This window comes from Streptomyces sp. bgisy100 (assembly GCF_057709105.1).
The window spans coordinates 1-57205 of record NZ_JBYITE010000036.1 but is presented as its reverse complement, the minus strand read 5'-3'; the positions used below and the strand labels follow the sequence as shown (position 1 = coordinate 57205).

Sequence of the window (57205 nt, the reverse complement as noted above, 5' to 3'; positions counted from 1 at the left end):
CCGATGCGGGGCGGCTCGGTGGGTGCGCCGGCGGCCCCGCAGGCCGGGCTGTGGAACATCGCCAACATCCTCACCATGGCCCGCCTGCTCCTGGTGCCGGGGTTCGTGCTGCTACTGCTGCACAACGGCGGATACGACCCGGCCTGGCGCTCCTTCGCCTGGGCGGCCTTCGCCATCGCCATGATCACCGACCTGTTCGACGGCCATCTGGCCCGGCAGTACAACCTGGTCACGGACTTCGGGAAGATCGCCGACCCGATCGCCGACAAGGCGATCATGGGCGCGGCGCTGATCTGTCTCTCCGCCCTGGACGACCTCCCCTGGTGGGTCACGGGCGTCATCCTGTTCCGGGAGATCGGCATCACGCTGATGCGGTTCTGGGTGATCCGGCACGGCGTCATCCCGGCCAGCCGCGGCGGAAAGCTGAAGACGCTCGCCCAGGGCACCGCGGTGGGGATGTACGTCCTGGCGCTGACCGGACCGCTCGCCACCCTCCGCTTCTGGGTCATGGCCGTGGCGGTGGTGCTGACCGTGGCGACCGGCCTGGACTACATACGGCAGGCCGTGGTGCTGCGCCGGGCGGGCCTGACCGCGGAACGCGAGCGTACGGCCGCGGGCACGGCGCGATGACCCCTGGCGCGGCCGCCACGGTGCTCGGGCTGCTGGCGGCGCGCGGCGAGTCCCTGGCCGTGGCGGAATCCCTGACCGGAGGCCTGATCGCGGCGGAGCTGACCTCCGTCCCCGGTGCCTCACGGGTCTTCCGGGGCTCGGTGACCGCCTATGCGAGCGAGGTCAAGCGGACGGTGCTGGGGGTGGACGGCGCTCTGCTGGCCGAACGCGGTGCCGTCGACGCCGAGGTCGCCCGGCAGATGGCGGCAGGCGTGCGGCGGCTGCTGGGCGCAGACTGGGGAGTGTCGACCACCGGGGTCGCCGGTCCGGATCCCCAGGACGGCAAGCCGGTGGGCACGGTGCATGTGGCCGTGGCGGGCCCCGGAGGCACCACGAGCGGTCTGCGGCTGGGACTCGACGGGGACCGGGCGGGTATCCGCTCGGAGAGCGTTCGGGCGGCGCTGGAACGGCTGCTGGGCGAACTGATCGAAAATGAGCGGACACAGGATACGGAACAGAACGGGGGGAGTTGATGTTTGCAGCCCTGAGTGAACACGTCATCGCTCCCCGCACGGCCGCCGCCCGAGGCGGTACGGTGGTGCGAGAAGGATCCGCATCCGAGGCCCGAGGAGGGAGCCAGCGATGATTCTGCTCCGTCGCCTGCTGGGTGACGTGCTGCGTCGGCAGCGCCAGCGCCAGGGGCGGACCCTGCGCGAAGTCTCCTCGTCGGCACGGGTCTCCCTCGGCTACCTCTCGGAGGTGGAGCGGGGGCAGAAAGAGGCTTCCTCCGAACTGCTCTCCGCGATCTGTGACGCGCTGGACGTGCGGATGTCCGAGGTCATGCGCGAGGTGAGCGACGAACTGTCGCTGGCCGAGCTGGCGCAGTCCGCCACGGTCGGCGAGACGGTGCCGGCGATGCGCCCGATGCTCAACTCGGTCTCGGTCACCTCCGTGACGGGCGTTCCCGAGGAGCGCGTGACGATCAAGGCCCCTGCGGAGGCCGTCGACGTCGTGGCTGCCTGACGAGCCGCACACCCCTTTCCCTGTCCCTCTGAGCCCCGGCCGGTCCTCCCGGCCGGGGCTCAGTGCGTTGTTTCCGGGTAGGCGCCCTGATGTGCGGGTGCCGCAACCGTGCGGCTCCTGTAGTGAGAATTCCGGAATGCTCCGTCTCGACCGGGTATGCGATGGTTGAGAGGAACGTCACAGAACACAGCAGGAGGAACGGAATGACTGTCGTCAAGAGCCCGCTCTCCGAACAGGACCTCAAGATCGTCGGCGACGCTCTTCAGGGCGGGCTGGTGGACCTGGTGGACCTCTCGCTGGTCGCCAAGCAGGTGCACTGGAACGTGGTGGGCCCGCGCTTCCGCTCCGTCCACCTCCAGCTCGACGAGGTCGTCGCCACCGCCCGGCAGCATGCCGACACCGTGGCCGAGCGCGCCGCGGCCCTGGGCGTCTCCCCGGACGGGCGTTCCGACACGGTGGCCAAGAGCAGCGGCATCTCCACGATCGCCGACGGCTGGATCAAGGACGTGGAAGCGGTACGGACGCTGGTCGCGGCCCTGGGCGCGGTGATCACCCGGATGCGGGAACGCGTCGAGTCCACCGAGAAGCCCGACCCGGTGAGCCAGGACATCTTCATCGGGCTGACGGCCGACCTGGAGAAGCACTACTGGATGTTCCAGGCGGAGAACGCCTGACACGGGAACGGGAGCACGGGAGCGGAGCCTTCTCCGCCCCGTGCCCCGTCGTGAGGGAGCGATTCCGCCGACGGTGCGTCGGCCGGAGGAGGCAGCGATGCTGGTGCGCGATGTGGAGGGCGGTCATCCGGCCCGAATAGCCGACCGGGGGGTGACGGCGGCGCGGCCCGGCCGGGCGGAGCGCCGCGGCCCGTGGCGAATACCCGTGGCCCGGGCCATGGGGGTGGCCGCCGCGGTCCTGCTGGCCGCGGTGTGGTGCTGGGCGACGCTGCGTCTGGTGACCCGGCCGGCCGAGGCGGGCCCGGTCGAGATGGCGGTCACCGCGGGGGGCTGGGGGTTGAGCCTGCTGCCTGTCCACTGCGTGCCCAAGGCGGCCGCCGGGGCAGGGCCGGCGGCGGGGGCGGTGCGGAAGGTCACCAGGGCATGGCGACACCGCCGTTGGGGCGCAGGATCTGGCCTGTCGTGAACGACGCGGCGTCCGAGGCGAGGTACAGCACGCTGTGTGCGACGTCCTCGGGTTCGCCGACCCGGCCCAGGGGTGCCGCTCGGCCCATGGCCTGCTCGGTGCCGTGCTGTGCGCCGGGGGTGCGGCGGGCGGTCATGGGGGTGCGGATCCAGCCGGGGGCGACGGCGTTGACCCGGATGCCGTGGCGGCCGACCTCGGTGGCGAGGGTCCGGGTGAGCTGGACGACGGCGGCCTTGGCGGCGCCGTAGCAGAGCAGGCCGGGGGCGCCGGTGTCGACGGCGCCGGAGGCCATCGTGACGATGCTGCCGCCGGCCCCTCCCGCGATCATTGCCCGGGCCGCTTCCTGGCAGCTGTACAGCACCCCTTTGAAGTTGACGGCCAGCACCCGCTCCAGGTCGGCGTCGTCGGTCTCCAGGACCGGGCTGCTGTGCATGATTCCGGCGACGGCGGCCAGGATGTCGAGCCGCCCGTCCGCCCGGACGGCTGCCGCGACGGTCTCCCGCACCTGCTCGCGGTCGGTCACGTCGAGGGGGTGGGCGTGGGCCGCGCCGCCGTCCGCGGTGATGCGCTCGGCGGTGGCGCGGGCGCCCGGACCGTCGAGGTCGGCGCAGTGCACGGAAGTGCCCGCCTGGGCGAGAAGGGCCGCGGTGGCGCGGCCGATGCCGCTCGCCGCGCCCGTGACGAGAGCGGTGCGGCCGGTGAGCTCGTACACCCCGATGCCCATGGTGTGACGGTACGAGCAGATCTGACGGTGCGTCAATTGGTGTGCGCTCGGTCCGGCGTCGGTGCGGTTCCCGGCATGAGCCGCAGCCGGCCTCTCCCCACGCCGGTCATGGCCCCGTCCGTCGGCCGGTCGGTGGCCCCGGCCGTCCGGTTGGTTCAGCCGCTCCGCGGGGAGGGCCCGGACTGGCAGGAAGGGCACCAGTAGGTGATGCGCTCCTGGCCCGCGGGGCCCTGGTCGGCGGTGAGCACGGTGGTGCCGCAGCGCCGGCAGGGCCGGCCCGCCCGGCCGTGGACCCACAGCCGGTGGTCGCGCCGGGGGTCGGCGGTGGTGACCCGGGCAGTGCGGTTCCGGTTGGCCTCCAGCAGGCGTTGCGCCAGGGCGACCAGCCGGTCCGGGGCACGGGTCTCGCCGACCGGGAGCCACGGGGTGGCGCCCGCCATGAAGCACAGTTCGGACTTGTAGACATTGCCGATGCCGGCCAGGTTGCGCTGGTCGAGCAGGGCCTCGCCGAGCGGGCGGGACGGGTCGGCGAGCAGCCGCCGCAGCGCCAGGGCGGCATCCCAGTCGGGGCCGAGCGGATCCGGGCCCAGGTGGCCCACCACGCTGTCCTCGTCGGCCGTCCGCAGCAGGTCGAGCACGGGGAGCCGGTAGCCGACCGCGGTGTGTTCCGCGGTGCTCAGAACGGCGCGGATCTGATGGTCGGGGCCGCCCCGCCAGCGCTCGCCCGGGGTGTAGACGTGCCAGGCACCCTCCATGCGCAGATGGGAGTGGAGGGTCAGCCCGCCCTCGACGCGGGCGAGCAGGTGTTTGCCGCGCGCCACCACCTCGTGCACCGCACGTCCCGACAGGTCGGCGGTGGCCAGCCGGGGCACCCGGAGGTCGGAGCGGACGAGGCGTGCGCCGGCCAGGGCCTCGTCCAGCCGCCGGGCCGTCCGCCAGACGCTGTCTCCTTCGGGCATGCAGCCATGATGCCGCGCTCGGGGGCGACCGGTGGAGCCTCGGTGGGGCGACCGGGGCGCTGGGTGCCCGCTGGACGCACGGCGTCGGCCGACGATCCTCGGGTGCCGGGTGCCGGGTGCCGGGTGCCGGGTGCCGGGTGCCGGGTGCCGGGTGCCGGGTGCCGGGTGCCGGGTGCCGGGCGTTGGGTGCTGGTCGGCTGGTCGGCTGGTCGGCTGGTCGGCTGGTCGGCTGGTCGGTGGGTGCGCCGGCGGGCCGGTGGGCGGCTCTCTCAAGCACCCCGCAGGCGCAGCCCCCGCGGGGTGGGGTGGAAGCCGGCGGCCTCCAGGGCCCGCCCGACGGGGGACGAGAGTGCCGGGGCTCCGTTGGCCCGCTCCACCGTGACCGTGCCCAGCGCGCCGTCCCGGGCCGCCTGAGCGAGTGCCTCGGCGGCTGCCTGCAGACGGGTGTCGCCGCGGGGGTCCTCCGCGTCGGGCCCCGGCCAGGCGAGCAGTGTCCTGCCGCCGCGCTCGACGTAGAGCACCGGATCGCCGTCGACCAGCACCACCAGGGCGCCCGCCTTGCGCCCCGGTTTGTGGCCGGCGCCGGTGGGCGGTTCGGGCCAGGGCAGGGCGGCTCCGTAGGCGTTCGCGGGGTCGGCCGCGGCGAGGACCACCGCCCGGCCCCGGCCCCCGGGGCGGCCGGAACCGCCGTGGCCGGCCGGGCGGGGATACGCGCCGAGGTCCTCCGCGCCCTCGCGGTCCCGGGCCGTACCCACGGCGCGGAGCCGGTCCACCGCTCCGTCCATGGCGAACTGCGCGGCGCCGAGGCCCTCCACCACATAGCCGCGGCGCGCCTGGCCGGTCTCCTCGAAGGCGGACAGCACGCGGTACGCGGCGGCGAATCCGCCCTCCACGCCCTCGGCCGCGACCGCGCCGCGGGTCACGACGCCATGCCGGTCCAGGAGCGTACGGGCCAGGGCATGGGCCCGGTGAGTGCCCTCGCTCTCCCGCGGGGGCAGCAGCGACCAGCGGCCGGCCACCGTCGGCGGACCGGCCCGGGACGCGGTGGGCCGGGGCGTCCGGCCGGTGAGCGAGCCGTACCGGCCGCGCGGGACGGCGCGCTTCGCGCGGTGCGCGGTGGCACCCGCGGTCCGGCCCGAACCCAGCAGGGAGCGCAGCGGCGCGAGGGTGTCATTGGTGAGCAGACCTGCCCAGGCCAGCTCCCACACGGCGTCCGCCAGCTGCGGATCGGTGCATTCCGGATGGGCCGCCCGGACCTGGTCGGCGATCTGGCGGAAGAACAGCCCGTACCCACCGGCCAGGGCGTCGAGCACCGCCCGGTGGACGGGACCGGCCTCCAGGGGATGCGGTGGTGGCAACAGCAGGGGTGCCGCGTCGGCCAGGTAGAGCGACACCCAGCCGTCCTTGCCGGGCAGGGCCCCGGCGCCGGCCCAGACGACCTCGCCCGCGGCGGTCAGCTCGTCGAGCATGGTCGGGCCGTAGCCCGCGACCCGGGAGGGGAGCACCAGCTTCTCCAGCGCGGACGCCGGCACGGGGGCGCCCTGCAACTGCTCGACCGCCCGCACCAGGCCGTCGATCCCCCGCAGGCTGTGGGTGCCGACGTGCTGCCACTGCGGCAGGAAGGAGGCGAGCACCGGCGGTGCCACCGGCTCCAGCTCCTCCCGGAGCGCGGCCAGGGACCGCCGCCGCAGCCGCCGCAGGACCGCGCTGTCGCACCACTCCTGGCCGATCCCGGCGGGGTGGAACTCGCCCTGGACCACCCGGCCCGCCGCGGCCAGCCGGTGCAGGGCGCCCTCGGTGACGGCCGGTCCGAGGCCGAACCGCTCCGCTGCCGCCGCCGACGTGAACGGACCGTGGGTGCGGGCGTACCGGGCGAGGAGATCGCCCAGCGGATCCTTGACCGGTTCGGTGAAGGCCTCCGGCACGCCCACCGGCAGGGCGGTGCCCAGCGCGTCCCGCAGCCGGCCGGCGTCCTCGACGGCGGCCCAGTGGCCGGCGCCCGCGATCCGCACCCGGATCGCCCGGCGGGCGTCCGCCAGCTCCTGTGCCCAGGGCGGTTCGGCGCCGCGCTCGGCCAGCTCGGCGTCGGTCAGCGGCCCGAGCAGCCGCAGCACGTCGGCGACGCCCTCGACGTCCTTGACCCGGCGGTCCTCGGTGCGCCACTGCAGCTCCCGCTCCAGCTCGGCCAGCACCTCGGCGTCGAGCAGCTCGCGCAGCTCCGCCTGGCCCAGCAGCTCGGCGAGCAGCCGGGAGTCCAGGGAGAGCGCGGCGGCCCGCCGCTCCGCCAGCGGGGAGTCGCCCTCGTAGAGGTACTGGGCGACATAGCCGAAGAGCAGCGACCGGGCGAAGGGGGACGGCTCCGGGGTGGTGACCTCGACGAGCCGCACGCGCCGCGCCTCGATGTCCCCCATCAGCTCGGTGAGGCCCGGAACGTCGAAGACGTCCTGGAGGCACTCGCGGACGGCCTCCAGAACGATCGGGAACGAGCCGAACTCGGACGCCACCTGGAGCAGCTGCGCGGCGCGCTGGCGCTGCTGCCACAGCGGGGTGCGCTTGCCGGGATTGCGGCGCGGCAGCAGCAGGGCCCGGGCCGCGCACTCCCGGAAGCGGGAGGCGAACAGCGCCGAGCTGCCGACCTGGTCGGTCACCAGCTGCTCCACCTCGCCCTTGTCGAAGGCGACGTCCGCGGCGCCGACCGGGGACTGCCCGTCGTCGTACTCCCGGCCGGACCGCGACGGCTCCGGCTCCATGTCGAGCAGGTCCAGGCCCATGAGGTCCGCGTCGGGCAGCCGCAGCACGATGCCGTCGTCGGCGTGCATCACCTGGGCGTCCATGCCGTGGCGCTCGGAGAGCCGGGCGGCCAGTGCCAGCGCCCACGGGGCGTGGACCTGCGCGCCGAAGGGGGAGTGGACGACGACCCGCCAGTCGCCCAGCTCGTCCCGGAAGCGCTCCACCACGATCGTCCGGTCGTCCGGGACGTGCCCGCACGCCTGGCGCTGCTCGGCGAGGTAGGCCAGGACGTTGTCGGCCGCCCAGGCGTCCAGGCCCGCCGCGAGCAGCCGCAGCCGCGCGTCCTCCTCGGCGAGGGCGCCCACCTCGCGGAGGAACGCGCCCAGCGCACGGCCCAGTTCCAGCGGGCGGCCCAGCTGGTCGCCCTTCCAGAACGGCAGCCGCCCCGGCACCCCCGGCGCGGGCGAGACCAGCACCCGGTCGCGGGTGATGTCCTCGATCCGCCAGGTGGTGGTGCCCAGGGTGAAGACATCGCCGACGCGCGACTCGTAGACCATCTCCTCGTCGAGCTCGCCGACCCGGCCGCCGCCCTTCTTCGGGTCGGCGCCGGCCAGGAACACGCCGAACAGACCGCGGTCCGGGATCGTGCCGCCGGAGGTCACCGCCAGCCGCTGCGCCCCCGGACGGCCGGTGACCGTCCCCGCCACCCGGTCCCACACCAGGCGCGGGCGCAGCTCGGCGAAGGCGTCCGACGGATAGCGGCCCGCGAGCATGTCGAGCACGGCGGTGTAGGCGGACTCGGGCAGCGACGCGAACGGCGCGGCCCGGCGGACCACCGCCAGCAGCTCGTCCACGTCCCAGCTGTCCAGGGACGTCATCGCGACGATCTGCTGGGCCAGGACGTCCAGAGGATTGGCCGGGACGCGCAGCGCCTCGATGGCGCCGCTGCGCATCCGCTCGGTGACCACGGCCGCCTGCACCAGGTCACCGCGGTACTTGGGGAAGACCACCCCGGTGGACACCGCCCCCACCTGGTGCCCGGCCCGGCCCACCCGCTGGAGGCCGGAGGCGACCGAGGGCGGGGACTCGACCTGCACGACCAGGTCCACGGCCCCCATGTCGATGCCCAGCTCCAGGCTGGACGTGGCGACCACGGCGGGCAGCCGGCCCGCCTTCAGATCCTCCTCGACCAGGGAGCGCTGCTCCTTGGAGACCGATCCGTGGTGCGCCCGGGCGAGCACCGGTGGTGCGCCGTTGGCCGCGCCGGAGCCGCCCATCAGCTCGGCGGGGGAGTGGGCCTCGGGCAGGGGCTCGCCCGTGGCGCGCTCGTACGCGATCTCGTTCAGCCGGTTGCACAGCCGCTCGGCCAGGCGCCGGGAGTTGGCGAAGACGATGGTGGACCGGTGGGCCTCCACCAGGTCCGCGATCCGCTCCTCCACCTGCGGCCAGACGGACGGCTTCTCGCCCTGCCCGCCGCCTTCCGCGCCGGTGGCCGGGGGGCCGCCCAGCTCCCCCAGATCCTCCACGGGCACGACCACGGAGAGGTCGAACTCCTTGCCGGACGGCGGCTGCACGATCTTCGCCCGGCGCTGCGGCGACAGGAAGCGGGCCACCTCGTCCACCGGCCGCACGGTGGCCGACAGGCCGATCCGCCGGGCGGGCCGCTCCAGCAGCTCGTCCAGCCGCTCCAGGGAGAGGGCCAGATGAGCGCCGCGCTTGGTGCCCGCCACGGCGTGCACCTCGTCCACGATGACCGTCTCCACCCCGGCCAGCGCTTCCCGCGCCGACGAGGTCAGCATCAGGAACAGCGACTCGGGTGTGGTGATCAGGATGTCCGGCGGCCGAGTGGCGATCGCCCGGCGCTCGGCCGCCGGGGTGTCGCCCGAGCGGATCGCGACCCGCACCTCGGGCTCCGGCAGCCCCAGCCGCAGCGCCTCGTGCCGGATGCCGGTCAGGGGGCTGCGGAGGTTGCGCTCGACGTCCACCGCGAGGGCCTTGAGCGGCGACACATAGAGAACCCGGCAGCGCTTCTTCGGGTCGGCGGGCGGCGGGCCGGCGGCCAGCCCGTCGAGGGCGGAGAGGAACGCGGCGAGCGTCTTGCCCGAGCCGGTCGGTGCCACCACCAGCACGTCCGAACCCTCGTCGATGGCCTGCCAGGCGCCCGCCTGCGCGGGGGTGGGCGCGCTGAACGCCCCGGCGAACCAGGCACGGGTCGCGGGGGAGAAGGTGTCGAGGGCCGAGGCCGGGTCGTTCGGCATGTTCCCCATCGTGCACCCGGGTACTGACAACGGGGCGGGGACGCATGCGGGGGCGGCCCGGGGGCGGTGTCCCGGGCGCTGCGGCGCCGGGTACCCGGCCGCCGTTCCCCGCCCTTCGGAACAGTCTCCGAGCAGGCACAATGGCCCCATGGGGAGCCAGGAGAACGCACGCTACTGGCAGCACCCCGGGCTGCCCGGCGTCGACCTGCTCAGCGCACACTACGTCCGTCACACCTTCGCCCGGCACGCCCACGACGGCTTCGTGGTCGCCACCGTCACCGGCGGGGTGGAGGGCGTGGGGCTGCCCCGGGGCGCCGAGCGCGTCGGGGCCGGAGGGGTGATCCTGATCAACCCGGACGTTCCGCACACCGCGTACCCGGGGGAGAGCGGGGGCTGGACCTACCGGGTGCTGTACCCGTCCGTCGACGTGGTCGCGGGGGTGGCGGCCGACGTCGCCCCGCTGCGGGGCACCCCGTCGTTCAGCGAGACGGTGCTCGACGAGCCGGTGGCCGGACACCTCATCGCCGAGGTCCACCGCGCCGCCGAGCAGAACAACGCGCTGGCCGCGGACACCCTGCTGCGGCAGGCCGTCGCCCGGCTCCTCCAGCGCTGCGGGACCGCCGCCGGGGCCGGGCCCGGGCGGGACGGTCCGGGGGCGGCCGCCGCCGCGTACGCCCGGGAGCTGCTCCTCGAGCGGATGGCCGAGCCGCCGACGCTGGAGGTGCTGGCGGCGGAGGCCGGCGTCGGACCGTTCGCCCTGCTCCGGGCCTTCCGCAGGGCGTACGGGATGCCACCGCACGCCTGGCTCACGGACGCCCGGGTGCGCCGGGCGCGCACGCTGCTGGACACCGGCACGGCGCCCGCCGAGGCCGCAGCCGTGGTGGGCTTCACCGACCAGCCCCATCTGAACCGGCACTTCAGCCGGATCGTCGGCGTCCCGCCGGGGGCGTACCAGCGGGAGCGCGGCGCCGCGGCACACGGCGCTCCGCCCGTCGCGGACCGGCGCGGACGTGCCGTGCGGGGCGCAAGAACGTACAAGACCGGGCCCGGAGCCGCCCCCTAGCGTGACGGGCGTGACAGAACGCATACCGACCCCCGATCCACAGCCGGAGACCCGGCCCGACGCGGCGGTGGTCCGGGACGCACTGGGCGTCGGCGTCGCCGTGGGGCTCTCCGGCTTCGCGTTCGGCGTCACCTCCGCGGGCGCCGGGCTGACCCTCCTGCAGACCTGTGCGCTGAGCCTCCTCGTCTTCACCGGCGCCTCGCAGTTCGCGCTGGTGGGCGCGCTGGCAGCGGGCGGCAACCCGGTCACCGCCGCGGCCGGGGCGTTCTTCCTCGGCGTCCGCAACGCCTTCTACGGGCTGCGGCTCTCCCAGCTGCTCCGGGTGCCCCGGGCGGTGCGGCCGGCGGCCGCGCACTGGGTGATCGACGAGACCTCCGTGGTGGCGCTGGCCCAGCCGGACCGCCGGAGTGCCCGCATCGGGTTCACCGTCACCGGCCTCACGCTGTACGTGCTGTGGAATCTGACCACGCTGCTCGGGGCGCTCGGCGCCGCGGCCCTCGGCGACCCCGCCGCCTGGGGACTGGACGCGGCGGGTCCCGCGGTCTTCCTCGCGCTGCTGGCACCCATGCTGCGCGGCACCGCGGAGCGCGCGGTGGCCGGTGCGGCCGTGGTGATCGCGCTCGTCTGCCACCCGCTGCTCCCGGCGGGCGTCCCGGTGCTGATGGCGGCGCTCGCCGCACCCGTCGTGCTGGCCGTGCGGGGACGCCGGGCGCCGGGCGGTGCGGACGGTGACACCGCGGAGGGGACTGACGGGGACGGCGCGGCGGAGACGGAGTCCCGCCGGGAGAGCGAGGAGGCCCGATGAGTGTCTGGATCGCCATCGGCCTCACCGCCGTCGGCTGCTACCTGGTCAAACTGCTGGGCCTGTCGGTCCCCGCGGGCGTGCTGGAACGCCCCCGGGTCAAACAGCTCGCGGCCCTGCTGCCGGTCGCGCTCCTCTCCGCGCTGATCGCGATCCAGACGTTCGGCGGCGACGGCCGCACGCTCGTCCTGGACGCCCGCGCGGCAGGGCTTGCGGCGGCGGCGCTGGCGCTGGTGCTGCGCGCCCCCTTCCTGCTGGTCGTCGCCGTCGCGGTGCTGGTCACGGCGGGGGTGCGGGCGATCGCCTGACAGCGGTTCCCGGTTCCGGTTCCCGGTTCCGGCGGACGGGACCGGCACACCGGTCGGACGGGACCTGCACCTCGGAGGGGGGCCTGCCGTGCCGGTGCACCACGACGCGCTCCCCGCCGGGGCCGGCGCGCTCCAGGCCCTGCACGCCCCGGCTCACGCGAGGGGGCGGCCGAAGGCGCGGAGCGTCAGCAGCGCGTCCAGGGTCACCATCGGCCGCCCCTCCAGCGCGGTGCCCGGTGCCCACGCGCGCCACCGGATCGGCCAGCCCCCGTCGTCCTGCTGCGTGTCCGCGAGGTGGTCCAGCGAGCGCTCCATCTCGGCGTCGGTGAACCAGCGCCGGGCCAGGGAGCCCGGGTCCCGCGCGTAGTCGTGGGCGTAGTGGTACTCCTCCGGCCCATAGCCCTCCGGCAGCGGGTAGGCGCCGGACCGGTCCGGCTCCAGGACCGCGAGCCCCTGCTCCCGCACCAGCCGCCCCAGCCGTTCCGCCGCCGCGGCCGCGCGGGACCGGTCCGGGGCGCCGTCGAGGAACGCCACCGCCGCCATGACCTCGTACGGATGGGTCCGCTCCAGGGTCTCCACCGCCGACCAGCAGAAGTCGGTGGCCCGGAACAGCCACGCGTGCCACACCTCGTTCCGGTGGAGCAGCCCCACCACCGGCCCGGTCGTGAGCAGATCGCTCGGCGGGTCGTCCACCACCGGGATCCAGGGCGCCGCCGGATGGCCGCGCAGCGACGGGTGGACCGCGGGGAGCGCCCCGTCGTCGTTGGAGATCTCCGTCAGGTACTGGCACAGCCGCTCCGTCCGGCGGCCGTGGCAGCGGCCGACGCCGTCGAGGATCCGCAGGGCGAGCGCGGCGTGCAGCGGCTGGCCGACCGGCCCGCGCAGATCGGGTTCGAGGGCGTAGCCGTAGCCCCCGTCGGCCGTGCCGTAGGCGGCCAGCGCCGCCTCCACGGCGTCCGCGGCGCGGGACCGGTCCTCCTCCCCGAAGCTTCCGGACGGGAAGTGGTACGCGAATCTGCGCTGCTCGAGGACGCGGGCGGTGAGCCAGACGAACTGCTCGGCGCGGGCGAGAGGAGTTGCTCCGGTGCGGGCCATGCACCGACGGTAGGGCGGAATGCGCACCCGGTCGGCGGCAAGTGCGGTGCTGCACCCCCAGGGCGGGATACTGGGGTCATGCGGTTGACGGTCTTCTGGCAGCGGATGGCGGAGCACTTCGGTGAGGCGTACGCGGACTCGTTCGCGCGCGATCACGTGATGTCCGAGTTGGGCGGCCGGACCGTGCAGGAGGCACTGGCCGCGGGGTGGAGCGCGAAGGACGTCTGGCGCGGGGTGTGCGCCGCCATGGAGGTGCCCCCGGAGAGGCACTGAGGGGCGCGGCGCGGGGCGAAGCGCCGGTCGGTACCGAGGTACGGGTCCACGGGCCGCCGGCGGAGCCGCGGATCCTTGCCCCGGTCGGTACCGATGCCGCGGACCCGTACCGGAGCCCGGCCGGTCACCGGAGCCTCGCCTTCCCCGGCGGCCCGGCGTGGGCCGGACCCACGGGCACCACCGAGATCGTCGTCGAGGCGCGCAGCGGCCCGGTGCGGGCGTCGGCGGCTCCCGGCCGGGCACGGGGCCCGGGCGGTGCGGGGTGCGGAAGTGCAGGGTGACGCAGCCCCGCGCGGCGCGGTAGGACAGACTGACCGGGTGGCAGCAGATGAACCCGCTGAGGACGACGGCCGATCCCGACCGCAGCCGGCGCGCGGCGAACGCATGCCCCGCTGGCTGCCCCGGGCCATGGTGCTGGCACTGGCGCTCTTCGCCGCGTTCCAGCTGGCGAGCTGGGCCTTCCACCAGCTGATCGGGCTCCTGGTCAACATCCTGATCGCCTTCTTCGTGGCGCTCGCCGTCGAGCCCGCCGTGGACCGGATGGCCGGCCGCGGGATGCGCCGCGGCCTCGCCACCGCGCTGGTCTTCCTCGGGGTGGTGACCTTCTTCGCCGGGTTCTTCGTGCTGCTCGGCTCGATGCTCGCCGGCCAGATCGTCGATCTGGTGGAGAACTTCCCGAGCTATGTGGACTCGGTGATCCGCTGGATCAACGACACCTTCCACACGAGCCTGTCCCGGGTGGACATCCAGGCCAGTCTGCTCAGGTCCGACTGGCTGAAGCGCTACGTCCAGAACAGCGCCTCCGGGGTGCTGGACGTCTCCGCGACCGTCCTCGGCGGGCTCTTCCAGGCCCTCACCGTGCTGCTGTTCTCCTTCTACCTCGCCGCCGACGGGCCGCGGCTGCGCCGGGCCGTGTGCTCGGTGCTGCCCCCGGCACGGCAGGCGGAGGTGCTGCGGGCCTGGGAGATCGCGGTCGTCAAGACCGGTGGATATCTCTACTCCCGCGGGCTGATGGCGCTGATCTCCGGGTTCGCCCACTACGCCCTGCTGGAGGTGCTCGGGGTGCCGTACGCCCCCGCGCTGGGGCTGTGGGTCGGCGTGATCTCCCAGTTCATCCCCACCATCGGCACCTACCTGGCCGGGGCGCTGCCGGTGCTCCTCGCCTTCACCGTCAACCCCTGGTACGCCGTGTGGGTCCTCGGATTCGTGGTGGTCTACCAGCAGTTCGAGAACTATCTGCTGCAGCCGCGCATCACCGCCAGGACCGTGGACATGCACCCGGCCGTCGCCTTCGGCTCGGTGGTCGCGGGCACCGCGCTGCTGGGTGCGGTGGGCGCGCTGATCGCGATTCCGGCGACGGCGACCCTGCAGGCGTTCCTCGGGGCCTATGTGCGGCGGTACGACGTCACCGACGACCACCGGGTGGACGGCCGGCGGCCGCGCCGGGGCCTGGGCACGCCGCTCGCGGTCCGGTTCTGGCGGTGGCTGCGCCGGGGCCGCTGAGCCCTTCCGGACGGGGGCGCACGGGGGCCGGATCCGGGCGCGCGGGCGGCCGTGCACCCCGTCGGCCTCGCCGCAGCGGGCCCTTCATGACGCGCAGGCGTGGGCGCTTGACACCGAAATCGAACATCCATTCATATGGGGGTGCCGGCTCTGGTTGTCCACAGGCCGGACGACGCCCGGGCGCATTGTCAGTGGCAGGCGTTAGCGTCGTGGACGTGAAGCGATCGACTCAAGCAAACCGGGTGGAACCCATGGCAGGAACCGACCGCGAGAAGGCGCTCGACGCCGCGCTCGCACAGATTGAACGGCAATTCGGCAAGGGTGCTGTCATGCGCCTCGGTGACCGGCCGAACGACCCCATCGAGGTCATTCCCACCGGGTCGACCGCTCTTGACGTCGCCCTCGGTGTCGGCGGACTGCCGCGGGGCCGCGTGGTCGAGGTCTACGGGCCGGAGTCCTCCGGCAAGACGACTCTCACGCTGCACGCGGTGGCCAACGCGCAGAAGGCGGGCGGCACCGTCGCCTTCGTCGACGCGGAGCACGCCCTCGACCCCGAGTACGCCAAGGCGCTCGGTGTCGACACGGACAACCTCATCCTCTCCCAGCCGGACACCGGGGAGCAGGCGCTGGAGATCGTGGACATGCTGGTCCGGTCCGGCGCCCTCGACCTCATCGTCATCGACTCCGTGGCGGCCCTGGTGCCCCGTGCGGAGATCGAGGGCGAGATGGGCGACTCCCACGTCGGCCTCCAGGCCCGGCTGATGAGCCAGGCGCTGCGCAAGATCACCAGCGCGCTGAACCAGTCCCGGACCACCGCGATCTTCATCAACCAGCTCCGCGAGAAGATCGGCGTGATGTTCGGCTCCCCGGAGACGACGACCGGTGGCCGGGCGCTGAAGTTCTACGCCTCGGTGCGCATCGACATCCGCCGGATCGAGACCCTGAAGGACGGCACCGACGCGGTCGGCAACCGCACCCGTTGCAAGGTCGTCAAGAACAAGGTCGCACCGCCCTTCAAGCAGGCGGAGTTCGACATCCTCTACGGCGAGGGGATCAGCCGTGAGGGCGGTCTGATCGACATGGGCGTCGAGCACGGCTTCATCCGCAAGTCCGGTGCCTGGTACACCTATGAGGGTGATCAGCTGGGGCAGGGCAAGGAGAACGCCCGCAAGTTCCTCAAGGACAACCCCGACCTCGGCAATGAGATCGAGAAGAAGATCAAGGAGAAGCTCGGCATCGGTGTGAAGCCGCAGTCGGACACCGCGCCGGGCGCGGACGCCGCGGTGGCGGCAGCGGAGCCGGTCGCCGCGTCGAAGGCGGCACCCGCCGCGGCCAAGGCCGCCAAGACGACCAAGGCCACCGCGGCCAAGAGCTAGTTCATGACGCGACGAACCGACTGGGGGGACGCCGACGACGGCGGCGAGGTCCGCCCCGACGACGGCGCGCCCGGCTCGTCGAGGGCCGAGCGGGGGGCGCCGCGCGACCCCGGTGAGCAGGCGCGGGCCATCTGCCTGCGACTGCTCACCGGGACTCCGCGCACCCGCAAGCAGCTCGCGGACGCACTGGCCAAGCGCGGCATTCCGGACGAGGTCGCGGACGAGGTGCTGTCCCGCTTCGAGGACGTCGGGCTGATCAATGACGCCGCCTTCGCGGACGCCTGGGTCGAGTCCCGCCACCACGGACGGGGCCTCGCCCGCCGCGCCCTCGCCCGCGAACTCCGCACCAAGGGCGTCGACCCGGCACTGATCGACGGGGCGGTCGGGCAGCTTCATCCGGAGCAGGAGGAGGAGACCGCCCGCGACCTGGTGCAGCGCAAACTGCGGGCGACCCGGGGCCTCGACCGGGAGAAGCGGATCCGCCGCCTCGCCGGGATGCTGGCCCGCAAGGGGTACTCCGAGGGCCTGGCGCTCCGTGTCGTCCGGCAGGCACTGGAGGAGGAGGGCGAGGACCCGGAGCTCCTGGAGTACCAACTCCCGGAGGGCTGACCGGCGTCCTCCCGGAGGACTGGTCGGCGTCGGCGTTCTCAGCCGTGTGCTGTCCGGAGGTCGGGGCTCTCAGCCGTGCGCTGTGCGGAGGTCGGGGCTCTCAGCCGTGCGCTGTGCCCTGTGCGTGGCCGGAGTGCGGGGTGGGCGTTCGCCCGGCGGGGCGGTGGGGGACCGTCCCGGGGCAGTGGCGGGGGCCGGGGTCACGTACGGGCGAGAGGCGGCCCGGCGCGACCGGCGCCTTGCGTGATCGTCGCAGCTCGGCCGCTTCACTTTCCGCTCGCCCACCCTGCGCTGCCGGTCACCGGCCTGCGCTGCTGCGACCCGTCGCCGCCGCCGTGTTCGGTCACGGCCCACGGGCCGCGGCTCCGGGTCAGTGCCCGACGGCGGGCGGGGTGGGCCGCGGAGGAACCGATGGCTGCTCCACCGGCAGGCCGGCCGCCCGCCAGGCCTGGAAACCGCCGGTCAGGTCGGTGGCGCGGTGAAGGCCCAACTGCCGCAGCGAGACAGCGGCGAGGCTGGAGGCGTAACCCTCGTTGCAGATCACGACCACGAGGAGGTCGTGACCGGTCGCCTCGGCCACACGGTGACTGCCGAGGGGGTCGAGCCGCCACTCCAGCTCGTTGCGTTCGACGATCAGCGCGCCCGGGATGACGCCGTCCCGCTCACGCAGCGCGGCGTAGCGGATGTCGACCAGAACGGCCCCGGCCGCCGCGGCTTCCGCCGCCTGCTCCGGCTCCAGCCGGTCCAGTTGCTCACGGGCCGCGGTCAGCACTCCGTCGATCCCGTGGTGCGGTGCCCCGCTCATGTCCACTCCTCGGGCTGCTCGACCTGCTCCAGACGCAACAGCGGTCCCGTACGGCTGTAGCGGCGCATCAGCGGCAGCGGCGGGTAGTACGCGTGCACCGACACGGCGTGCTCCTCCCTCTCCAGATTCAGCACCTGGTGGACGTGGTGCGCGCCGAAAGCGCGTCCCTGTCCGGCGGACAGACGGCGTTCCCGGTCGACGCCGTCCGCCAGTTCGAGCGTCTGCCAGCCCTCGGTGGGCAGGTGCACGGCAAGGGACTGCTCGGTCAGCCGGCCGTCCGCGGTGGCGAACGCACCCCGCGAGCCGCCGTGGTCGTGCCAGCCGGTGCCGGTCCCCGGAGGCCAGCCGATCAGCCAGGCTTCGCTGCCACCCGGCCCGTCGAGCCGCATCCAGGTGCGGCCTTCCGGGTCGAGGGGGAGGGTGGCGACGAGTTCGGCGTCGGAGGCGGTGCGGCGCACGAAGTCGAGCAGCTCGGAAGCCGTGGGCCCGCCCGGTGTGGTGGATCCGGCGGTGGAATCCGCGGTGGTTCCGGATGTGGCCGGGGTGCCCGCCGGGGCGGTGGGGCGGTGTGTCGAGAAGGTGGCTGCCGGAGCGTCGTGGGCGGCGGGCGCGGTGACGACAGAGGCGGTTGCGCGGGCAGTGAGTTCGCCGAAGGCGCTGGAAGACACAGGTCCGTCCTGGATGATCGCGAAGGAGCGCGGCAGACCGCGCGGAGGAAGGAATGCGGATCAAACGGACGGACGACACACGCAGCCTGCATAGCGGAGCAGGTCCACATGGACCCTCCGCCAGAAGCACAGCCGGGTGTCAGTCACATCAAGGAGTGAAGCATGGGCCGGTTTCTCCGGTCAATCGCGGTACCGCGGGGCGCCGGGGGTGTCGGGGGCGCCGGTGGCGCGGAGGCGCGGAGGCGCGAGAGGTGGGGGCGGGGCGCCGAGGGCACAGCACCCCTGGGTAAGGAGCGGCCCCGCGGACAGGGGGTGGCGATGGCCGGCGTCGGCGCGCTCCGTGCTCAATCCGCGCTCAGGGGACGGTGCGCAAGGGGATGGCGTTCTTCGACTCCTGGCTCACCGACGCCCGGCCCACCGAAGCCCTGCCCACCGGCCCGTCGGCGCCCGCCCGCCGGTCGAGGCACACCGCCGCGTACGCGCTGCCCGGCGGGGGCCCGCGCACCTGGGCCATGACACGCGCACCGGGACAGCCCGGGGCCTGATCCGGGCACACCCGGGGCGGCGCCGACCGACGGGAATCAGTCGGCCGACAGGAATCAGCAGGTCGTCCTTCTGGGGTCGCCCGTACTCGGAGCGACCCCGTGTGCTCGTTCCGCCGGTCAGCGGCGGGCGGAAGCACTCCCGGCGCTCCGCGCCGGATCGTCCGCCCGTGCGCCGCTGTCCGCGCCCTGCGTGGTCGCCGCGCTGCCGCCTCGGGCGGCGTCGACGCAGGAGTACAGATCGGCGGGCCGTACCCCGGACATCGCCGCGACCAGGTGCCCGTCGGGCCGGACGGCCAGCACGGTGTGCGCCGCCGCTCCCGGGTACCCCTCGGTGACCAGCAGCTCCGCACGTACCGGCAGTGCGGACACCGCCGCTGCCAGCCGTGGCATCAGCCCCGCGCCGAGCCAGTGGCGGCGCTCCCACACTCCCGTGCCGGGAGCCACCAGGACGACGAGCAGATCGCCGCCCAGCCGGTCCCGCAGCCGTGCGGTGGACCCGTCCGGTGCCGTGACCGGCACATCGTCCACCGGGGCACCGGGCGCCGTGGCCACCTGGGGCACACCGCCGGACGACGACGCGGCGGGCGGTGTGAGGGGGGAGCGCGCGTACACCGGGAGCGCCCCCAGGGGCCCGCTGCCCACATGGCCGTCCGTGAGCAGCGCGTCGGCCCCGCCGCTCGTGCCCGGCAGCAGGGAGCGGCGCACGGCCGGCCACGAGCTGTTCGAGCGCAGCAACGGCAGTGCCTGGTCGGCCGCGCGCAGCCGTGCGCCGACCGCAGTCCGTCGTTCGGCCTGGTAGCTGTCGAGCAGCGTTTCGGAGGCCTGGTGGTGCCAGGCCAGGGCGAGCTTCCAGGCGAGGTTGTCCGCGTCCCGCAGCCCCTCGTCCAGTTCCTGGGTGCCGAAGGCGCCGAGCAGATGGGCGGCGTCCCCGGCCAGGAAGGCCCGGCCCACGCGCCACCGGCGGGCGAGACGGTGGTGCACGGTGTGCACGCCGGTGTCGAGGAGTTCGTACGGCGGGGTGTGGCCGCACCACACCGCCAGGGTGTCGCGGACCCGGGTGACGAGCGCCTCCGGGGTGACCAGCTCGCCGCGCGGCGGCACCAGCCAGTCCATGCGCCAGCGCCCGCCCGGCAACGGCCTGGCCAGCACCTCCCCGCCGCGCGGCGGGGACCGGTGCAGCACGGCCTCGTCCGGCCAGGGCAGTTCGGCCCGCAGCGCCGCGACGGCATGCCGCTCGACGGCCGTACGCCCGGGGAAGCGGACCTCCAGCAGCTTGCGCACGGTGGACCGGGGGCCGTCGCAGCCGACCAGGTAGCTGCCCCGCCACCAGATCCCCGCCGACCGCTCCGCCGTGGCGTCACCGGGGCTGCGGGTGTGCGCGGTGACCCCGTGCTCGTCCTGCTCCAGGATGCCGAGCCGACTGCCGGTCACGACCTCGGCGAGGCTCTCCTTGGCCAGCGCCGCCCGCAGCCGCCGGGTCAGCACATGCTGCGGGCAGTGCAGCGGCGACTCACCGGCCGCGTCGGCCCCCGGCTCGTCGCCGGTCCCGCCGCCCGGGCCGGAGCCGTGGCCGGTGTCGGAGCGGGACTCGTGCACGTCGGCGAACTCAGTTCGGTGCAGCAGCTTTCGCCGGCGCATCGTCCGCCAGCCGGTCCAGAGGGTGCCCTCGCCGGGGGCGGGGGCACAGCCCATCCGCTCCAGAAAGCCCGCGGTGTCCGGGCGGAGGGCCACGGTCCGGGCGGTACGCACCTCGTCCTGTCCGGCGCCCTCGTCGAGGACCACGACCGGCACCTGACGGCGGGTGAGAGCGAGCGCCAGGGAGAGCCCGACGGGCCCCGCACCAACGATGATCACCGGGTCCACGACGGGACCTCCTCGACCGTGCCGCACGGATGAAGGGTCGTCAGGGGGGCCCGGTGCGAGATCACAGCACATAAGTATGCAGCCCTCAGGGGCTTTCGCACCAAGCTACCGTGCGCTCTCGGACGGCGCGGGCGCCTTCCCGGTCCTGGGAAGGCGCCCGCGCTCATCCGGTCCCCGTAGGGGACACGGCGGTCATTTGACGATCGGAGCGTCCGGCAGATCGGGAACGTCGGGCGTCACCGCAGCCGCCTCGATCGAGGCGACCGGAATGCCGGTCTTGGCCCCCCGGCCGCGCTTCTCGATCCAGGTCGCGAGGGCGGAGAGGGCCAGACACAGCGCCACGTAGATGGAGCCGAAGACGAAGATCACCGGGACGTACGGGTAGTCACCGTCGACCAGCGTGTTGGAGGCGAGCAGCCGTGCCTTCTGGAGCAGTTCGGGGTAGAGGATGATGTAGCCGAGCGAGGTGTCCTTGAGGGTCACCACCAGCTGGCTGACGATGGTCGGCAGCATGGCTCGGACGCCCTGCGGGACCAGAACGGTCATCATCACCTGGGTCTTGCTCATCCCCAGCGCATACGCGGCCTCGCTCTGTCCCTTGGGGACCGAGTTGATCCCCGCGCGCAGCACCTCGGCCTGGACACAGCCGTTGTAGATCGTCAGGCCGAGAGCCAGGGCCCACATCGACTGGTTGGTGAGGAAGCCCACCCACAGTGCGTAGATGGTGATGAGCAGCGGGATGGAGCGGAAGAGCTCGATGAAGGTCGTGGCCGCCCACCGGATCGGCTTGTGCTCGGACAGCCGGGCGACGGCCAGCAGCACGCCGAGGACCAGGGAGAGCACGGCGGCGATCGCGAACGCCTTGAGCGTCGCGAGGAGCGAGTCGAGAATCCCCTGCCGGACACCGGCGTAGTTGAAGATGTCCCACATCTCCGGAGCGAGCTGACCCTTGTTGTACAGGCGCAGAACGCTGATGGCGATCAGGGCCAGGACAACCGTGGTGCCCACGACGGCGTAGATGCGGTTGCGCAGGATGGCCTTGGGGCCGGGCGCGTCGTAGAGAACGCTGGCGCTCATCGGGCGACCTCCATGCGGCGCTCCAGCACGCGGAAGATACCGCTGATGCTGAACGTGATGACCAGGTAGCTGCAGGCGACCCAGAAGAAGGTCGGGATGATGTCGATGCCCTTGTCGGTCAGGAGCTTCTGGACGCCGAACAGTTCCGTGACGCTGAACGCGCCGGCGATCGCGGAGTTCTTGGTGAGCGCGATGAAGATGCTGCTCAGCGGGGGCAGCACCGTGCGGGTGGCCTGCGGGAGAATGATGATGCGGAGGGTCTGGAAGAACGTCATCCCGATGCTCCGCGCGGCTTCGGCCTGACCCAGCGGCACCGTGTTGATGCCGGACCGGACCGCCTCGCACACGAAGGCCGAGGTGTAGAAGCCCAGGGCCAGGGTGGCGAGGAGGAAGGGGCTCATCCCGGGGAAGAGGATCTGCGGGACGATGAACGTCGAGACGAGGAAGAGCAGCGTCAGCGGCGTGTTCCGCAGCAGCGTGACCCAGAGCGTGCCGAAGAAGCGGAGCGGGGGCACCGGCGAGACCCGGAAGCCGGCTATGAGCAGGCCGAGCACGAGGGCAAGCACCGCGCTGGCCGCGGTGATCGACAGAGTTCCTATGAACCCGTCCCGGAACTGCGGTAGGTGGTCGAGCAGTACGTTCATGAGGTCTCCGCGTCGGCGGGCGCTGTCAGGCGGCGGGCAGGGGAAACCGTGCTCCGTACGTCCGTTGCGGGGACGTACGGAGCACGTCGGTCACACGTCGGTCAGTAGCGCTCGAGCGCCGGCGGGGCGGCGTACTCGGAGCCCGAGAGACCCAGGGTGCCGTCGTAGATCTTCTTGTAGGTGCCGTCCTTGATGTGCTTCTCGAGAGCCTTGGTGAAGGCCTCGCGCAGCACCTTGTCGTCCTTGTTCAGGCCGACGCCGTAGGGCTCGTCGGTGAAGGGCTTGCCGACGACCTTCAGCTTCTTCGGGTTCTGCGCCGCGAATCCCTTGAGGATGGCGTCATCGGTGGTGACCGCGTCGACCTGCTGGTCGACCAGCTGCTTGACGCAGTCCGAGTACTTGGCGAGCTCGGTGATCTTGGCGCCGTACTCGGGCTTCTTGATCTCCTGCAGCGGGGTGGAGCCGACGATCGAGCAGACCTTCTTGCCCTTCACGCTCTCCTTGCCCTTGATGGACGTGTCGTCCTTCCGGACCAGGAGGTCGGCGCCCGCCTTGTAGTACGGGCCCGCGAAGCCGACCTGCTTCTTGCGCTCGTCGTTGATCGTGTAGGTGCCGACGTAGAAGTCGACCTTGCCCTTGGAGATCGCGGTCTCGCGAACCCCGGAGTCCACGGTCTCCCACTCGATCTGGTCGGCGGAGAAGCCGAGGTCGGCCGCGAGCATCTTGGCAATCTCGACGTCGAAGCCCGAGCGCTCCTGGGTCGCCTGGTCCTCGAAGCCGAGGAACGGCTGGTCCGCCTTGGAGCCAATGACGATCTTGCCGCGCTTCTGGGCCTTCTTCAGCGTGGGCGAGTCCAGCTTGACGTCCTTGGCCACCGTGTACTTCGGGAGCTTGGCACTCTTGCCGGTACCGGCCGGCTTGTCACCGGCGGTGCCCTCCTTGCCGCCGCACGCGGTGGCGGAGGCGGTGAGTGCGAGTACGGCGATGGCCGCGGCCGCGGTCCTGCGGAGCTTCATGGTGAACATCCCTTACGTCGTGAGTCGTTGAGCGTCAGTGGTGCAGGATCTTCGACAGGAAGTCCTTGGCCCGGTCGCTGCGGGGGTTGTTGAAGAACTGGTCCGGCTGCGCCTCTTCGACGATGCGGCCGTCGGCCATGAAGACCACCCGGTTCGCGGCCGAGCGCGCGAAGCCCATCTCGTGGGTGACGACGACCATGGTCATGCCGTCCCGGGCGAGCTGCTGCATGACCTCCAGCACCTCGTTGATCATTTCCGGGTCGAGGGCCGAGGTGGGCTCGTCGAAGAGCATCACCTTCGGGTCCATCGCCAGCGCGCGGGCGATCGCGACGCGCTGCTGCTGGCCGCCCGAGAGCTGGGCGGGGTACTTGTCCGCCTGGGTGCCGACGCCCACGCGGTCGAGCAGGGCGCGGGCCTTCTCCTCGGCGGCCTTCTTGTCGGCCCGCCGCACCTTGACCTGGCCCAGCATCACGTTCTCCAGCACCGTCTTGTGCGCGAAGAGATTGAACGACTGGAAGACCATGCCGACATCGGCGCGCAGCCGGGCGAGCTCGCGGCCCTCCTGCGGAAGCGGCTTGCCGTCGATCGTGATGGCGCCCGAGTCGACCGTTTCCAGCCGGTTGATCGTGCGGCACAGCGTCGACTTGCCGGATCCGGACGGTCCGATGACGACGACGACCTCGCCGCGTGCGATGGTCAGGTCGATGTCCTGGAGCACATGCAGCGCGCCGAAGTGCTTGTTGACGTTGTCCAGGACGACCAGGGGATCCGCCGTCGGTGCGGCGTCCTTGGTCACCGATACTTCGGTCATCGGCTCTTGCTCCGTCCTCCTCGGTTGGGAGGACCATACGGAGCGGCCAGGATGACCGTCATCACATCTGAGCGAGAATTGAGCATAACGATACGGCTACGGGCTGCGACGCTCGGTGACCGGTTCCGGCCCTCCGGTGACGGGTTCCTTACCGGCTCCATAACGGATGGTGGCCGAGGGCCGGACGCCCCTTGACGTGCGGCGGCGTATGGGGCTGTATGCCCTGTGACCACACCGACGTATCGCCGCACACCGCATCGCACCAGGGCAGGAAGGGGCCGATGAGACTGCTCCTCGTCGAGGACGACAACCACGTCGCCGCGGCGCTGTCCGCGGTGCTCGCGCGGCACGGTTTCGACGTCACCCACGCCCGCAGCGGTGAGGAGGCCCTCCAGGCGCTGCTGCCCGACACCGGAGCGCCCTTCGGTGTCGTCCTGCTCGATCTCGGCCTGCCCGACCAGGACGGATTCGAGGTCTGCGGCCGGATCCGGAAGCGCACCGCCACCCCCGTGATCATGGTGACGGCGCGCTCGGACGTGCGCTCCCGGATCCACGGGCTGAACCTGGGCGCCGACGACTACGTGGTCAAGCCGTACGACACCGGCGAGTTGCTGGCCCGTATCCACGCCGTCAGCCGGCGCACGGTGCCCGGCGAGACCGGCCCCGAGGACCAGGAGACCGGCGCCGACGAGCCGCTGCGGCTGGGGCCCGTTCTCGTCGAACTCCCCACCCGGCAGGTGACGGTGAACGGCGTCCCGGTGCCGCTCACCCGCAAGGAGTTCGACCTGCTGGCGCTGCTCGCCCAGCGCCCCGGCGTGGTCTTCCGCCGGGAGCAGATCATCAGCGAGGTCTGGCGCACCAGCTGGGAGGGGACCGGCCGCACCCTGGAGGTGCACATCGCCTCGCTCCGCTCCAAGCTGCGGATGCCCGCCCTGATCGAGACCGTGCGCGGCGTCGGCTACCGCCTCGTCGCCCCGGCGGCCTGAGGATCCGCGGGACCGGTGCGCACCCGACTCCTGCCGCTGCTCATCGTCCTCATGGCGGGCGTGCTGCTCGCCCTGGGCTTCCCGCTCGCCGGGAGCCTGGCCGCCGCCCAGCAGCAGCGGGTGGTCGTGGACCGGATCGACGACTCGGCGCGCTTCGCGGCCCTCGCCCAGTTCGTGACCGCCCGTCCCGCCGCGAGCAGACCCGGTGACGAAGGGGGCAGGCTGGTCACCCTGCGTGCCGAACTCGCGCGTTATGAGGATCTCTACGGCATCCGTGCCGGGGTCTTCTACCGCGACCGGACGGCGATGGCTGTCGCCCCCGGCCACTGGTCCGTACCGGCCGGGGGTGAGCCCGAGCGAGCCTTCGAGGAAGCGCTGGCAGGCCGCCGCAGCCACAACCCGCCCCAGGTCTGGCCCTGGCAGCGGGAACGGCTGGCCGTCGCCTCACCGGTCATCCGGGACGGCGACGTGGTCGCGGTCGTCGTCACCGATTCCCCGACGGGCCAGCTGCGCTCCCGTATCCTCCACGGCTGGCTGCTCCTCGGCGCCGGGGAGTGCGCCGCCATGCTGCTCGCGCTGGGCGCCGCCGCCCGGCTCACCGGCTGGGTGCTGCGCCCCGTCCGCGTCCTCGACGCGGCCACCCACGACATCGCCACCGGCCGGATGAAGTCCCGGGTGGCGGCCGCCGGGGGCCCGCCGGAGCTGCGCCGGCTGGCCCGTTCGTTCAACGAGATGGCCGACAACGTCGAAGAAGTCCTGGAGCAGCAGCGGGCGTTCGTCGCCGACGCCTCGCACCAGCTGCGCAACCCGCTCTCCGCACTGTTGCTGCGGATCGAACTCCTCGCGCTGGAACTGCCCGAGGACAACGAGGAGATCGGCTCCGTCCGCACGGAGGGCAAGCGGCTCGCCCGGGTGCTCGACGATCTGCTGGACCTGGCCCTCGCCGAGCACGCCGCGGCCGACCTCCAGCTCACGGACGTCGCCGAGCTGGCCGAGGAGCGGGTCGGCGCCTGGCGTCCGGTCGCCGACCGTGAGGGGGTCGTCCTGGTCTACGAGGGGCCGTCCGGCGCCACCGGCTGGGCCGACCCGGTGGCCCTGTCCAGCGCGCTCGACGCCGTGGTGGACAACGCGCTGAAGTTCACCCCCGAGGGAGCCGCGGTCACGGTCGGCGCGGAACCGGACGGTGACACCGTCCGGATCACCGTGGCGGACGGCGGCCCCGGCCTGACCGAGGAGGAGCTGGACCGGATCGGCGACCGGTTCTGGCGCAGCGGCCGGCACCAGAACGTCTCCGGCTCGGGACTGGGGCTGTCCATCTGCCGAGCGCTGCTGGCGGCCGGACGGGCCTCGATGGCGTTCGCCCCGAACGAGCCGAACGGGCTGCGGGTGACGATTACGGTCCCGCGGACGGCCCCGCCCGGCTGACCCGCGCCGCCCGGACAACCGCCCTCCCGGCTGACCGCGCCGCCGGGCCGGCCCCGACCCCGCCGTCAGGCGAGCGCCGACGGGCACCGCCGAGGCATCGGCCTCAACCGTTGCGGCCGCCTTTACGGCCGCTGCCCCGCGGCACCCTCGCTCGGGCCGGGCCCCGCCACCTCAGTCACGGCCACCGAGCCGTCACCCCGCCCCCGGCGCCCCCGCCCGCTCCAGCCGCAGCGTCACGATCTGGAACGGCCGCAGGCTCAGGGCCACCTCGCCGTCCGCGGACACCGGGTACTCCGGCGCCCCGGCCAGGGGCCGTTCCAGCAGGTCCGTCCCGGTCGCCGAGGCCACCGGGAACCCGGCCCGGAGCGTGGCCGCCGCCCGCCCGCCGTGTGCCTCGTACAGCCGCACCACCACGGCGCCGCCGCGGTCCTCGGCGAGTTTGACCGCCTCGACCACCACCTGGTCGTTGTCCACCGTCACCAGCGGCTCCACCGGAGCCGGGCCGGGCGCGGTGCGCTCCGGCAGGTTGAACCAGTGCCCCTCGCGGACCGCGTCGCCCACCGAGGCCCCGGGCGCCAGCCCGAAGCGCAGCCGGTGCCGCCCCTGGTCGGTCTCCGGGTCCGGGTAGCGCGGCGCCCGCAGCAGCGACAGCCGGACGGTCGTGGTCTGGCCGCCGTCCGGGCGCACAGCGCGGGTGACGTCATGGCCGTACGTCGAGTCGTTCACCAGCGCCGCGCCCCAGCCCGGCTCCGCCACCCGGATCCACCGGTGCGCGCAGATCTCGAACTTCGCCGCGTCCCAGGAGGTGTTGGTGTGCGTGGCCCGGTGGACGTGCCCGAACTGGGTCTCCGCGGCCGACCGGTCCGCCTTCACATCCAGCGGGAACGCCGCCTTGAGCAGCGTCTCCGACTCGTGCCAGTCGACCTCGGTGTCGATCTCCAGCACCTTCGAGCCGGAGCGCAGGGAGAGCAGCTGCACCACCGAGGAGGCGCCGAAGGTCCGGGCGACGCGCAGCACGGCCCGGTCCGCGGCCTCCTCGGCGACCGTCGGCGCGGCCGGCCCGTCCAGGTCGGTCACGGTGTTCCGGTAGTAGGCGTCGACATCCCAGGCGTCCCACATGGTGGGGAAGTCCGGGTGGAGCTGGAGCAGGTTCGCCGCCAGCCCCGGGGCCACCGCTTCCCGCCCGGCCGCCAGGTCGTACGCCGAGACGACCAGCCCGCGGCCGTCCACCTCCACCCGCAGCAGGCCGTTGGCGAGGACGAAACCGCCGCCCGCCGCCTCCTCCCGCGGGGCCAGGGTCACCGGATCCCCGGAACGGCCCGGTTCCGGGGCCGCGCCGCCGGCCGGAATGCCCCGCCGGGCGTGCGGGGCGGCGTTGAAGACCACCGTTCCCTCCCCGCCGCCCGTCAGCGTCCGCTGCGCCGCAGCGACGAGCGCCTCCAGCTCCGTTCGCACCGCCGCGTACGTCGCCCGCGCCTCGCGGTGCACCCAGGCGATCGACGACCCGGGCAGGATGTCGTGGAACTGGTGCAGCAGCACCGTCTTCCAGATCCGCTCCAGATCCTCGTACGGGTAGCGGTATCCGGGCGCCCGGACCGCCGCCGTCGCCGCCCACAGCTCCGCCTCCCGCAGGAGCGACTCGCTGCGCCGGTTCCCCTGCTTGGTCCCGGCCTGCGAGGTGTACGTGCCGCGGTGCAGCTCCAGATACAGCTCACCCACCCAGACCGGGGCGTCCGGGTACTCCGCGTGCGCCGCCTCGAAGAACTCCGACGGCCGCTCGACGGCGACCCGCGGCGAACCCTCCAGGCCGCCCAGCCGCCGGGCACGGGCCAGCATCTCCCGGGTCGGCCCGCCGCCGCCGTCGCCCCACCCGAAGGGCACCAGGGAACGCGACGCCCGCCCCTTCTCCCGGTAGTTGCGGGCGGCGTGCGCCAGCTGCTCCCCGCCGAGGTCGGAGTTGTAGGTGTCCACCGGCGGGAAGTGGGTGAAGACCCGGGTGCCGTCGATGCCCTCCCACCAGAAGGTGTGATGGGGGAAGGCGTTGCTCCGGCTCCAGGAGATCTTCTGGGTCAGGAACCAGTCCGACCCCGACAGCTTCACCAGCTGCGGCATCGCGGCGGTGTAGCCGAACGAGTCCGGCAGCCACACCTCCTTGGTGTCGATCCCGAACTCGTCCAGGAAGAACTTCTTCCCGTACAGGAACTGCCGGGCCATCGCCTCGCCGCCGACCATGTTGGTGTCGGACTCCACCCACATCCCGCCGACCGGCACGAACTGCCCGGCCGCGACCTTCTCCCGGACCCGGGCGTACACCCCGGGCCGGTGCTCCTTGATCCAGGCGAGCTGCTGGGCCTGTGACATCGCGAACACGAACTCCGGGTGGCCCTCCATCAGATGCACCACGTTGGAGCAGGTCCGCGCCACCTTCCGCACCGTCTCCCGCAGCGGCCACAGCCACGCGGAGTCGATGTGCGCATGGCCGACCGCGCTGATCCGGTGCGCGGACGCGTGCGCGGGGGAGGCGAGCACCTCCGCCAGCGGCTCCCGCGCACCGGCCGCCGAGCCCGCGACATCGGCCAGGTCCACGGCGTCCAGGGCGCGTTCGGCCGCCCGCAGCAGTTCCCAGCGGCGTGCGTCCCCCTCCGGCAGCTCGAGCATCAGCCCGCCGAGGACCTCCAGGTCCTGCACCAGCTCCCAGACGTCCGTCTCGAACACGGCGAGGTCCATCCGGGCGATCCGGTACAGCGGCTCCTCGCCCGCGGTGAGCCGGTCCCCCTGCCGGGTCGGCGTCTGGCCCGCGAGGACCGGGTTGGCGGCCGCCTCGACGTACAGCAGCACCTCCTCACCGCCCCGGGCCGGGTCACCGACGCGCACCCAGTCGTTGTACGGATGGAGGCCCTTCACCGCCTCCCCGTCGGGCCGGTACACCAGCCCCTCGCACTGGAACCCGGGCATCCCCCGGTCGAAACCCAGGTCGAGAACGGCCTCCACGGTGCGCCCCGCCCACTCCTCGGGCACCCGGCCGCGCACCCGGAACCAGCTGGTCCCCCAGGCCGGCCCCCACCGGTCGCCCGCCCGCGCCGGGCCGTACGCTGCGGCCAGCCCCTCGGCGACCGGGACCGGCTCACCGGGCGCGTCCCAGCGCTCGACGGTGAGCGGCACGCGGCGGCCGTGCACCGCGGGCCGGATGCGTTCGGTCAGGACACGGTGCAGACGGGACTCGACGATGCTGCGGTCGTCATGCATGACGCGGCTCCGATGGCTCGGGACGGACGTCGGGCCCGGCCGGGTCCGGCCGAGCGGGGGATCAGGACTTGACCGAGCGGTAGTAGCGGCGGGCGCCCTCGTGCAGCTCCAGCGGATCCGTGAAGATCGCCGTCCGCAGGTCCACCAGCTGCGCCGCGTGCACCTCGCTGCCGATCCGGTCGCGGCTGTCGATCACCGTGCGGGTGATGCCCTCGGTCAGCCCCGGGTCCGTACGGTCCGTGGTCACCAGCAGGTTCGCCACCGCCACCGTCTTCACCGCCTTGCCGTGCTGCACCTGCGGATAAGCATCGGCCGGCATGACCGCGGCCCGGTAGTGGCGGGTCGCCGCGCCCTGCCGGGTCAGCTCGTCGCTGAGGTCCCCGAGCTGCACCAGACGGATGTCGAAGTCGTCGGCGAGGTCGGAGACCGCCGCCGTCGGCAGCCCGCCCGACCAGAAGAACGCGTCGATCTTCCCCTCGCGCAGCAGGCCGGGCATCCGGTCGATGCCCACCCGCACCGGATCGATGTCCTTCCGCGCGTCGAGCCCGGCTGCGCCGAGGAGCCGGTCCGCTATCAGGCTCACCCCGGAGCCCTTCTGGCCTATGGCGACCCGCTTGCCCCGCAGGTCGGCGGCGCTCCGCACGTCGGAACCGGCCGGCACCACCAGCTGCATGTAGTCGTCGTACAGCCGCGCGCAGGCGCGCAGCCGGTCCGCGTCCCGGCCGCCGCGCTCCCGGTAGGCGGCGACCGCGTCGGCCGTGGCGATGGTGAAGCTCGCCTTGCCGGAGACCAGCCGCTCGATGTTCTGGACGGACCCCTCGCTCGACCGCAGCCGCAGGTCGACGCCGGGCAGATCCCGGGCCGCGTGCTGCTTCAGCAGCGCGCCGTAGCGGGCGTACACCCCGGTGGGCACCCCGGTGGTGAAGTCGACCCTGCCCTGCGGGGACGAGGCCTGGCCCAGCGGCAGCAGCCACCACAGCAGCAGCGCCAGCACCACGCCGGCCGCCGCCGTGACCTGCAGGGCACGCCGCCGGCCGAAGCGCAGGGCGGAGCGCCGGTCGCGGATGCCTGGGAACGCGGGAGCCATGCGCGCGATCCTGCCAGCCCGGGCAGCCCGGGGCCAGGGGCGCCGGACGGGATCACGCGGCGCCCGGGGAGCGCACGGAAGGCGGGGGCGGAGCCCAGTGGTGACCACGTACCCTGGTGGGCGAGATGAGCGCGAAGACCTACGAGGTGCGCACCTACGGGTGCCAGATGAATGTCCACGACTCCGAACGGCTCTCCGGCCTGCTGGAGGACGCCGGCTACGTCCGGGCGCCCGAAGGCCACGCCGAGGGCGAGGCGGACATCGTCGTCTTCAACACCTGCGCGGTGCGGGAGAACGCCGACAACCGGCTCTACGGCAATCTCGGCCGGCTCGCCCCGATGAAGGCGAAGCGGCCCGGGATGCAGATCGCCGTCGGCGGCTGCCTCGCGCAGAAGGACCGCGACACCATCGTCAGGAAGGCCCCCTGGGTCGACGTGGTGTTCGGCACGCACAACATCGGCAGCCTCCCGGTGCTGCTGGAGCGGGCGCGCGTCCAGGAGGAGGCGCAGGTCGAGATCGCCGAGTCGCTGGAGGCGTTCCCCTCCACGCTGCCGACCCGCCGCGAGTCGGCTTACGCGGCCTGGGTCTCCATCTCCGTCGGCTGCAACAACACCTGCACCTTCTGCATCGTCCCCGCGCTCCGCGGCAAGGAGAAGGACCGCCGGCCGGGCGACATCCTCGCCGAGGTGGAGACGCTGGTCGCCGAGGGCGTCACCGAGATCACGCTGCTCGGGCAGAACGTCAACGCCTACGGCTCCGACATCGGGGACCGCGAGGCGTTCAGCAAGCTGCTGCGCGCCTGCGGTCAGGTGGAAGGGCTGGAGCGGGTCCGCTTCACCTCCCCGCACCCCCGCGACTTCACCGACGACGTGATCGCCGCCATGGCCGGGACGCCGAACGTGATGCCGCAGCTCCACATGCCGCTGCAGTCCGGCTCGGACACCGTCCTCAAGGCGATGCGCCGCTCCTACCGCCAGGACCGCTTCCTCGGCATCATCGAGAAGGTGCGCGCCGCGATGCCGGACGCCGCGATCTCGACCGACATCATCGTGGGCTTCCCCGGCGAGACCGAGGAGGACTTCGAGCAGACCATGCACGTGGTCCGGGAGGCGCGCTTCGCCCAGGCCTTCACCTTCCAGTACTCCAAGCGCCCCGGGACACCCGCGGCGGAGATGGACGGGCAGATCCCCAAGGAGGTCGTGCAGGCGCGCTACGAGCGTCTGGTCGCCCTCCAGGAGGAGATCAGCTGGTCGGAGAACAAGAAGCAGGTCGGCCGGACCCTCGAGGTCCTGGTCGCCGAGGGCGAGGGGCGCAAGGACGACGCCACCCGCCGGCTCTCCGGCCGTGCCCCCGACAACCGTTTGGTGCACTTCACCCGCCCCGACGAGCCGGTCCGGCCGGGCGACGTCGTCGAGGTGGAGATCACCTACGCCGCCCCGCACCACCTGCTCGCCGAGGGGCCGGCGAAGGGCGTCCGCCGCACCCGCGCCGGTGACGCCTGGGAGCGCCGCACCGCGGCCCCGCAGGAGTCCGCCGGCGTGATGCTGGGCCTGCCCACGGTGGGCGTCCCGGCGCCGCTGCCGGCCGTGACCGGCGGCTGCGGCTGACGGGAGCCGGCTCGCGCCGGGCGGGGCTCGGCCCCGCACCGCGCCCCGAGCGGCGCGCGTAGGGTTCGGACATGCTTGCCGCAGCCGCCGTGTGCCCCTGCCCGCCGCTCCTGGTGCCCGATGTCGCCGCCGGGGCGGCCGCCGAACTGGACAGCCTCCGGACGGCCTGTTCGGACGCCGTCGCCGTGCTCGCCGCCGCCCGCCCCGACCGCCTGCTGGTGATCGGCCCGGCCGGGCCCGGGGAGCAGGGCCCCCACCCCTCGGGCGCGGCCGGTTCGTTCCGGGGCTTCGGCGTGGACCGGGCGGTCCGCCTCGGGACGGGTGACGGTTCCGCACGGGAGCTGCCGCCGTCCCTCGCCGTCGCGGCCTGGCTGCTGGAACACACGGACTTCACGGCCGCACCGGTCGAGGGCCTGGGGATCGACACCGCTCTCCCCTCCGGACGCTGCGCCGCACTCGGCCGGGAGAGCGCCGCCGGTGCCGGGCGGCTCGCCCTGCTGGTGATGGGGGACGGCAGCGCCTGCCGGACCCTGAAGGCCCCCGGCTACCTCGACGACCGGGCCGCGGACTTCGACGCCGGGGCCGCCCGGGCGCTGGGCGCCGCCGACACGGAGGCGCTGCTGGCCCTCGACGAGCGGACGGCGCACGAGCTGAAGGCCGCGGGGCGGGCGCCCTGGCAGGTGCTGGCGGGGGCGGGGGAGGGCGCCGGGCTGGCCGGCGCGCTGCTGTACGACGACGCTCCCTACGGGGTGGGGTACTCCGTCGCGGTCTGGTCGTAGCCGGGCGGCCGGACGGGCCGGCCGGGCCGGACACGCGGACGGCCGCGAGGCACGGGGCTTCGCGGCCGTCCGTCGACAGGGTGCGGTGGCGCCTACTTGCGGGCGCCCTCACCGGCCTCGCTGTCGGCGGCTTCCTCCGCGGACTGCTGCTTCGGGATCTCCACCCCGTCCGTCGTCTTCGGCGCCTCCTCGGATGCCGCTTCGGCGTCAACCGCGGGCTCCGTGGATTCCGCCGTCAGAGGGGCGGCCGCCGCCTCGTCGGTTGACGCCGCGGACGAACGCCGCCGAAACCGTGAAAACACGCCCATATCTACTCCATAACCTCGCTGGGGTGAGTGATATCCCGCGCAGCCCGGAGCGTCCCCTTGCGTCGCCCCCCGGCACCGATGCGTAAACCGGCGGCGGAACCTCGCCCCACGCAACGACCCCGGGGGCGGGCCGTCACGTCGCTCGTTCGAGGAGGGCGGCCGGGGTTTGCGAGACTGTGCCGGTGACAAGTTCAGCGCCCGTGCCCCGGGTCATCGCCGTGGTGGGTCCCACCGCGGCCGGAAAGTCCGATCTCGGCGTGGCCCTGGCCCAGCACTTCGACGGCGAGGTGATCAACGCCGACTCCATGCAGCTGTACCGCGGCATGGACATCGGCACCGCCAAGCTGACGCCCGAGGAGCGCCGCGGCGTGCCGCACCGGCTGCTGGACATCTGGGACGTCACGGAGGCCGCCAGCGTCGCCGAGTACCAGCGGCTGGCCCGGGCGGAGATCGACCGGCTGCTGGCCGCCGGCCGCACCCCGGTGCTGGTCGGCGGTTCCGGGCTGTACGTCCGCGGGGCGATCGACGTCATGGAGTTCCCGGGCACCGATCCGGACGTACGCGCCCGCCTGGAGGCCGAGTTGGCCGCCGAGGGCCCCGGTGTGCTGCACGCCCGGCTGGCCGCGGCCGACCCGGCGGCGGCCCGGGCGATCCTGCCCGGCAACGGCCGGCGCATCGTCCGCGCCCTGGAGGTCATCGAGATCACCGGCCGTCCCTTCACCGCCAACCTCCCGGGCCATGAGTCCGTCTACGACACCGTCCAGATCGGGGTGGACGTCGACCGCCCGGAGCTGGACGCGCGCATCACCTCACGGGTCGACCGGATGTGGGACCAGGGACTCGTCGACGAGGTGCGCACCCTGGAGGCCGCCGGCCTCCGCGAGGGGCGCACGGCCTCCCGGGCCCTCGGCTATCAGCAGGTCCTCACCTTCCTGGCGGGCGAGTGCACCGTGGACGCGGCGCGCGCCGAGACCGTGCGCGCCACCAAGCGGTTCGCACGCCGTCAGGACTCGTGGTTCCGGCGCGATCCCCGGGTGCACTGGCTCAGCGGAGCGGCCGACCGGCTGCCGGAACTCCGGACCCGCGCGTTGACGTTGGTCGAACGAGCGGTCACAGCCTGATCACGTGATGGCATCGGGAGGCTCCGTACGCCTTCCGGGCATCCGAGTGCGTGTCATCATCGGACTTCGATCAGCCGTGAAGTCTGAGTTGGGAGGGCGCGTGGCAATGGAGGCCGGCCCTCGCGACAGACCGCAGCCGCAGGACCGACGGACCGAGGAGCTCACCCCGGACGGCCCCGAGCCGGCGACCGGCGGCGAGTCCTTCCGCGAGCTGCGCCCGCCGCGACGGCTCCGGATCTGGCAGATCGCGCCCATCGTGGGTCTCGCGGCCGCCGGCTCCCTGATGTTCGCCTTCCCGCTCGCCTTCGAATTCGGCGACAGCGGAGCGATGGTGGCCCTGCTCGGCCTGCTGATCAGCTGCTGCGCGGCGGGCTGGGGCATGATGGCCGCCCGCCGGGTCGGCCTCACCTGGCCCGGACTCGCGCCGCGCGGCTCGGGCAGGCGCCCCGACTGGCGCGTCATCGCGCTCTACGCCCTGCTGGTCGGCACGGCCGCGGCGCTCGCCATCTGGCGGGTCGCCCGCCTCCGCTGAGCCACGGCGTCACCCCGGCACGGCACGGACCTGCACAGGGGCTCCCGGACAGGGCGCCACCGGGCCCGCAGGCCGGTCCCGCGATCGGCGGCGGCACCGGTCCGTGGAGACGCCCGCCACCGGGCCCGCGGGCCGGACTCCCCGTTGCCGGACCGGCCCGTAGGATCGAAGGGTGAACACCGAGCAGATCCCCTTCCTCAAGGGCCATGGCACCGAGAACGACTTCGTGATCGTTCCCGACCCCGGCAACGCCCTCGACCTGCCCCCCGCGGTCGTGGCGCGGCTCTGCGACCGGCGGGCCGGCATCGGCGGGGACGGGCTGCTCCACGTGGTGCGGTCCGCGGCACACCCCGAGGCCGCGGCGATGGCCGCCGAGGCCGAGTGGTTCATGGACTACCGCAACGGCGACGGCAGCGTCGCCGAGATGTGCGGCAACGGCGTACGGGTCTTCGCCCGGTACCTCCGGCGCGCCGGCCTGGTGGAGGCCGGCGATCTCGCCGTCGCCACCCGGGCCGGTGTGCGGCAGGTGCACATCGCCAAGGCGCCGGCGGCCGGCGGGGACGGCGACATCACCGTCGGCATGGGGGCCGCGCGGCTCCCCGACGGGGAGGTCACGGTGACCGTGGGGGAGCGCAGCTGGCCCGCGCGCCACGTCAACATGGGCAACCCGCACGCCGTCGCCTTCGTCGACGACCTCGCCCACGCCGGGAACCTGTTCACCGCCCCGCCGGTGCACCCCGCGTCCGCGTACCCCGACGGCACCAACGTCGAGTTCGTCGTGGACCGTGCCCCGGGCCACGTCGCCATGCGGGTGCACGAGCGCGGCTCGGGCGAGACCCGTTCCTGCGGCACCGGAGCCTGCGCGGTCATGGTCGCGGCGGCCCGCCGCGACGGTGTCGACCCGGCCGTGACCGGAAGCCCCGCCACCTACACCGTGGACCTCCCCGGCGGCCGGCTGCTGATCTCCGAGCACCCGGACGGCCGGATCGAGATGACCGGACCGGCCGTGATCGTGGCCGAGGGCGTGATCGACCCGGAGTGGCTCGCAACCGCGTTCGTCTGACGCCTCCCTCGAATGGGTGATCCGGTTCACGCTGAGCGAGAGCCGGTCATCCGTGGGTGATGGGCTCGATAGCATCAAGCACCGGCCCGGGCGCCGGGCACCGGCCCCGCTCCCGCCGGTGCCGACGCCGCCGGAGGTGCCCATGAGCGAGGCCGTCAACCCTGGTCCGCCGGCCCGCAGGCGCGCCCGCATCGATCTGCGCAGACTCGGTCGCGCGGCGCTGCTGGGCCCCGGCCCGCGGGACCGCCTCCCGGACGCCATCGACCATGTGGCCAAGGTGCACCGGGCGCGCCACCCGGGCGCCGACCTCGACCAGCTCCGCCGGGCCTATCTGCTCGCCGAGTCCTCGCACCGGGGGCAGACCCGCAAGAGCGGCGAACCGTACATCACCCACCCCCTCGCGGTGACGCTCATCCTCGCCGAACTGGGCGCCGAGACGACGACGTTGACCGCCTCCCTCCTCCACGACACCGTCGAGGACACCGAGCTGACCCTCGACCGGGTCGGCGAGGAGTTCGGCGAGGAGGTCCGCTACCTCGTCGACGGGGTCACCAAACTCGAGAAGGTGGACTACGGCGCCGCGGCGGAGCCGGAGACCTTCCGCAAGATGCTCGTCGCCACCGGCAACGACGTCCGCGTCATGTCCATCAAGCTCGCCGACCGCCTCCACAACATGCGCACCCTCGGGGTGATGCGCCCCGAGAAGCAGGCCAGGATCGCCCGGGTCACCCGCGACGTGCTGATCCCGCTGGCCGAGCGGCTCGGTGTGCAGGCGCTCAAGACCGAGCTGGAGGACCTGGTCTTCGCGGTCCTGCACCCCGAGGAGTACGCCCGCACCCGCGACCTGCTGCTCGAGCACGCGAACCGCCCCGACCCGCTCACCCGGATCGCCGAGGAGCTCGGAGCCGTGCTGCGGGAGGCGGGCATCGCGGCCGACGTGCTGGTCCGGCCGCGGCACTTCGTCTCCGTGCACCGGGTCCGGCTCAAACGCGGCCGGCTCGGCGGCGCCGACTTCGGCCGCATCCTGGTGCTCGTCGCCGAGGACGCCGACTGCTACGGCGTCCTCGGTGAGCTCCACACCTGTTTCACCCCGGTCGTCTCCGAGTTCAAGGACTTCATCGCCGCCCCGAAGTTCAACCTCTACCAGTCGCTGCACACGGCCGTGGCCGGCCGGCCGGGCGGTGATGTCGCCGAAGTCCTCATCCGTACCCACCAGATGCACCGGGTGGCCGAGGCGGGCGTGATCGCGCTGGGCAATCCGTACGCCCCGACGACCGAAGTCCCCGAAGCGGCCGAGGCGGACGGGGAGCGCGCCGACCCCACCCGGCCCGGCTGGCTGTCCCGGCTGCTTGCCTGGCAGCAGTCCGCACCCGACCCGGACACGTTCTGGGCCTCGCTCCGCGACGACCTCGCGCAGGACGCGGAGATCACCGTCTTCCGTGCCGACGGCGGGGCGCTCGGCCTTCCGGCAGGCGCCAGTTGTGTGGACGCGGCGTACGCGTGGCACGGGGAGGCCGCGCACACCTGTATCGGAGCCCGGGTCAACGGCCGGCTGGCCACGCTCGCCACCGTGCTCGGCGACGGTGACACCCTGCAACTCCTCATGGCCCAGGACCCCTCCGCCGGGCCGGCCCCCGACTGGCTGGAGCACGCACGTACCCCCGCCGCGCGGATCGCGATCAGCCACTGGCTCACCGCCCACCCGGACGCGGCGCAGATGCCTCCCGACACCGCGCCCGCCGCGCAGCCGGAGAGCGCCCCGGCGGAAGCCGGGCCGCGGACGGCCGCCCCGGACCCCGAGGCAGCCGTCGCCGCCGTACCGGACCTGCCGGGCGCCGCGGTGCGGCTCGCGGGCTGCTGCACGCCGGTACCGCCCGATCCCGTCACCGGGTTCGCCGTACGGGGCGGGACGGTGACCGTGCACCGCGCCCAGTGCCCCGCCGTCGCCCGGATGACGGTGTCCGGACGGCCGCCCGTCCCGGTGCGCTGGTGCGGCGGCGACGGGGCCGGCCGCGGCGACTGCCGCGTCACCCTGCTCGCGGAGGCCTTCGGCCGGCCGCACCTGCTCGCCGACCTCACCGAGGCCATCGCCCAGGAAGGGGCGGCCATCGTCGCCGCCGCGGTGGAACCGCCCCACGAGCAGCGGGTCCGCCACACCTACACGCTCCAGCTCCCCGACGCGGCCGGCCTGTCCGGACTGATGCGCGCCATGCTCCGCGTGCCGGGCGTGTACGACGTGAGCCGGGCGCACGCTCCCACCGCAGGGCCCCGGGCCGCGCACTGAACCGGCCGCGTTCCAGCCGTTCGGGTGGGCGGGGCGCGCGGCTCCGCCGGGCTCCGCCGTCGCGCTGATAGCCGTAGGGCATGACCCGACCCGCGCCCCGCCGGACAGCCCTGGCCGCCGCCGCCCTGGCCGCGCTCGTCGCGGCCGCCGCGCCGGAACCGGCCGCTCAGGGCATCGGCGACCGGCTCTATCCCCACCTGGGGAACCCGGGCTACGACGTCCGGGCGTACGACATCGCCCTCCACTACTCGGGCGACAACACCGAACCCCTCCGGGCGGTCACCACCGTCGAGGCCCGTGCCACGGCGCCGCTGGACCGCTTCAACCTGGACTTCGCCCGGGGCGCCGTCAGCGCCGTCCGGGTCAACGGCGCACCCGCGACCTTCTCGAACGTGGGCGAGGACCTCGTCGTCACCCCGGCCGAGCCGGTGCCCGAGGGCGCTCCGCTGCGCGTCGGCATCGCGCACACCAGCGACCCGGGCACGGGCGCCGACGGCGGCTGGGTGCGGACCGACGACGGCCTGGTGATGGCCAATCAGGCCGATGCCGCGCACCGCGTCTTCCCCTGCAACGACCACCCCTCCGACAAGGCCCTGTTCACCTTCCGGGTCACCGCACCGCGGGACTTCACCGTCGTCGCCGGAGGGCTGCGGACGGCCCGTCGGCCGGGCCGGACCACGACCACCTGGGAGTACCGCGGCGCGCATCCGATGGCCACCGAACTGGCACAGGTCTCCATCGGGCGCTCCGCGGTGCTCCGGCGCCGGGGGCCGCACGGGCTGCCGGTACGGGACGTGGTGCCCGCGGCGGACCGCCGGCGGATGGAGCGGTGGGCGGCCCGGACCCCCGGGCAGGTCGCCTGGATGGAGCGGCAGGTCGGCCGGTACCCGTTCGAGACCTACGGGCTGCTGATCGCCGGCACCCGGACCGGCTTCGAGCTGGAGACCCAGACCCTCTCGCTCTTCGAGCGCCGGCTCTTCACCGACCCGCGCTTCACCGAGGCGTACGTCGAGTCGGTCATGGTGCACGAGCTGGCCCACCAGTGGTTCGGCGACAGCGTCAGCCCGGCCCGCTGGTCCGACGTCTGGCTCAGCGAGAGCCACGCCACCTGGTACGAGGCCCGCTGGGCCGAGGAGCGGGCGGGCGTCCCGCTCGTCGAGCGGATGCGCCGGGCGTACGCGCAGTCCGACGCCTGGCGGGCAACCGGCGGGCCGCCCGCCGCCCCGAAGCCGCCCGAACCGGGACAGAAGATCGGCATTTTCCGCCCCGTGGTGTACGACGGGAGCGCCCTGGTGCTGTACGCCCTGCGGCAGCGCATCGGTCCGGCCGCGTTCGACCGGCTGGAACGGACCTGGGCCGGCCGGTACCGCGACGGCCATGCCGCCACGGCCGACTTCGTCGCCCTCGCCTCCGAGGTCTCCGGCCGGGACCAGTCCGGCTTCCTGCGGCCCTGGCTGTACGGGGCCAGGACCCCGGCCATGCCCGGGCACCCGGACTGGCGGACCGGCCCGGCCGCCCCCGCGGCACAGCCGGGGGCCCGGCACCGGGCCGGAAAACCGGTGTGACGGCCGGGCGGGGGCGTGGGACCATCGTCCCGTCGGCGGCCCGGTCCGGCCGGGGAATCCTCCAGGCGGCCCGGACGTTGTTCCCGACGAGAGTTTCCATCGACGTAAGGATCCAATGACCTCCTCTTCTTCCCCTTCCCAGGACGCCCAGAGCTTCTCGACAAGCCTTCGGGCCGACGCCCTGATGGAAGAGGACGTCGCCTGGAGCCACGAAGCCGACGAGGAGCGTGACGGCGGACAGTACGACCGCTCCGACCGCGCGGCCCTGCGCCGGGTCGCGGGCCTTTCCACCGAGCTCGAGGACGTCACCGAGGTCGAGTACCGGCAGCTGCGCCTGGAGCGTGTGGTGCTGGTCGGCGTCTGGACGTCGGGCACGGTGCAGGACGCGGAGAACTCCCTCGCGGAACTGGCCGCGCTCGCCGAGACGGCGGGGGCGGTGGTGCTGGACGGCGTGATCCAGCGCCGCGACAAGCCCGACCCGGCCACCTACATCGGTTCCGGCAAGGCCCTGGAGCTGCGGGACATCGTGCTCGAGAGCGGAGCCGACACCGTCGTCTGTGACGGTGAGCTCACCCCGGGTCAGCTCATCCACCTCGAGGACGTCGTCAAGGTGAAGGTGGTCGACCGGACCGCCCTCATCCTCGACATCTTCGCCCAGCACGCCAAGTCGCGAGAGGGCAAGGCCCAGGTCTCGCTCGCGCAGATGCAGTACATGCTGCCGCGGCTGCGCGGCTGGGGTCAGTCGCTGTCCCGGCAGATGGGTGGCGGTGGCTCCGGTTCCTCGGGCGGCGGTATGGCCACCCGTGGTCCCGGTGAGACCAAGATCGAGACGGACCGGCGCCGGATCCGCGAGAAGATGGCGAAGATGCGCCGGGAGATCGCGGAGATGAAGACCGGCCGCGACATCAAGCGGCAGGAGCGCCGCCGCAACAAGGTGCCCTCGGTCGCCATCGCCGGCTACACCAACGCCGGCAAGTCCTCGCTGCTCAACCGGCTGACCGGCGCGGGTGTACTGGTGGAGAACGCGCTGTTCGCCACCCTGGACCCGACCGTCCGCCGGGCCGAGACGCCCAGCGGCCGGCTCTACACCCTGGCCGACACCGTCGGGTTCGTGCGGCATCTGCCCCACCACCTGGTGGAGGCGTTCCGCTCCACGATGGAGGAGGTCGGTGACTCCGATCTGATCCTGCACGTGGTGGACGGTTCGCACCCGTTCCCGGAGGAGCAGCTGGCGGCGGTCCGCGAGGTCATCCGCGACGTGGGTGCCGTCGAGGTGCCCGAGATCGTGGTGGTCAACAAGGCGGACGCGGCCGATCCGCTGGTCCTCCAGCGCCTGCTCCGGATCGAGCCGCGCGCCCTCGCGGTGTCGGCCCGCTCGGGGCAGGGCATCGACGAACTGCTGGCGCTGATCGACGACGAGCTGCCGCGGCCCCGGGTCGAGATCGAGGCGCTGGTTCCGTACACGCACGGCCAGTTGGTCTCGCGGGCGCACGCCGACGGTGAGGTGATCTCCGAGGAGCACACCCCGGAGGGCACGCTGCTCATGGCCAGGGTCCACGAGGAACTGGCGGCCGAGCTCCAGCCGTACGTCCCGGCCGCCGGGCGCGCCTGACGCCGTGGTCGTTACGGCGGATCGGCCGCCCGCCTGAGGATGCGTCCGCATGGCGCGTCGGCCGGGTGCGTGCACCGCTCACCGCCAACCGCCCACAGCTCATGACGAAGGGCCCGTTCCCACCGGCCGGTGGGAACGGGCCCTTCGTCATGAGTGGCTCAGCGGCCGCGACCGGGTCAGCGGTTCGCGAACTTCCGGCTGACCGCGTCGTACATGCTCTTCGCCTCGGGGCCCAGGTGCGGTCCCGCCAGCCAGGTGGCGGGGGCGGGGCCGATGGAGGTGTTGGACACCAGGGCCGGCTTGCCGTCGGCTCCATTGGCGAACCATCCACCGCCGGACGAGCCGCCCGTCATGGTGCAGCCGATCCGGTACATCGTCGGCTGGGAAGAGGACGTGGAGAGCCGTCCGGGCTTGTCGACACAGGAGAACATCTTGCTGCCGTCGAACGGCGGGGCGGCCGGGTAACCCCAGGCGCCCATGTCGGAGATGTCCTTCACCGCGGGGGCGTTGAACTCGACCGGCAGGGCCGCACCGACGGTCTCCTCCAGGGACTTGCCCTCGCTGCCCGCCTCCGGCTTCACGTGCAGCACGGCGAAGTCGTACGGGGCGCCGCTGCCGCCCGTCTCCTCACCCTGCTTGATCCACTGCTGGGAGGTGGACGCCCAGTCCGCCCACCAGGCGCCGTACGGGGCGACCTGCTCGCGGGGCGAGCTGTTCAGCCGGGCCGCGGGCGCGCCCTTGTCGTTGAAGGAGGGGACGAAGGCGATGTTGCGGTACCAGCCGCCCTTCTTGCCCGCGTGCACACAGTGGCCCGCCGTCCAGACCATGTTGGACTTGCCGGGGTGGGCCGGGTCCTTCACGACCGTGGCGGAGCAGACCATCGAGCCGTCGGGGCCGTCGAAGAAGACCTTGCCGACCGGGGCCGCGTTGTCGTGGTACGGCGTGCGGACCTGACTCGCCTCGACGGGCGCCGGCTCGGGGTCGGTGACGCCCTGGTCGTCCGAGAGGTCGGCGGGGACCGTCTTCTGCGGGTCCTCCGCCTCCTTCATCCGCTCCGGCTTCCAGAGGTCCTCGATGATCGGGTTGACGAAGTCACCGGCCTCGCGGAGCCAGTCGTCCTTGTTCCAGTTCTTCCACTCCCCGTTCTTCCACTGGTCCAGGTCCATCCCCAGCTCCTTCAGGCGCTGGTTGATGTCCTTCGGAGGGGTGACGGAGCCCTGCCCCTGCTGCCCCGCGGAGGCCCCGGGCTGGTCGCTCGCGTCGTCGTCCGTCGGGCCGCACGCGGTCGCGGTCACCGCGAGCACAGCGGCGAGCGCGGCTGCGGCGAGGGCGGGCCGTCGTATGGAAGGCATGGGTGGAACTCCCCCTGGATGTGTACGAACCCTGCAGATGAACTTGTCATGCACCCCGACCGAGGCGCAGAGCCCCACTATGCCGGTGCCGTTGGGGACGGTCGCGGCCGGGTCCGTGGTTCCCGGGGCCACGGCGCCGAGGCGCCAAGGATCTTCCGGTTGCCCGTGATCCGCCGCTCGCGGCGTCGTTGGTACGTACGGCGGACAGCCAACCAGCGTTCATCCAGAGGACAGGAGAACCGTGGCCGTGACCGAGTCCCCGCCGACGGCGCAGCCCGCTTCCGACACCGTGGCCGTGCAGGACGCCGTGCAGGACACGGCGGGGACCGCGGACGCGGCCCAGGAGGGGATCCTCCGGCGGCAGTCGCTCCGCGAGTCGGCCGCGCGGACGTATGCTCGCGCGCTCCCGATCGTCCCGGTGCGGGCCCGGGGGATGACGATCGAGGGGGCCGACGGCCGGCGGTACCTCGACTGCCTGTCCGGCGCCGGGTCGCTGGCCCTCGGCCACAACCATCCGGTGGTGCTGGAAGCCATCCGCTCCGTCCTCGACTCCGGGGCACCGCTGCACGCGCTCGACCTCGCGACCCCGGTCAAGGACGCCTTCACCACCGAGCTGTTCCGGACCCTGCCGGGCGACCTGGCCGACCGGGCACGCGTGCAGTTCTGCGGCCCCGCGGGAAGCGACGCGGTCGAGGCGGCGATCAAACTCGTGCGCACCGCGACGGGACGTTCCGGGCTCCTCGCCTTCTCCGGGGCGTACCACGGGATGACCGCGGGGGCACTCGAAGCATCGGGGGGCGCACAGGACGTCAGGGTGGCGCGACTGCCCTACCCGTACGACTACCGCTGCCCGTTCGGGGTCGGCGGCGCACGGGGTGCGGAACTCTCCGCACGGTGGACCGAGCAGCTGCTGGACGACCCCAAGAGCGGAGTCCCGCTCCCGGCCGGGATGCTCGTCGAACCGGTGCAGGGGGAGGGCGGAGTGATCCCGGCCCCCGGGCCCTGGCTGCGCCGGATGCGGGAACTGACCGCCGCACGCGGCATTCCGCTCATCGCGGACGAGGTGCAGACCGGCGTCGGCCGCACCGGAGCCTTCTGGGCCGTCGAGCACAGCGGGGTGGTGCCGGACGTCATGGTGCTGTCGAAGGCCATCGGCGGCAGCCTGCCGCTCGCCGTCGTGGTCTACCGCGACGACCTCGACCTCTGGGAGCCCGGTGCGCACGCCGGAACCTTCCGCGGCAACCAGCTCGCGATGGCCGCGGGAGCGGCGACGCTGGCGTACGTGCGGGAGAACGGACTCGCCGAGCGGGCTGCCGTGCTCGGCGGCCGGATGCTGGAGCGGCTGCGCCGCTTCGCCGCGGAGCAGCCGTGCGTCGGTGACGTCCGCGGCAGCGGCCTCATGATCGGCCTGGAGCTGGTGGCCGCCGAGGCCGGCGAGGCACCGTTCCGCCGTGCGGCCGGCCCGGACGGCAACGGTCCGGCGCGCGACGGCCGGGGCTGCGGTGACCGCTCCGGAAGCAGTGGTCCCTTCGGCGCCGGCGAACCCGGTGGGATCAGCGGTGGCAGGGGCACCGGAGGCATCGGCCGGGCGAGCCGGAACGGCACCGGCGGCGAGTGCGGCAACCGGGACAACGGCCCTGCCGACGACTGTTGCCACAGCCCTGCCGACGACCGTTGCCACGGCAACGGCAGCCAGGAGCAGCAGAGTCGCCGTAAGCCCGGAAGCCCCGGTCGCGACAGCACCACCCATCGCGGCAACGGCCGGAACCGCAGTCACGGCAGCACCGACGCGTACCTCGACGGCCCCGGCCGCAGCGGCGGCACGGTGGACGACGGCGGCGCGGTACCCGGAGGCGGGGTGTTCGACGTGCCGGCGACGGGTGGCACGTCGTTCGGCGGCGGGCCACCGGCCGCCCCACTGCTGGCAGCCGAGGTCCAGCAGGAGTGCCTGCGGCGTGGACTGATCGTCGAACTCGGCGGCCGGTACTCCAGCGTGGTGCGCCTCCTTCCACCGCTGACCATCACCGACGAGCAGGCCGAAGCGGTCCTCGACCGGCTGACCGACGCGATCTCCAGCGCCGTCCGGAACGGTGGTGCCGTCCGTGACGCGTACCCGCCCGTACCCCGGCCGCCGCGCCCCGCGCCGCCGGGTACCTCCCGGTGAGGACGGCCCGGCGGGGCACGGCGCCGCCGTTGCCGCCTTCCGCCCCGGCACCTCCGCCCGACAGGGTGGGCCGGATATCCACCGGCGCTCCCCGCTCGTAGCCCCGGTGCCCCGGCGCCCTGCCGCGCCGGGCGCCCGGGGTGCAGGGAGCGCTCCGGCTCCGGCAGGCATCTCCAGCCCAGCCAACCGACGAAGGAGGGTGGCGCCCCGTTCCCGGCCCACCGCCGGGGACACCGCGCCGACCAGACCATGGACGTATGCTCCGGCCGCGAGGCCACAGCGACCACCGACCGGCACGCCGTACCCCGGCAGGCCGGCCCCAACGGCGCCCGCCCGGCAGGACAGGACCCGCTGGACCACCCCGACCCGCGCGTCGCGGCCGAGGCAGCGGCACGGGAGAACCTGCTGCGCTGCTGGACGCGGGAGACGGACACCCGCCCGCCGGGCGGTGACACCCTCCGGATCCCGCTGCCCGCCAGCGGCACCGCGCTCCTGGTCCCCGTCCGCTACTGGTCGGCCACCGGCTGGCACCGGTTCGGCGCGCCCGTCCTGGAGACCGCCCCCGACGGCGCACCCGCCGTCGACGCCGTCACCCTCGCCGCCCTGCTCGGCCGGGAGGCGGCCCACGCAGCCCCCGGCGACAGTGCCCCCGGCCACAGTGCCAACGGCAACAGCGCCACCGGCGAGGACGGCACCGTTGAGGCCGGCACGGTTGAGGCCGGCACCGGTGAAGGCGGCACCGAACTCGTCGGCCGGGTCGCCGACTCCGTCCGGCGCACCGCGGACTTCATCGCCGACCGGCGGGCCCACCCCGGCGTATCCCTCGCCGGGGACCAGTTCCTCGACGCCGAGCAGTCGCTCGTCCTCGGTCATCCGCTGCACCCCACTCCCAAGAGCCGCGAAGGGCTCTCCGACGCCGAATCCCGCGCCTACTCACCCGAGCTGCGCGGCTCCTTCCCGCTGCACTGGCTGGCCGTCGACCGGACGGTCCTGGCCACCGACTCCGCATGGACCGAACGGGGCCGCCCCGTCCCGGCCGGGCAGCTCACCACCGAGCTGGCCGGTGACGGACGCGAACTTCCCCCCGGAACCGTGCCGTTGCCGCTCCACCCCTGGCAGGCCCGGGAGATCCGGCACCGCCCCGCCGTCACCGAACTCCTCGACGCCGGGCTGCTGCACGACCTGGGGCCGTTCGGCGCGCCCTGGTACCCCACCTCCTCCGTCCGGACCGTGCACCGCCCCGGTGCGCCCGCCATGCTCAAGCTCTCCCTCGGCCTGCGCATCACCAACTCCCGCCGCGAGAACCTCCGCAAGGAACTCCAGCGCGGCGTCGAGGTGCACCGGCTGATGCGCAGCGGTCTCGCGGAGCAGTGGCAGCGGATCCACCCCCGCTTCGACATCGTGCGCGACCCGGCCTGGATCGCCGTATCGGACACCGACGGCAGGCCCCTCCCCGGCCTCGACGTCGTCATCCGGCACAACCCGTTCGGCCCCAGCGACGACGCCGTCTGCGTCGCCGGGCTCACCTCGCCCCGCCCGTTCCCCGCAGACGCCCCGGCCGGCAGCCCGCTCATGCGGTCCCGCCTCGCCGACCTGATGTCCCGGCTCGCCGGGCGCACCGGCCGCCCCGTCGGAGCCGTGTCCGCCGAGTGGTTCCTGCGCTACCTCCAGGCCGTGGTCCGGCCGGTGCTGTGGCTCGACGGCGAGGCGGGCGTCGCACTCGAAGCGCACCAGCAGAACACGCTCGTGCTCCTCGACACCCACGGCTGGCCGGCCGGTGGCCGCTACCGGGACAACCAGGGCTACTACTTCCGCGAATCCCACCGCGCCCGCCTGGAGCGACGGCTCCCCGGCATCGGGACCGAGAGCGACACATTCGTCTCCGACGACGTCACCGACGAACGCCTCGCCTACTACCTGGGCATCAACAACGTCCTCGGACTCATCGGGGCGTTCGGCTCACAGCGGCTCGCCGATGAACGCGTCCTCCTGGCCGCCTTCCGCCGCTTCCTCGGCGAGGCCGCGGCAGGCCCGGCAGCGCTCGGTTCCACCCTGCCCGCCCGGCTGCTCGAGTCCGCCACGCTGCGCTGCAAGGCGAACCTCTTCACCCGGCTGCACGGTCTCGACGAGCTGGTCGGCCCCGTCGACACCCAGTCCGTCTACGTCACCGTCCCCAACCCCCTCTCCGTATCGCAGACATGACCCACCACGGCAGGCCCCGGGGTGCCCCACGGCTCCGGCACCCCGAGACATCCGAGAGGAGAGCGGCACCGTGCCGTCCGACCCGCCGGGACCCGGCACCGACTCCAGCACCGAGGACACGCTGGACCTCCGCCTGGCGGAGGTCCTCGCCCCGCTGACGCCCGGGGCGGGCGCCGGGCCCGGGCGAGCGGACGGCCCCGCCGAGCCCCCGTCCGGCCCCGACCGCTACGACCTGCTGGACGGCGTCGGCTCCTGGGGGCCGGTGAGCACCGCCGCGGGCACCTTCCTGCTCGCCCCCGTGCACGCCGGCCGCGATCTGCCGGTCGTCACCCGCTGGATGAACGACCCCGCGGTGGCCGCCTTCTGGGACCTCGCCGGACCCGATGAGAGGGTGGCCGCCCATGTGCGGGCCCAACTCGACGGAGACGGGCGCAGCGTGCCCTGTCTCGGGGTACTGAACGGCGTACCGATGAGTTACTGGGAGGTGTACCGTGCCGACCTCGACCCCCTGGCCCGCCATTACCCCGCTCGCCCCCATGACACCGGTATCCATCTGCTCATCGGCGCCGTCGGCGACCGCGGCCGCGGGGTCGGCACATCGCTGCTGCGCGCCGTCGCCGATCTCGTCCTCGACCGCCGGCCCTCCTGCGGACGGGTCGTGGCCGAGCCGGATCTGCGCAACACCCCGTCCGTCGCCGCCTTCCTCGGCGCGGGCTTCCGCTTCGCCGCCGAACTCGACCTCCCCGACAAGCGAGCAGCCCTGATGATCCGCGACCGTCCTCATCGCCACCTCCTGTGATCAGGCCATCTGGCATCGCTGATCCGTGCACTGCTTTCCTTACACCGCTCGGCTCGTCCCCGTTCCCATCCGAGGAGCACGTCTTTTGCGCCCGTCACCCCAGCAGCGTCAAGCCGCTTGGCACCGAGCCAGCCGCCACCTGCTCGCCAAGATGCTCGCCGAATTCGCCTACGAGGAGGTGATCTCGCCCGAGCCCGAGCCCGAGGACGGCGCCCCGACGGCCCACCGGCTCCCCGTGGACGACGGCACGGTCTACCGCTTCCACGCCCGGCGCGGCGCCTACGGCCACTGGCGGGTGGACCCGGACTCGATCACTCCGTCCGCGGACCCGCTGCAGTTCATCGCCCGCACCCACACCGGGGTGCTCGGGCTGAGCGGGGACACCACCGGGCACCTCGTCCGCGAGATCACCGCCACGCTCGCCGCCGACACCCGCCTGGCGGCCACGTCCCGCAGCGCCGCGGAGCTCGCCGACCTCGACTACGCCGAGCTCGAAGGGCACCAGACGGGGCACCCCTGGATCGTGGTGAACAAGGGCCGGCTCGGGTTCTCCGCCACCGACACCGAACGGTGGGCACCGGAGGCCCGCACGCCGCACCGCCTTCCCTGGCTCGCGGTCCACCGCGACCTGGCCCGGTACCGGGGCGTTCCCGCGCTCGCCACCCCCGACCGGCTCTACGCCGACGAGCTGACGCCCCGCACCCGGGAGGCGTTCGCCGCCGCGGTCAGCGACCAGGGCCGCGACCCCGCCGACTACCTCTGGCTTCCGGTGCACCCCTGGCAGTGGGACGAGAGCGTCGCGCAGCTCTTCGCCCCGCAGGTCGCCGACGGAACGATAATCCCGCTCCCCGCCGACGAGGACCTGCGGCTGCCGCAGCAGTCGATCCGCACGTTCCTCAACACCAGCCGCCCGGAGGCCCGGACGGTCAAGCTGCCCCTGTCCATCCTCAACACCCTGGTGTGGCGGGGCCTGCCCACCGAGCGCACCCTGGCCGCGCCCGCGGTCACCGACTGGGTCCACGCCCTGCGCGACGCCGACCCCTTCCTGCGCGACGAGACCCGGGTCGTGCTGCTCGGCGAGACCGCCTCCGTCGCGGTGGAGCACCCGCTCTACGACCGGCTCCCCGGTATCCCCTACCAGTACCGGGAACTCCTCGGCTGCATCTGGCGCGAGCCCATCGCCCCGCAGCTGGACCCCGGCGAGCGGGCCCGCACCCTGGCCGCGCTGCTCCTCACCGACCCGCAGGGCCGTTCGTTCACCGCCGAGCTCGTGCACCGCTCGGGCCTCGATCCGGCCGTCTGGCTCAGCCGTCTCTTCGCCGCGCTGCTGCCACCGCTGCTGCACTTCCTCTACCGGTACGGCACGGTCTTCTCCCCGCACGGCGAGAACGCCATCGTCGTCTTCGACGAGCAGGACGTCCCGGTCCGTCTGGCGATCAAGGACTTCGTCGACGACGTCAACGTCAGCGCCGAGCCCCTGCCCGAGCACGACACGATGCCCGCCGAGGTGCGCGAGGTGCTGCTCACCGAGCCGCCGTCGTTCCTCACCCAGTTCATCCACTCCGGGCTCTTCGTCGGGGTGTTCCGCTATCTCGCGCCGATCTGCGAGGAGCAGCTCGGGGTGGCCGAGAGCCAGTTCTGGTCGCTCGTCCGCGCCGAGATCCTCCGGCACCAGGCGCGCTTCCCGGAGCTCAAGGACCGGTTCGAGACCTTCGACCTGCTCACCCCCCGGATCGAGCGGCTCTGTCTCAACCGCAACCGGCTGCATCTGGACGGCTACCGCGACCGCCCCGACCGGCCGCACGCCGCCGTGCACGGCACCGTCCCGAACCCCCTCCATCAGCTGTGAGGGCCACCGATGTCAGTGGCGCCCCGTAGGGTGGTCACGCTATGACGAAGCCCTCCCTCCCCGACCTGCTGCACGCCGCCGTCACCGCCGTCGGCGGTACGGAACGCCCTGGTCAGGTCACCATGGCCGAGACCGTTGCCGAGGTCGTCGACGACGGTTCCCACTTGCTGGTCCAAGCGGGAACCGGCACCGGTAAGTCGCTCGGCTACCTGGTGCCGGCCCTGGCACACGGCGAGCGGGTGGTCGTGGCCACCGCGACCCTCGCGCTGCAGCGGCAGCTCGTGCAGCGGGACCTGCCGCGCACGGTCGAGGCGCTGCACCCGCTGCTGCGGCGCAGGCCGGAGTTCGCCATGCTCAAGGGGCGCTCCAACTACCTGTGCCTGCACCGGCTCCACGAGGGGGTGCCGCAGGAGGAGGAAGAGGGGCTGTTCGACCCCTTCGAGGCCGCGACGCCCACCAGCAGGCTCGGCAAGGACCTGCTGCGGATGCGGGACTGGGCGGACGAGACGGAGACCGGGGACCGCGACGACCTCACCCCCGGTGTCTCGGACCGCGCCTGGTCCCAGGTGTCGGTGTCCTCCCGGGAGTGCCTGGGCGCGTCGAAGTGCGCCTACGGTGCGGAGTGCTTCGCGGAGGCCGCGCGGGAGCGGGCCAAGCTGGCCGACGTCGTGGTCACCAACCACGCGCTGCTCGCCATCGACGCGATCGAAGGCGCCCCGGTGCTGCCCGGCCACGAGGTTCTCGTCATCGACGAGGCCCACGAACTGGTCTCCCGTGTCACCGGCGCCGCGACCGGGGAGCTCACCCCGGGGTCGGTGAACCGCGCCGTGCGCCGGGCCGCCAAGCTGGTCGACGAGAAGGTGGCGGACGCCCTCCAGACCGCGGCCGAGTCCTTCGAGCGGCTGATGGAGCTGGCCCTCCCGGGGCGCCTGGAGGAGATCCCCGAGGACCTCGGCTACGCCCTGATGGCGCTGCGGGACGCGGCCCGCACCGTCATCACGGCGCTGGGGAACACCCGGGACAAGTCCGTGCAGGACGAGGACGCGGTGCGCAAACAGGCCCTGGCGGCCGTGGAGAACGTGCATGCCGTCGCCGAGCGCATCGCGAACGGCTCGGAGTACGACGTCGTCTGGTACGAGCGCCACGACCGGTTCGGGGCCTCGCTGCGCGTCGCGCCGCTGTCGGTGTCCGGACTGCTCCGGGAGAAGCTGTTCACCGAGCGGTCCGTGGTGCTGACCTCCGCGACCCTCAAGCTCGGCGGCGACTTCAACGGGGTGGCGGCCTCGCTCGGGCTCTCCCCGGAGGGAGTGGAGGGAGAGGACGTCCCGCAGTGGAGGGGCCTGGATGTCGGCTCGCCCTTCGACTACCCGAAGCAGGGCATCCTCTACGTCGCCAGGCATCTGGCGCAGCCGGGCCGGGAGGGCAGCCGGACGGACATGCTGGACGAGCTGGCGGAGCTCGTGGAGGCGGCGGGCGGCCGCACACTCGGTCTCTTCTCCTCGATGCGGGCGGCCCAGGGCGCGGCGGAGGCGCTGCGGGAGCGGCTGGACCAGCCGATCCTGCTGCAGGGCGAGGAGACGCTCGGCGAACTGATCCGGGCCTTCGCCGAGGACCCCCACACCTGTCTCTTCGGCACCTTGTCGCTGTGGCAGGGCGTCGACGTCCCGGGGCCGAGCTGCCAGCTCGTCGTCATGGACCGGATTCCGTTCCCCCGGCCCGACGATCCCCTGATGAGCGCACGGCAGAAGGCCGTGGAGGAGGGCGGCGGCAACGGATTCATGGCCGTCGCCGCCACCCATGCCGCGCTGCTCATGGCGCAGGGCGCCGGCCGGCTGGTGCGGGCGTCCGGGGACCGCGGCGTGGTCGCCGTTCTCGACCCCCGGCTGGCCACCGCGCGCTACGGCAGTTTCCTCCGGGCCTCGATGCCGGACTTCTGGTACACGGTGGACCGCAATCAGGTGCGCCGTTCCCTGGCGGCGATCGACGCGGCCGCGGGCTGAGTGCCTTGATCACGAGCGTCGGCAGCGCTCGTGATCAATACCCCCGGGGACGCAACGAGCGGCGCCCGTTCCCGCCCGAGGCCGACGTGGTGCGGTGCCGGTCCCGCGCCCTGCCCGTGCGCTGACGAGCAGGCGCCGCACGCCGGAGGGGCAGCCACCCGCCCGGCCCGGCGCCCCCGGCGGCGCAGCCGGTACAGAGCACAAGCGCGGCTCGTGCAGAGCACCGCGGATTCGGCACGGCGGAAACTGCACAGCCGATCCAGCGAAGCGGACACAGCAGGGCCCCGGAACCGGCGCAGTGGTCCCGGGGCCCGGTCGTGAGGGGTGTGTCAGACCCGCCGCAGCACCGCGACCACCTTGCCGAGGATGGTCGCCTCGTCGCCCGGGATCGGCTGGTACGCGGAGTTGTGCGGGAGCAGCCACACATGGCCGTCCTCCCGCTTGAAGCGCTTCACGGTGGCCTCGCCGTCGAGCATGGCGGCCACGATGTCGCCGTTCTCCGCCACCGGCTGGCGGCGTACGGTCACCCAGTCGCCGTCGCAGATGGCGGCTTCCACCATGGAGTCGCCGACGACCTTCAGGACGAACAGCTCGCCGTCACCGACCAGTTGGCGGGGGAGGGGGAACACGTCCTCGACCGACTCCTCGGCGAGGATCGGGCCACCGGCGGCGATGCGGCCGACGAGCGGCACGTAGGACGCCGCGGGCTTTCCGGTCGTGTCCGTCGGCTGGCTGGTCGGTCCGTCCGAGCCGCGGACCTCGTACGCGCGCGGGCGGTGCGGGTCGCGGCGCAGGAAGCCCTTGCGCTCCAGGGCCATCAGCTGGTGGGCGACGGACGACGTGCTCGACAGCCCCACCGCCTGTCCGATCTCCCGCATGGACGGTGGGTAGCCGCGCCGCTGCACCGAGTCGCGGATGACCTCGATGACGCGCCGCTGCCGGTCGGTGAGGCCGGAACTGTCCGCCCTGATCCCGGGAGGTCGACCCGGCAGTGATCGGGCTTTCTGCCCCTCCGGGGTCATGGCGGCCTCATTCATCGCGTGCCCCTGGTCGGCCCGGTGCTGGGAGCGGTCCTGGGCGGTGATGGTGGCGCTGTCTGCGGTGGTGGTCACGTCGGCCCCTCTCGAGATGTTCTCCCTAGTGGGACAACGGTAGTTGGTTTCGAAAGGTTGCGCCAAACACACGTTCGAGTGAAATTTCGCAGTTCGCCCGTCGTGGTCAAGCAGTCGGGTGTATGAGCGGAACCGGCTCCGCTGCGGGGCCTTCCGTCCGGAATGTAGCGGCCGGGCGCGCGCGGGGTGCGTCGCCGCGCCGTCACCCAGTGTGTCACTCGCGCCCCGCCGGGCGGCGTCCGGTCCCCGTCCCGTACTCTCATGGGCGCTGCGCCGTGCGACACGCGGTCCGCGCGCTTGACGTCCGACCACCAGATCTAGTGGTTTGATGGGCGTCGGCCACCCACAAGTTGTGGTCCCGGGGGACTCAGCACTCACGGATATCGCCTATGCTTGGGGTGCTCCGCGAGGCCCCTTCCGGGCCGGCGCAGCCGTGCAGCCGTGCTGCTGTTTCGTACCACGTTCACAGGGTTCTAGGAGGGTAGGGAAGATGCACTGCCCCTTCTGCCGACACCCGGACAGCCGTGTGGTGGACAGCCGCACCACCGACGACGGGACCGCGATCCGCAGGCGTCGCCAGTGTCCCGACTGCTCCCGCCGCTTCACCACGGTGGAGACGGCGTCACTCATGGTGATCAAGCGGAGCGGAGTCACCGAACCGTTCAGCCGTGACAAGGTCATCTCCGGCGTGCGCAAGGCGTGCCAGGGCCGGCCGGTCACCGAGGACGCGCTCGCCAAGCTCGGCCAGCAGGTCGAGGAGGCGGTGCGCGCCACGGGAAGCGCCGAGCTGTCGACCCATGACGTCGGGCTGGCCATACTCGGCCCGCTCCAGGAGCTCGACCTCGTCGCCTATCTGCGGTTCGCGTCGGTCTACCGGGCGTTCGACACGCTCGAGGACTTCGAGGCAGCGGTCGCGGAGCTGCGCGAGCGGCGGCCCACGGCCGACACCGGCGGGCCCGCGGGGGACACCGAGGCCCCCGCGCCCGTCACCGCCGCCGACTAGCGGCACACATCAGACCTGCCCGGAGCGCCGTGTGCGCTCGGGTGCACGACAGAAATCGTGCCTACGGGAAGAAAAAGGCACATCAGGGCGTTTTCGCCCGCACAGGGAGGCGGCATGACAGAGACGGCGAGCGGCCCGGCACGAGGCTCCCGCGCCAAGGGCAGCAAGGCGAGCAAGGGGCTGCGTATCGAGCGCATCCACACGACCCCCGGCGTGCATCCGTACGACGAGGTGGTCTGGGAGCGCCGTGACGTCGTCATGACCAACTGGCGCGACGGTTCGGTCAACTTCGAGCAGCGAGGCGTCGAGTTCCCCGACTTCTGGTCGGTGAACGCGGTCAACATCGTCACGAGCAAGTACTTCCGGGGCGCGGTCGGCTCGCCCAGCCGCGAGTCCAGCCTGAAGCAGCTCATCGACCGCGTGGTGAAGACCTACCGGAAGGCCGGAGAGGACCACGGCTACTTCGCCTCCCCGGCGGACGCCGAGATCTTCGACCACGAGCTGACCCACGCCCTGCTGCACCAGGTGTTCAGCTTCAACTCGCCCGTCTGGTTCAACGTCGGCACCCAGCAGACGCAGCAGGTCTCGGCCTGCTTCATCCTCTCTGTCGACGACTCCATGGAGTCGATCCTCGACTGGTACAAGGAAGAGGGGATGATCTTCAAGGGCGGCTCGGGCGCCGGCCTGAACCTCTCCCGGATCCGCTCCTCCAAGGAGCTCCTCTCCTCCGGCGGCAACGCCTCCGGCCCCGTCTCCTTCATGCGCGGCGCGGACGCGTCCGCAGGAACGATCAAGTCGGGCGGCGCCACCCGCCGCGCCGCCAAGATGGTCGTCCTGGACGTGGACCACCCGGACGTCGAGGCCTTCATCGAGACCAAGGTGAAGGAGGAGGAGAAGGTCCGCGCGCTGCGCGACGCGGGCTTCGACATGGACCTCGGCGGTGACGACATCACCTCCGTGCAGTACCAGAACGCCAACAACTCGGTCCGGGTCAACGACGAGTTCATGAAGGCCGTCGAGACCGGCTCGAAGTTCGGGCTGCGCGGCCGGATGAACGGTGAGGTCATCGAGGAGGTCGACGCCAAGGGCCTCTTCCGGAAGATGGCCGAGGCCGCCTGGGCCTGCGCCGACCCCGGCATCCAGTACGACGACACCATCAACCACTGGCACACCTCGCCGGAGACGGGCCGGATCACCGCCTCGAACCCCTGCAGCGAGTACATGCACCTGGACAACTCCTCGTGCAACCTGGCCTCGCTGAACCTGATGAAGTTCCTCAGCGACGACGACCGGGGCAACCAGTCGTTCGACGCCGAGCGCTTCGCCAAGGTCGTCGAGCTGGTCATCACCGCGATGGACATCTCCATCTGCTTCGCGGACTTCCCGACCGAGAAGATCGGTGAGACCACCCGGGCCTTCCGCCAGCTGGGCATCGGCTACGCCAACCTCGGCGCGCTGCTGATGGCCACCGGCCACGCCTACGACTCCGACGGCGGCCGCGCGCTCGCCGGTGCCATCACCTCGCTGATGACCGGCACCTCCTACAAGCGCTCCGCCGAGCTGGCCGCGGCCGTCGGCCCGTACGACGGCTACGCCCGCAACGCCGACGCCCACCAGCGCGTCATGCGGCAGCACTCCGACGCCAACGGTGCCGCCAAGCGGATGGACGACCTGGACACCCCGGTCTGGGCCGCCGCCACGGAGGCCTGGCAGGACGTGATCCGGATCGGCGAGAAGAACGGATTCCGCAACGCCCAGGCCTCGGTGCTGGCCCCCACCGGCACCATCGGCCTGATGATGGACTGCGACACCACGGGCGTCGAGCCGGACCTGGCCCTGGTCAAGTTCAAGAAGCTCGTCGGCGGCGGCTCGATGCAGATCGTCAACAACACCGTCCCGAAGGCCCTGAAGCGACTCGGCTACCAGGAGGAGCAGGTCGAGGCGATCGTGGCCCACATTGCCGAGCACGGCAATGTGATCGACGCGCCCGGCCTCCGCCAGGAGCACTACGAGGTCTTCGACTGCGCCATGGGCGAGCGCTCCATCTCGCCGATGGGCCACGTCCGGATGATGGCGGCCGCCCAGCCGTTCCTGTCCGGTGCGATCTCCAAGACCGTCAACGTCCCGGAGTCGGCCACGGTCGAGGAGATCGAGGAGGTCTACTTCGAGGGCTGGAAGCTCGGTCTGAAGGCGCTCGCGATCTACCGCGACAACTGCAAGGTCGGCCAGCCGCTCTCGGTCAAGAAGAAGGACGAGAAGCCGGCGGAGGCCGCCGAGCCCGCGCCGGAGAAGGTCGTCGAGTACCGGCCGGTCCGCAACCGGCTGCCGAAGGGCCGTCCCGGCATCACCACCTCCTTCACGGTGGGCGGCGCCGAGGGCTACATGACCGCCAACTCCTACCCGGACGACGGTCTCGGCGAGGTCTTCCTCAAGATGTCCAAGCAGGGCTCGACCCTCGCGGGCATGATGGACGCCTTCTCCATCGCCGTCTCGGTGGGCCTGCAGTACGGGGTCCCGCTGGAGACCTACGTCTCGAAGTTCACCAACATGCGCTTCGAGCCGGCCGGCATGACGGACGACCCGGACGTGCGGATGGCGCAGTCGATCGTCGACTACATCTTCCGCCGCCTGGCGCTGGACTTCCTGCCGTTCGAGACCCGCTCGGCGCTCGGCATCCACTCGGCCGAGGAGCGTCAGCGGCACCTGGAGACCGGTTCGTACGAGCCGAACGACGACGAGGTCGACGTCGAGGGCCTGGCCCAGTCGGCCCCGCGGCACGTCGAGTCCCCGCAGACGTCGGCACCCAAGTCCACGGCGGGTGCCGCGCAGGCTCCGCAGCAGGCGCACAACTCCACCGAGCTGGTGGAGATGCAGCTGGGCCTGAACGCCGACGCTCCGCTGTGCTTCTCGTGCGGCACCAAGATGCGCCGGGCGGGCAGCTGCTACCTGTGCGAGGGGTGCGGGTCGACGAGCGGCTGCAGCTGAGCGAGCGAATCGTGTCCTGAGCAGTTGATGTTGAGGATTCGCGCATGAGAGGGCGCCGACCATCGGTCGGCGCCCTCTCCGTCGTTGCGCGGACCTGGTGATGTCGCTATCGGGACCCTGCGTTCCGGTCAGTCCCTGCGATCCGGAACGATCCGTCGGCACCCCCGTCCCACCACCTCCACCAGCCGGAAGCGGGGGGGGGGGGGGGGGGGGGGGGGGGGGG

The 57205-nt window shown here is 73.2% G+C and carries 47 protein-coding genes (1 of these 47 cut by a window edge); 29 read left to right on the top strand and 18 right to left on the bottom strand.

Annotation, left to right across the window (positions count from 1 at the left end; translation table 11 throughout):
• The 5 genes from pgsA to AC3EQ1_RS22445 all read left to right on the top strand — a co-directional run.
• On the top strand, positions 1 to 630 hold the 3' portion of the coding sequence (gene pgsA, locus AC3EQ1_RS22465; protein WP_432096141.1) for a CDP-diacylglycerol--glycerol-3-phosphate 3-phosphatidyltransferase. Its footprint begins 45 nt before the window's first position; the window shows 630 of its 675 coding nt (coding positions 46-675); the start codon falls outside the window, past its left edge; its stop codon occupies positions 628 to 630.
• The gene (locus AC3EQ1_RS22460) at positions 627 to 1142 is read left to right on the top strand and encodes a CinA family protein (protein WP_432096140.1); all 516 of its coding nucleotides are present in this window, start codon (positions 627 to 629) and stop codon (positions 1140 to 1142) included. The genes pgsA and AC3EQ1_RS22460 overlap by 4 nt, the downstream gene beginning before the upstream one ends.
• 109 nt (positions 1143 to 1251) lie before the next feature.
• Positions 1252 to 1632, top strand: a complete 381-nt coding sequence (locus tag AC3EQ1_RS22455) for a helix-turn-helix domain-containing protein (RefSeq protein WP_351504898.1) — start codon at positions 1252 to 1254, stop codon at positions 1630 to 1632.
• Between the two features lie 203 nt (positions 1633 to 1835).
• The gene (locus tag AC3EQ1_RS22450; RefSeq protein WP_432096139.1) at positions 1836 to 2306 is read left to right on the top strand and encodes a Dps family protein; all 471 of its coding nucleotides are present in this window, start codon (positions 1836 to 1838) and stop codon (positions 2304 to 2306) included.
• Between the two features lie 97 nt (positions 2307 to 2403).
• Positions 2404 to 2772: a hypothetical protein gene (locus tag AC3EQ1_RS22445; protein WP_432096138.1), complete on the top strand. Its 369-nt coding sequence runs from the start codon at positions 2404 to 2406 to the stop codon at positions 2770 to 2772.
• Here the strand turns inward: AC3EQ1_RS22445 and AC3EQ1_RS22440 are convergent.
• From AC3EQ1_RS22440 to AC3EQ1_RS22430, 3 genes are all read right to left on the bottom strand, one after another.
• Positions 2720 to 3496, bottom strand: a complete 777-nt coding sequence (locus AC3EQ1_RS22440; RefSeq protein WP_432096137.1) for an SDR family NAD(P)-dependent oxidoreductase — start codon at positions 3494 to 3496, stop codon at positions 2720 to 2722. The genes AC3EQ1_RS22445 and AC3EQ1_RS22440 overlap by 53 nt on opposite strands.
• A gap of 155 nt (positions 3497 to 3651) precedes the next feature.
• Positions 3652 to 4455 (bottom strand): Fpg/Nei family DNA glycosylase, encoded by an 804-nt coding sequence (locus tag AC3EQ1_RS22435; RefSeq protein WP_432096136.1) that lies wholly within the window; start codon positions 4453 to 4455, stop codon positions 3652 to 3654.
• A gap of 269 nt (positions 4456 to 4724) precedes the next feature.
• Entirely contained in the window at positions 4725 to 9443 is a 4719-nt protein-coding gene (locus AC3EQ1_RS22430; protein WP_432096135.1) for an ATP-dependent helicase, read from the bottom strand.
• 148 nt (positions 9444 to 9591) lie between these two features.
• Between AC3EQ1_RS22430 and AC3EQ1_RS22425 the strand changes: the two genes are divergently transcribed.
• The 3 genes from AC3EQ1_RS22425 to AC3EQ1_RS22415 are packed head-to-tail and all read left to right on the top strand — an operon-like array spanning position 9592 to position 11616.
• On the top strand, positions 9592 to 10506 hold the full coding sequence (locus tag AC3EQ1_RS22425) for a helix-turn-helix transcriptional regulator (protein WP_432096134.1): 915 nt from the start codon (positions 9592 to 9594) through the stop codon (positions 10504 to 10506).
• A gap of 10 nt (positions 10507 to 10516) precedes the next feature.
• Positions 10517 to 11311 (top strand): AzlC family ABC transporter permease, encoded by a 795-nt coding sequence (locus tag AC3EQ1_RS22420; protein WP_432096133.1) that lies wholly within the window; start codon positions 10517 to 10519, stop codon positions 11309 to 11311.
• Positions 11308 to 11616, top strand: coding sequence for an AzlD domain-containing protein (locus AC3EQ1_RS22415; RefSeq protein WP_432096132.1), 309 nt, complete (start codon positions 11308 to 11310; stop codon positions 11614 to 11616). The genes AC3EQ1_RS22420 and AC3EQ1_RS22415 overlap by 4 nt, the downstream gene beginning before the upstream one ends.
• A gap of 153 nt (positions 11617 to 11769) precedes the next feature.
• Here AC3EQ1_RS22415 and AC3EQ1_RS22410 read toward each other — a convergent pair whose 3' ends face one another.
• Positions 11770 to 12711 carry a hypothetical protein gene (locus AC3EQ1_RS22410; RefSeq protein WP_432096131.1) on the bottom strand — a complete coding sequence of 314 codons (942 nt, stop codon included), beginning with the start codon at positions 12709 to 12711 and terminating at the stop codon, positions 11770 to 11772.
• A gap of 78 nt (positions 12712 to 12789) precedes the next feature.
• Here AC3EQ1_RS22410 and AC3EQ1_RS22405 point away from each other — a divergent pair, with 78 nt between their 5' ends.
• The 4 genes from AC3EQ1_RS22405 to recX all read left to right on the top strand — a co-directional run bounded on the left by AC3EQ1_RS22405 (position 12790) and on the right by recX (position 16472).
• Entirely contained in the window at positions 12790 to 12984 is a 195-nt protein-coding gene (locus AC3EQ1_RS22405; RefSeq protein WP_432096130.1) for a DUF3046 domain-containing protein, read from the top strand.
• Positions 12985 to 13368: 384 nt separating this feature from the next.
• Entirely contained in the window at positions 13369 to 14487 is a 1119-nt protein-coding gene (locus AC3EQ1_RS22400; protein ID WP_432096146.1) for an AI-2E family transporter, read from the top strand.
• 251 nt (positions 14488 to 14738) lie between these two features.
• Positions 14739 to 15863, top strand: a complete 1125-nt coding sequence (gene recA / locus AC3EQ1_RS22395; protein ID WP_432096129.1) for a recombinase RecA — start codon at positions 14739 to 14741, stop codon at positions 15861 to 15863.
• A 3-nt stretch (positions 15864 to 15866) separates the two neighbouring features.
• A complete protein-coding gene (gene recX / locus AC3EQ1_RS22390) occupies positions 15867 to 16472 on the top strand; it encodes a recombination regulator RecX (protein ID WP_432096128.1) in 606 nt (201 codons plus the stop codon).
• A gap of 370 nt (positions 16473 to 16842) precedes the next feature.
• Here recX and AC3EQ1_RS22385 read toward each other — a convergent pair whose 3' ends face one another.
• The 9 genes from AC3EQ1_RS22385 to AC3EQ1_RS22345 form a co-directional block, all read right to left on the bottom strand.
• Positions 16843 to 17277, bottom strand: coding sequence for a rhodanese-like domain-containing protein (locus tag AC3EQ1_RS22385; protein ID WP_432096127.1), 435 nt, complete (start codon positions 17275 to 17277; stop codon positions 16843 to 16845).
• Entirely contained in the window at positions 17274 to 17945 is a 672-nt protein-coding gene (locus tag AC3EQ1_RS22380; RefSeq protein WP_432096126.1) for a cupin domain-containing protein, read from the bottom strand. The genes AC3EQ1_RS22385 and AC3EQ1_RS22380 overlap by 4 nt, the downstream gene beginning before the upstream one ends.
• A 60-nt stretch (positions 17946 to 18005) precedes the next feature.
• Positions 18006 to 18092, bottom strand: a complete 87-nt coding sequence (locus AC3EQ1_RS22375) for a putative leader peptide (RefSeq protein ID WP_388856942.1) — start codon at positions 18090 to 18092, stop codon at positions 18006 to 18008.
• A gap of 208 nt (positions 18093 to 18300) precedes the next feature.
• Complete coding sequence (locus AC3EQ1_RS22370) at positions 18301 to 18459, bottom strand: hypothetical protein (RefSeq protein ID WP_432096125.1); 159 nt, start codon at positions 18457 to 18459, stop codon at positions 18301 to 18303.
• A 148-nt stretch (positions 18460 to 18607) separates the two neighbouring features.
• A complete protein-coding gene (locus tag AC3EQ1_RS22365) occupies positions 18608 to 20353 on the bottom strand; it encodes an FAD-dependent monooxygenase (protein ID WP_432096124.1) in 1746 nt (581 codons plus the stop codon).
• Positions 20354 to 20545: 192 nt separating this feature from the next.
• Positions 20546 to 21430, bottom strand: a complete 885-nt coding sequence (locus AC3EQ1_RS22360; protein WP_432096123.1) for an amino acid ABC transporter permease — start codon at positions 21428 to 21430, stop codon at positions 20546 to 20548.
• Positions 21427 to 22074, bottom strand: a complete 648-nt coding sequence (locus AC3EQ1_RS22355; RefSeq protein ID WP_432096122.1) for an amino acid ABC transporter permease — start codon at positions 22072 to 22074, stop codon at positions 21427 to 21429. Before AC3EQ1_RS22355 ends, AC3EQ1_RS22360 begins: the two co-directional genes overlap by 4 nt.
• Before the next feature lie 101 nt (positions 22075 to 22175).
• The gene (locus AC3EQ1_RS22350; protein WP_432096121.1) at positions 22176 to 23090 is read right to left on the bottom strand and encodes a glutamate ABC transporter substrate-binding protein; all 915 of its coding nucleotides are present in this window, start codon (positions 23088 to 23090) and stop codon (positions 22176 to 22178) included.
• Between the two features lie 34 nt (positions 23091 to 23124).
• Entirely contained in the window at positions 23125 to 23901 is a 777-nt protein-coding gene (locus AC3EQ1_RS22345; RefSeq protein ID WP_388856412.1) for an amino acid ABC transporter ATP-binding protein, read from the bottom strand.
• 281 nt (positions 23902 to 24182) lie between these two features.
• On the opposite strand from AC3EQ1_RS22345, the gene AC3EQ1_RS22340 reads away from it, so the two are divergent.
• Together AC3EQ1_RS22340 and AC3EQ1_RS22335 are read left to right on the top strand one after the other, a co-directional pair.
• Entirely contained in the window at positions 24183 to 24887 is a 705-nt protein-coding gene (locus AC3EQ1_RS22340) for a response regulator transcription factor (RefSeq protein WP_432096120.1), read from the top strand.
• A 15-nt stretch (positions 24888 to 24902) separates the two neighbouring features.
• The gene (locus AC3EQ1_RS22335; protein ID WP_432096119.1) at positions 24903 to 26312 is read left to right on the top strand and encodes a sensor histidine kinase; all 1410 of its coding nucleotides are present in this window, start codon (positions 24903 to 24905) and stop codon (positions 26310 to 26312) included.
• 192 nt (positions 26313 to 26504) lie between these two features.
• Here AC3EQ1_RS22335 and AC3EQ1_RS22330 read toward each other — a convergent pair whose 3' ends face one another.
• Together AC3EQ1_RS22330 and AC3EQ1_RS22325 are read right to left on the bottom strand one after the other, a co-directional pair.
• Positions 26505 to 29558, bottom strand: a complete 3054-nt coding sequence (locus AC3EQ1_RS22330) for an alpha-mannosidase (protein WP_432096118.1) — start codon at positions 29556 to 29558, stop codon at positions 26505 to 26507.
• 61 nt (positions 29559 to 29619) lie between these two features.
• Positions 29620 to 30645: a TAXI family TRAP transporter solute-binding subunit gene (locus tag AC3EQ1_RS22325; RefSeq protein ID WP_432096117.1), complete on the bottom strand. Its 1026-nt coding sequence runs from the start codon at positions 30643 to 30645 to the stop codon at positions 29620 to 29622.
• Between the two features lie 125 nt (positions 30646 to 30770).
• Between AC3EQ1_RS22325 and miaB the strand changes: the two genes are divergently transcribed.
• Positions 30771 to 32252 (top strand): tRNA (N6-isopentenyl adenosine(37)-C2)-methylthiotransferase MiaB, encoded by a 1482-nt coding sequence (gene miaB / locus AC3EQ1_RS22320; RefSeq protein WP_432096116.1) that lies wholly within the window; start codon positions 30771 to 30773, stop codon positions 32250 to 32252.
• Between the two features lie 71 nt (positions 32253 to 32323).
• A complete protein-coding gene (locus AC3EQ1_RS22315; protein ID WP_432096115.1) occupies positions 32324 to 33031 on the top strand; it encodes a class III extradiol dioxygenase subunit B-like domain-containing protein in 708 nt (235 codons plus the stop codon).
• 92 nt (positions 33032 to 33123) lie between these two features.
• Here the strand turns inward: AC3EQ1_RS22315 and AC3EQ1_RS22310 are convergent, their stop codons facing one another.
• A complete protein-coding gene (locus AC3EQ1_RS22310; protein ID WP_432096114.1) occupies positions 33124 to 33339 on the bottom strand; it encodes a gliding motility protein in 216 nt (71 codons plus the stop codon).
• Between the two features lie 182 nt (positions 33340 to 33521).
• Here AC3EQ1_RS22310 and miaA point away from each other — a divergent pair, with 182 nt between their 5' ends.
• The 6 genes from miaA (at position 33522) to hflX (ending at position 41516) form a co-directional block, all read left to right on the top strand.
• Positions 33522 to 34460: a tRNA (adenosine(37)-N6)-dimethylallyltransferase MiaA gene (miaA, locus tag AC3EQ1_RS22305; RefSeq protein WP_432096113.1), complete on the top strand. Its 939-nt coding sequence runs from the start codon at positions 33522 to 33524 to the stop codon at positions 34458 to 34460.
• Between the two features lie 106 nt (positions 34461 to 34566).
• Positions 34567 to 34992, top strand: a complete 426-nt coding sequence (locus AC3EQ1_RS22300; protein ID WP_351505159.1) for a hypothetical protein — start codon at positions 34567 to 34569, stop codon at positions 34990 to 34992.
• Positions 34993 to 35164: 172 nt separating this feature from the next.
• Entirely contained in the window at positions 35165 to 36055 is an 891-nt protein-coding gene (gene dapF / locus AC3EQ1_RS22295; protein WP_432096112.1) for a diaminopimelate epimerase, read from the top strand.
• A gap of 142 nt (positions 36056 to 36197) precedes the next feature.
• Entirely contained in the window at positions 36198 to 38339 is a 2142-nt protein-coding gene (locus AC3EQ1_RS22290) for a RelA/SpoT family protein (protein ID WP_432096111.1), read from the top strand.
• Positions 38340 to 38419: 80 nt separating this feature from the next.
• Positions 38420 to 39904: a M1 family metallopeptidase gene (locus tag AC3EQ1_RS22285; RefSeq protein ID WP_432096110.1), complete on the top strand. Its 1485-nt coding sequence runs from the start codon at positions 38420 to 38422 to the stop codon at positions 39902 to 39904.
• A 115-nt stretch (positions 39905 to 40019) separates the two neighbouring features.
• Positions 40020 to 41516 carry a GTPase HflX gene (hflX, locus tag AC3EQ1_RS22280; protein WP_432096109.1) on the top strand — a complete coding sequence of 499 codons (1497 nt, stop codon included), beginning with the start codon at positions 40020 to 40022 and terminating at the stop codon, positions 41514 to 41516.
• A gap of 176 nt (positions 41517 to 41692) precedes the next feature.
• Here hflX and AC3EQ1_RS22275 read toward each other — a convergent pair whose 3' ends face one another.
• Positions 41693 to 42868 (bottom strand): trypsin-like serine peptidase, encoded by a 1176-nt coding sequence (locus AC3EQ1_RS22275; protein WP_432096108.1) that lies wholly within the window; start codon positions 42866 to 42868, stop codon positions 41693 to 41695.
• 289 nt (positions 42869 to 43157) lie between these two features.
• Here AC3EQ1_RS22275 and AC3EQ1_RS22270 point away from each other — a divergent pair, with 289 nt between their 5' ends.
• The 5 genes from AC3EQ1_RS22270 (at position 43158) to AC3EQ1_RS22250 (ending at position 51882) form a co-directional block, all read left to right on the top strand.
• Positions 43158 to 45032: a diaminobutyrate--2-oxoglutarate transaminase family protein gene (locus AC3EQ1_RS22270; protein WP_488187165.1), complete on the top strand. Its 1875-nt coding sequence runs from the start codon at positions 43158 to 43160 to the stop codon at positions 45030 to 45032.
• 249 nt (positions 45033 to 45281) lie between these two features.
• Positions 45282 to 47234, top strand: a complete 1953-nt coding sequence (locus tag AC3EQ1_RS22265) for an IucA/IucC family protein (protein WP_432096107.1) — start codon at positions 45282 to 45284, stop codon at positions 47232 to 47234.
• 70 nt (positions 47235 to 47304) lie between these two features.
• Positions 47305 to 48033 (top strand): GNAT family N-acetyltransferase, encoded by a 729-nt coding sequence (locus AC3EQ1_RS22260; RefSeq protein ID WP_432096106.1) that lies wholly within the window; start codon positions 47305 to 47307, stop codon positions 48031 to 48033.
• Positions 48034 to 48118: 85 nt separating this feature from the next.
• On the top strand, positions 48119 to 49882 hold the full coding sequence (locus AC3EQ1_RS22255; protein ID WP_432096105.1) for an IucA/IucC family protein: 1764 nt from the start codon (positions 48119 to 48121) through the stop codon (positions 49880 to 49882).
• Positions 49883 to 49923: 41 nt separating this feature from the next.
• Positions 49924 to 51882 (top strand): ATP-dependent DNA helicase, encoded by a 1959-nt coding sequence (locus tag AC3EQ1_RS22250; RefSeq protein WP_432096104.1) that lies wholly within the window; start codon positions 49924 to 49926, stop codon positions 51880 to 51882.
• A 329-nt stretch (positions 51883 to 52211) separates the two neighbouring features.
• On the opposite strand, the gene lexA is transcribed toward AC3EQ1_RS22250, so the two are convergent.
• Positions 52212 to 52994 carry a transcriptional repressor LexA gene (lexA, locus tag AC3EQ1_RS22245; protein WP_351504980.1) on the bottom strand — a complete coding sequence of 261 codons (783 nt, stop codon included), beginning with the start codon at positions 52992 to 52994 and terminating at the stop codon, positions 52212 to 52214.
• A 490-nt stretch (positions 52995 to 53484) separates the two neighbouring features.
• Between lexA and nrdR the strand changes: the two genes are divergently transcribed.
• Together nrdR and AC3EQ1_RS22235 are read left to right on the top strand one after the other, a co-directional pair.
• Positions 53485 to 53997, top strand: a complete 513-nt coding sequence (nrdR, locus tag AC3EQ1_RS22240) for a transcriptional regulator NrdR (protein ID WP_432096103.1) — start codon at positions 53485 to 53487, stop codon at positions 53995 to 53997.
• A 114-nt stretch (positions 53998 to 54111) separates the two neighbouring features.
• Complete coding sequence (locus AC3EQ1_RS22235; RefSeq protein WP_432096102.1) at positions 54112 to 56982, top strand: vitamin B12-dependent ribonucleotide reductase; 2871 nt, start codon at positions 54112 to 54114, stop codon at positions 56980 to 56982.
• Positions 56983 to 57205 lie beyond the last annotated feature (223 nt).

Excerpts from the sequence above, each read along its gene's own strand:
- AC3EQ1_RS22405 (WP_432096130.1), top strand. The coding sequence starts at position 12,790 with ATGCGGTTGACGGTCTTCTGGCAGCGGATGGCGGAGCACTTCGGTGAG.
- AC3EQ1_RS22350 (WP_432096121.1), bottom strand. The coding sequence starts at position 23,090 with ATGAAGCTCCGCAGGACCGCGGCCGCGGCCATCGCCGTACTCGCACTC.
- AC3EQ1_RS22455 (WP_351504898.1), top strand. The coding sequence starts at position 1,252 with ATGATTCTGCTCCGTCGCCTGCTGGGTGACGTGCTGCGTCGGCAGCGC.
- AC3EQ1_RS22345 (WP_388856412.1), bottom strand. The coding sequence starts at position 23,901 with ATGACCGAAGTATCGGTGACCAAGGACGCCGCACCGACGGCGGATCCC.
- AC3EQ1_RS22360 (WP_432096123.1), bottom strand. The coding sequence starts at position 21,430 with ATGAGCGCCAGCGTTCTCTACGACGCGCCCGGCCCCAAGGCCATCCTG.
- AC3EQ1_RS22250 (WP_432096104.1), top strand. The coding sequence starts at position 49,924 with ATGACGAAGCCCTCCCTCCCCGACCTGCTGCACGCCGCCGTCACCGCC.
- nrdR (WP_432096103.1), top strand. The coding sequence starts at position 53,485 with ATGCACTGCCCCTTCTGCCGACACCCGGACAGCCGTGTGGTGGACAGC.
- AC3EQ1_RS22275 (WP_432096108.1), bottom strand. The coding sequence starts at position 42,868 with ATGCCTTCCATACGACGGCCCGCCCTCGCCGCAGCCGCGCTCGCCGCT.
- AC3EQ1_RS22265 (WP_432096107.1), top strand. The coding sequence starts at position 45,282 with ATGGACGTATGCTCCGGCCGCGAGGCCACAGCGACCACCGACCGGCAC.
- miaB (WP_432096116.1), top strand. The coding sequence starts at position 30,771 with ATGAGCGCGAAGACCTACGAGGTGCGCACCTACGGGTGCCAGATGAAT.
- AC3EQ1_RS22325 (WP_432096117.1), bottom strand. The coding sequence starts at position 30,645 with ATGGCTCCCGCGTTCCCAGGCATCCGCGACCGGCGCTCCGCCCTGCGC.
- AC3EQ1_RS22370 (WP_432096125.1), bottom strand. The coding sequence starts at position 18,459 with ATGGCCCAGGTGCGCGGGCCCCCGCCGGGCAGCGCGTACGCGGCGGTG.
- recX (WP_432096128.1), top strand. The coding sequence starts at position 15,867 with ATGACGCGACGAACCGACTGGGGGGACGCCGACGACGGCGGCGAGGTC.
- AC3EQ1_RS22290 (WP_432096111.1), top strand. The coding sequence starts at position 36,198 with ATGAGCGAGGCCGTCAACCCTGGTCCGCCGGCCCGCAGGCGCGCCCGC.
- AC3EQ1_RS22285 (WP_432096110.1), top strand. The coding sequence starts at position 38,420 with ATGACCCGACCCGCGCCCCGCCGGACAGCCCTGGCCGCCGCCGCCCTG.
- AC3EQ1_RS22430 (WP_432096135.1), bottom strand. The coding sequence starts at position 9,443 with ATGCCGAACGACCCGGCCTCGGCCCTCGACACCTTCTCCCCCGCGACC.
- AC3EQ1_RS22340 (WP_432096120.1), top strand. The coding sequence starts at position 24,183 with ATGAGACTGCTCCTCGTCGAGGACGACAACCACGTCGCCGCGGCGCTG.
- recA (WP_432096129.1), top strand. The coding sequence starts at position 14,739 with ATGGCAGGAACCGACCGCGAGAAGGCGCTCGACGCCGCGCTCGCACAG.
- AC3EQ1_RS22445 (WP_432096138.1), top strand. The coding sequence starts at position 2,404 with ATGCTGGTGCGCGATGTGGAGGGCGGTCATCCGGCCCGAATAGCCGAC.
- AC3EQ1_RS22235 (WP_432096102.1), top strand. The coding sequence starts at position 54,112 with ATGACAGAGACGGCGAGCGGCCCGGCACGAGGCTCCCGCGCCAAGGGC.
- AC3EQ1_RS22300 (WP_351505159.1), top strand. The coding sequence starts at position 34,567 with ATGGAGGCCGGCCCTCGCGACAGACCGCAGCCGCAGGACCGACGGACC.
- AC3EQ1_RS22460 (WP_432096140.1), top strand. The coding sequence starts at position 627 with ATGACCCCTGGCGCGGCCGCCACGGTGCTCGGGCTGCTGGCGGCGCGC.
- AC3EQ1_RS22415 (WP_432096132.1), top strand. The coding sequence starts at position 11,308 with ATGAGTGTCTGGATCGCCATCGGCCTCACCGCCGTCGGCTGCTACCTG.
- AC3EQ1_RS22440 (WP_432096137.1), bottom strand. The coding sequence starts at position 3,496 with ATGGGCATCGGGGTGTACGAGCTCACCGGCCGCACCGCTCTCGTCACG.
- AC3EQ1_RS22425 (WP_432096134.1), top strand. The coding sequence starts at position 9,592 with ATGGGGAGCCAGGAGAACGCACGCTACTGGCAGCACCCCGGGCTGCCC.
- AC3EQ1_RS22315 (WP_432096115.1), top strand. The coding sequence starts at position 32,324 with ATGCTTGCCGCAGCCGCCGTGTGCCCCTGCCCGCCGCTCCTGGTGCCC.
- AC3EQ1_RS22450 (WP_432096139.1), top strand. The coding sequence starts at position 1,836 with ATGACTGTCGTCAAGAGCCCGCTCTCCGAACAGGACCTCAAGATCGTC.
- AC3EQ1_RS22400 (WP_432096146.1), top strand. The coding sequence starts at position 13,369 with ATGCCCCGCTGGCTGCCCCGGGCCATGGTGCTGGCACTGGCGCTCTTC.
- AC3EQ1_RS22385 (WP_432096127.1), bottom strand. The coding sequence starts at position 17,277 with ATGAGCGGGGCACCGCACCACGGGATCGACGGAGTGCTGACCGCGGCC.
- AC3EQ1_RS22435 (WP_432096136.1), bottom strand. The coding sequence starts at position 4,455 with ATGCCCGAAGGAGACAGCGTCTGGCGGACGGCCCGGCGGCTGGACGAG.
- AC3EQ1_RS22410 (WP_432096131.1), bottom strand. The coding sequence starts at position 12,711 with ATGGCCCGCACCGGAGCAACTCCTCTCGCCCGCGCCGAGCAGTTCGTC.
- hflX (WP_432096109.1), top strand. The coding sequence starts at position 40,020 with ATGACCTCCTCTTCTTCCCCTTCCCAGGACGCCCAGAGCTTCTCGACA.
- AC3EQ1_RS22310 (WP_432096114.1), bottom strand. The coding sequence starts at position 33,339 with ATGGGCGTGTTTTCACGGTTTCGGCGGCGTTCGTCCGCGGCGTCAACC.
- AC3EQ1_RS22330 (WP_432096118.1), bottom strand. The coding sequence starts at position 29,558 with ATGCATGACGACCGCAGCATCGTCGAGTCCCGTCTGCACCGTGTCCTG.
- AC3EQ1_RS22355 (WP_432096122.1), bottom strand. The coding sequence starts at position 22,074 with ATGAACGTACTGCTCGACCACCTACCGCAGTTCCGGGACGGGTTCATA.